General features: G+C 74.9%; 49 protein-coding genes and 1 pseudogene (2 of these 50 only partly in view). 36 read left to right on the top strand and 14 right to left on the bottom strand.

All coding sequences use genetic code 11. The features are described from left to right. The 14 genes from JN535_RS00915 to JN535_RS00980 form a co-directional block, all read left to right on the top strand. Window positions 1-1,666, top strand: the 3' portion of a protein-coding gene (locus JN535_RS00915; RefSeq protein ID WP_205201129.1) for a fatty acyl-AMP ligase. It extends 161 nt beyond the left edge of the window; the window shows 1,666 of its 1,827 coding nt (coding positions 162-1,827); its start codon lies off the left edge, out of view; the stop codon is at window positions 1,664-1,666. After that, complete coding sequence (locus tag JN535_RS00920) at window positions 1,663-1,929, top strand: acyl carrier protein (protein WP_205201131.1); 267 nt, start codon at window positions 1,663-1,665, stop codon at window positions 1,927-1,929. Before JN535_RS00915 ends, JN535_RS00920 begins: the two co-directional genes overlap by 4 nt. After that, window positions 1,926-2,906: a 3-oxoacyl-[acyl-carrier-protein] synthase III C-terminal domain-containing protein gene (locus JN535_RS00925; RefSeq protein WP_205201133.1), complete on the top strand. Its 981-nt coding sequence runs from the start codon at window positions 1,926-1,928 to the stop codon at window positions 2,904-2,906. Before JN535_RS00920 ends, JN535_RS00925 begins: the two co-directional genes overlap by 4 nt. After that, window positions 2,903-4,375 (top strand): preATP grasp domain-containing protein, encoded by a 1,473-nt coding sequence (locus JN535_RS00930; RefSeq protein WP_205201135.1) that lies wholly within the window; start codon window positions 2,903-2,905, stop codon window positions 4,373-4,375. Before JN535_RS00925 ends, JN535_RS00930 begins: the two co-directional genes overlap by 4 nt. After that, a complete protein-coding gene (locus JN535_RS00935; protein WP_205201137.1) occupies window positions 4,372-5,691 on the top strand; it encodes a type III PLP-dependent enzyme in 1,320 nt (439 codons plus the stop codon). Before JN535_RS00930 ends, JN535_RS00935 begins: the two co-directional genes overlap by 4 nt. A 72-nt stretch (window positions 5,692-5,763) precedes the next feature. After that, window positions 5,764-6,060 carry an acyl carrier protein gene (locus tag JN535_RS20470; protein WP_205201139.1) on the top strand — a complete coding sequence of 99 codons (297 nt, stop codon included), beginning with the start codon at window positions 5,764-5,766 and terminating at the stop codon, window positions 6,058-6,060. Window positions 6,061-6,145: 85 nt separating this feature from the next. Then, a complete protein-coding gene (locus JN535_RS00945) occupies window positions 6,146-7,018 on the top strand; it encodes a hypothetical protein (RefSeq protein WP_205201140.1) in 873 nt (290 codons plus the stop codon). Further along, window positions 7,015-7,827 (top strand): acyl-CoA dehydrogenase family protein, encoded by an 813-nt coding sequence (locus JN535_RS00950; protein WP_205201142.1) that lies wholly within the window; start codon window positions 7,015-7,017, stop codon window positions 7,825-7,827. The genes JN535_RS00945 and JN535_RS00950 overlap by 4 nt, the downstream gene beginning before the upstream one ends. Beyond that, a complete protein-coding gene (locus JN535_RS00955) occupies window positions 7,824-8,981 on the top strand; it encodes an acyl-CoA dehydrogenase family protein (RefSeq protein ID WP_205201143.1) in 1,158 nt (385 codons plus the stop codon). Before JN535_RS00950 ends, JN535_RS00955 begins: the two co-directional genes overlap by 4 nt. Continuing rightward, window positions 8,965-10,779, top strand: coding sequence for an MATE family efflux transporter (locus JN535_RS00960; RefSeq protein WP_205201145.1), 1,815 nt, complete (start codon window positions 8,965-8,967; stop codon window positions 10,777-10,779). The genes JN535_RS00955 and JN535_RS00960 overlap by 17 nt, the downstream gene beginning before the upstream one ends. Further along, the gene (locus JN535_RS00965) at window positions 10,776-12,860 is read left to right on the top strand and encodes a hypothetical protein (RefSeq protein WP_205201147.1); all 2,085 of its coding nucleotides are present in this window, start codon (window positions 10,776-10,778) and stop codon (window positions 12,858-12,860) included. The genes JN535_RS00960 and JN535_RS00965 overlap by 4 nt, the downstream gene beginning before the upstream one ends. Continuing rightward, complete coding sequence (locus tag JN535_RS00970; protein WP_205201148.1) at window positions 12,857-13,642, top strand: HAD-IA family hydrolase; 786 nt, start codon at window positions 12,857-12,859, stop codon at window positions 13,640-13,642. Before JN535_RS00965 ends, JN535_RS00970 begins: the two co-directional genes overlap by 4 nt. Then, a complete protein-coding gene (locus JN535_RS00975) occupies window positions 13,639-14,409 on the top strand; it encodes a 4'-phosphopantetheinyl transferase family protein (RefSeq protein ID WP_205201149.1) in 771 nt (256 codons plus the stop codon). The genes JN535_RS00970 and JN535_RS00975 overlap by 4 nt, the downstream gene beginning before the upstream one ends. Further along, window positions 14,406-15,740 (top strand): condensation domain-containing protein, encoded by a 1,335-nt coding sequence (locus JN535_RS00980; RefSeq protein WP_205201151.1) that lies wholly within the window; start codon window positions 14,406-14,408, stop codon window positions 15,738-15,740. Before JN535_RS00975 ends, JN535_RS00980 begins: the two co-directional genes overlap by 4 nt. On the opposite strand, the gene JN535_RS00985 is transcribed toward JN535_RS00980, so the two are convergent. Next, window positions 15,727-16,530, bottom strand: coding sequence for a thioesterase family protein (locus JN535_RS00985; RefSeq protein WP_205201153.1), 804 nt, complete (start codon window positions 16,528-16,530; stop codon window positions 15,727-15,729). The genes JN535_RS00980 and JN535_RS00985 overlap by 14 nt on opposite strands. A 161-nt stretch (window positions 16,531-16,691) precedes the next feature. On the opposite strand from JN535_RS00985, the gene JN535_RS00990 reads away from it, so the two are divergent. Next, complete coding sequence (locus JN535_RS00990; RefSeq protein WP_205201155.1) at window positions 16,692-17,711, top strand: nitronate monooxygenase; 1,020 nt, start codon at window positions 16,692-16,694, stop codon at window positions 17,709-17,711. Between the two features lie 22 nt (window positions 17,712-17,733). Here the strand turns inward: JN535_RS00990 and JN535_RS00995 are convergent, their stop codons facing one another. Then, window positions 17,734-18,681 carry an ArgP/LysG family DNA-binding transcriptional regulator gene (locus tag JN535_RS00995; protein ID WP_205201157.1) on the bottom strand — a complete coding sequence of 316 codons (948 nt, stop codon included), beginning with the start codon at window positions 18,679-18,681 and terminating at the stop codon, window positions 17,734-17,736. Window positions 18,682-18,751: 70 nt separating this feature from the next. Here JN535_RS00995 and JN535_RS01000 point away from each other — a divergent pair, with 70 nt between their 5' ends. Then, entirely contained in the window at window positions 18,752-19,405 is a 654-nt protein-coding gene (locus JN535_RS01000; RefSeq protein WP_307868038.1) for a LysE/ArgO family amino acid transporter, read from the top strand. A 13-nt stretch (window positions 19,406-19,418) separates the two neighbouring features. Here the strand turns inward: JN535_RS01000 and JN535_RS01005 are convergent, their stop codons facing one another. From JN535_RS01005 to JN535_RS01020, 4 genes are all read right to left on the bottom strand, one after another. Then, complete coding sequence (locus tag JN535_RS01005; protein WP_205201161.1) at window positions 19,419-19,799, bottom strand: VOC family protein; 381 nt, start codon at window positions 19,797-19,799, stop codon at window positions 19,419-19,421. Between the two features lie 108 nt (window positions 19,800-19,907). After that, entirely contained in the window at window positions 19,908-20,228 is a 321-nt protein-coding gene (locus tag JN535_RS01010; RefSeq protein WP_205201163.1) for a hypothetical protein, read from the bottom strand. A gap of 84 nt (window positions 20,229-20,312) precedes the next feature. Next, window positions 20,313-20,612 (bottom strand): hypothetical protein, encoded by a 300-nt coding sequence (locus tag JN535_RS01015; protein WP_205201165.1) that lies wholly within the window; start codon window positions 20,610-20,612, stop codon window positions 20,313-20,315. 90 nt (window positions 20,613-20,702) lie between these two features. Then, window positions 20,703-21,572, bottom strand: a complete 870-nt coding sequence (locus JN535_RS01020) for an MBL fold metallo-hydrolase (protein WP_205201167.1) — start codon at window positions 21,570-21,572, stop codon at window positions 20,703-20,705. A gap of 69 nt (window positions 21,573-21,641) precedes the next feature. On the opposite strand from JN535_RS01020, the gene JN535_RS01025 reads away from it, so the two are divergent. From JN535_RS01025 to JN535_RS20480, 5 genes and pseudogenes are all read left to right on the top strand, one after another. After that, window positions 21,642-22,160, top strand: a complete 519-nt coding sequence (locus tag JN535_RS01025) for a VanZ family protein (RefSeq protein ID WP_205201169.1) — start codon at window positions 21,642-21,644, stop codon at window positions 22,158-22,160. A gap of 136 nt (window positions 22,161-22,296) precedes the next feature. Beyond that, on the top strand, window positions 22,297-23,271 hold the full coding sequence (locus JN535_RS01030) for a LacI family DNA-binding transcriptional regulator (protein ID WP_205201171.1): 975 nt from the start codon (window positions 22,297-22,299) through the stop codon (window positions 23,269-23,271). 98 nt (window positions 23,272-23,369) lie between these two features. Continuing rightward, the gene (glsA, locus tag JN535_RS01035) at window positions 23,370-24,407 is read left to right on the top strand and encodes a glutaminase A (RefSeq protein WP_205201173.1); all 1,038 of its coding nucleotides are present in this window, start codon (window positions 23,370-23,372) and stop codon (window positions 24,405-24,407) included. 92 nt (window positions 24,408-24,499) lie between these two features. Beyond that, window positions 24,500-24,889, top strand: a pseudogene (locus tag JN535_RS20475) (MFS transporter); the annotation flags it as partial. 133 nt (window positions 24,890-25,022) lie between these two features. Beyond that, window positions 25,023-26,036 (top strand): MFS transporter, encoded by a 1,014-nt coding sequence (locus tag JN535_RS20480; RefSeq protein ID WP_307868039.1) that lies wholly within the window; start codon window positions 25,023-25,025, stop codon window positions 26,034-26,036. Between the two features lie 6 nt (window positions 26,037-26,042). Here JN535_RS20480 and JN535_RS01045 read toward each other — a convergent pair whose 3' ends face one another. Further along, on the bottom strand, window positions 26,043-27,209 hold the full coding sequence (locus tag JN535_RS01045; RefSeq protein WP_205201176.1) for a YihY/virulence factor BrkB family protein: 1,167 nt from the start codon (window positions 27,207-27,209) through the stop codon (window positions 26,043-26,045). Between the two features lie 206 nt (window positions 27,210-27,415). Next, entirely contained in the window at window positions 27,416-28,567 is a 1,152-nt protein-coding gene (locus tag JN535_RS01050; protein WP_240200486.1) for a LacI family DNA-binding transcriptional regulator, read from the bottom strand. Between the two features lie 278 nt (window positions 28,568-28,845). Between JN535_RS01050 and JN535_RS01055 the strand changes: the two genes are divergently transcribed. From JN535_RS01055 to JN535_RS01105, 11 genes are all read left to right on the top strand, one after another. After that, window positions 28,846-30,219 carry an ABC transporter substrate-binding protein gene (locus tag JN535_RS01055; protein WP_205201180.1) on the top strand — a complete coding sequence of 458 codons (1,374 nt, stop codon included), beginning with the start codon at window positions 28,846-28,848 and terminating at the stop codon, window positions 30,217-30,219. 248 nt (window positions 30,220-30,467) lie between these two features. Next, window positions 30,468-33,470 carry a CBM35 domain-containing protein gene (locus tag JN535_RS01060; RefSeq protein ID WP_205201182.1) on the top strand — a complete coding sequence of 1,001 codons (3,003 nt, stop codon included), beginning with the start codon at window positions 30,468-30,470 and terminating at the stop codon, window positions 33,468-33,470. A gap of 173 nt (window positions 33,471-33,643) precedes the next feature. Continuing rightward, entirely contained in the window at window positions 33,644-36,241 is a 2,598-nt protein-coding gene (locus tag JN535_RS01065) for a glycoside hydrolase family 31 protein (RefSeq protein ID WP_205201184.1), read from the top strand. Window positions 36,242-36,436: 195 nt separating this feature from the next. Beyond that, on the top strand, window positions 36,437-36,778 hold the full coding sequence (locus JN535_RS01070; protein ID WP_205201186.1) for a carboxymuconolactone decarboxylase family protein: 342 nt from the start codon (window positions 36,437-36,439) through the stop codon (window positions 36,776-36,778). Between the two features lie 89 nt (window positions 36,779-36,867). Next, window positions 36,868-39,102: an AAA family ATPase gene (locus JN535_RS21375; protein ID WP_205201188.1), complete on the top strand. Its 2,235-nt coding sequence runs from the start codon at window positions 36,868-36,870 to the stop codon at window positions 39,100-39,102. 191 nt (window positions 39,103-39,293) lie between these two features. After that, a complete protein-coding gene (locus JN535_RS01080; protein ID WP_205201190.1) occupies window positions 39,294-41,666 on the top strand; it encodes an arylsulfatase in 2,373 nt (790 codons plus the stop codon). Between the two features lie 127 nt (window positions 41,667-41,793). Continuing rightward, window positions 41,794-42,270, top strand: coding sequence for a DUF6325 family protein (locus JN535_RS01085; RefSeq protein WP_205201192.1), 477 nt, complete (start codon window positions 41,794-41,796; stop codon window positions 42,268-42,270). A 23-nt stretch (window positions 42,271-42,293) separates the two neighbouring features. Then, complete coding sequence (locus tag JN535_RS01090; RefSeq protein WP_307868041.1) at window positions 42,294-42,614, top strand: SHOCT domain-containing protein; 321 nt, start codon at window positions 42,294-42,296, stop codon at window positions 42,612-42,614. Between the two features lie 32 nt (window positions 42,615-42,646). Then, the gene (locus JN535_RS01095) at window positions 42,647-43,024 is read left to right on the top strand and encodes an SHOCT domain-containing protein (protein ID WP_205202881.1); all 378 of its coding nucleotides are present in this window, start codon (window positions 42,647-42,649) and stop codon (window positions 43,022-43,024) included. Window positions 43,025-43,082: 58 nt separating this feature from the next. After that, complete coding sequence (locus JN535_RS01100; RefSeq protein WP_205201194.1) at window positions 43,083-44,453, top strand: glutamate decarboxylase; 1,371 nt, start codon at window positions 43,083-43,085, stop codon at window positions 44,451-44,453. Window positions 44,454-44,458: 5 nt separating this feature from the next. After that, entirely contained in the window at window positions 44,459-45,112 is a 654-nt protein-coding gene (locus JN535_RS01105) for a YrhK family protein (protein WP_205201196.1), read from the top strand. Window positions 45,113-45,157: 45 nt separating this feature from the next. On the opposite strand, the gene JN535_RS01110 is transcribed toward JN535_RS01105, so the two are convergent. The 6 genes from JN535_RS01110 to JN535_RS01135 form a co-directional block, all read right to left on the bottom strand. Next, window positions 45,158-47,371, bottom strand: coding sequence for a sialidase family protein (locus tag JN535_RS01110; RefSeq protein ID WP_205201198.1), 2,214 nt, complete (start codon window positions 47,369-47,371; stop codon window positions 45,158-45,160). Window positions 47,372-47,589: 218 nt separating this feature from the next. After that, window positions 47,590-48,264, bottom strand: a complete 675-nt coding sequence (locus JN535_RS01115; RefSeq protein WP_205201199.1) for a peptidase — start codon at window positions 48,262-48,264, stop codon at window positions 47,590-47,592. Between the two features lie 338 nt (window positions 48,265-48,602). Then, complete coding sequence (nagB, locus tag JN535_RS01120) at window positions 48,603-49,385, bottom strand: glucosamine-6-phosphate deaminase (protein WP_205201200.1); 783 nt, start codon at window positions 49,383-49,385, stop codon at window positions 48,603-48,605. Then, window positions 49,385-50,467, bottom strand: a complete 1,083-nt coding sequence (locus JN535_RS01125; RefSeq protein WP_205201201.1) for a Gfo/Idh/MocA family protein — start codon at window positions 50,465-50,467, stop codon at window positions 49,385-49,387. Before JN535_RS01125 ends, nagB begins: the two co-directional genes overlap by 1 nt. After that, window positions 50,464-51,525 carry a Gfo/Idh/MocA family protein gene (locus JN535_RS01130; protein ID WP_205201202.1) on the bottom strand — a complete coding sequence of 354 codons (1,062 nt, stop codon included), beginning with the start codon at window positions 51,523-51,525 and terminating at the stop codon, window positions 50,464-50,466. Before JN535_RS01130 ends, JN535_RS01125 begins: the two co-directional genes overlap by 4 nt. Continuing rightward, entirely contained in the window at window positions 51,522-52,277 is a 756-nt protein-coding gene (locus tag JN535_RS01135; RefSeq protein ID WP_205201203.1) for a FadR/GntR family transcriptional regulator, read from the bottom strand. Before JN535_RS01135 ends, JN535_RS01130 begins: the two co-directional genes overlap by 4 nt. Before the next feature lie 99 nt (window positions 52,278-52,376). On the opposite strand from JN535_RS01135, the gene JN535_RS01140 reads away from it, so the two are divergent. The 4 genes from JN535_RS01140 to JN535_RS01155 form a co-directional block, all read left to right on the top strand. Beyond that, window positions 52,377-53,978: an ABC transporter substrate-binding protein gene (locus JN535_RS01140; protein WP_205201204.1), complete on the top strand. Its 1,602-nt coding sequence runs from the start codon at window positions 52,377-52,379 to the stop codon at window positions 53,976-53,978. Window positions 53,979-54,126: 148 nt separating this feature from the next. Beyond that, window positions 54,127-55,083 (top strand): ABC transporter permease, encoded by a 957-nt coding sequence (locus JN535_RS01145; RefSeq protein ID WP_064316380.1) that lies wholly within the window; start codon window positions 54,127-54,129, stop codon window positions 55,081-55,083. Between the two features lies 1 nt (window position 55,084). Next, window positions 55,085-57,184 (top strand): dipeptide/oligopeptide/nickel ABC transporter permease/ATP-binding protein, encoded by a 2,100-nt coding sequence (locus JN535_RS01150; RefSeq protein ID WP_205201205.1) that lies wholly within the window; start codon window positions 55,085-55,087, stop codon window positions 57,182-57,184. Beyond that, window positions 57,181-57,245, top strand: partial view of an ABC transporter ATP-binding protein gene (locus JN535_RS01155; protein WP_205201207.1) — the start only. Its footprint extends 778 nt past the window's final position; 65 of the gene's 843 nt are visible here — the first part of the coding sequence; its start codon is at window positions 57,181-57,183; the stop codon falls past the right edge of the window. Before JN535_RS01150 ends, JN535_RS01155 begins: the two co-directional genes overlap by 4 nt.

The raw sequence follows: 57,245 nt of genomic DNA on the forward strand, positions 1-57,245 counted from the left end.
TCTCGCGGACCGCCACGCACCGGGCGACCGGGCCCTGGTCCTCTACTCGGCGACCGCGTCGTTCGTCGTCGGGCTCCTGGCCTGCTTCTACGCGCGCCTGATCCCCGTCCCGTCCCCGCTCCCGGGCGGGCAGGCGTACCAGCGCGAGCGCGTGCGCGGCATGCTCGCCGACTGCGACGCGGCCGTCGTGCTCGTCGACCCGACCGCAGTGACCGAGACCGCGGAGTGGGCCCAGCCGCTGCGGCGCGCCGACGGCGGACGCGTCGTCGTGACCGTGGTCGACGGCACCACGGACGGCCCGGCCCGGCGCGGTCGACCGGGTCCGCAGGACGTCGCGTTCCTCCAGTACACCTCCGGGTCCACGAGCAACCCGAAGGGCGTCGTCGTGACGCACGCGAACGTCCTGCACCACCACGACGCCTTCTCGACGACCCTCGGCCTCGTCCCGGAGGACGTCTTCTGCAGCTGGCTGCCGGGGTACCACGACTTCGGGCTCGTCGGGATGCTCCTGGTCCCCCTCGGCCTCGGCGCGACGGCGGTGATCGTCCCCTCCACGGCGTTCCTCAAGCGACCCGTCCGCTGGCTCTCGGCGATCACCGAGACCGGGGCGACCGTCACGGCGTCGCCGAACTTCGGCTACGACCAGTGCGCGCGGCGCGTGCGCGACGACCAGCTCGCCGAGCTCGACCTGTCCCGCCTGCGCTGGGCCCTCGGTGGTGCCGAGCCGGTGGACCCCGCCGTCCTGGACGCCTTCACGCGCCGGTTCGAGCCCGTCGGATTCCGCGGGTCGGCCCACGGCCCCGGGTACGGCCTCGCGGAGGCGACGCTCACGGCCACGTACCCGGACCGCCGGCTCCCGCTCGTCATCACGGCGGACGAGGCGGCGCTCGCCGACGGCCGGCTGGTCGTCCTCGAGGAGGCGTCGTTCCTCACGGCGCTCCCGGACGCCGCGGCGCAGGGCCGGGGCAGCGTCCCGGGCGCGCGCCTCGTGTGCTGCGGCCTGCCGAGCGGGGTGGAGCTGCGCCTCGTGGACGACCAGGGCGCCGAGGTGCCCGACGGCGCGGTCGGGGAGGTCTGGCTGCGCGGCGGCACCGTCGCGGCCGGGTACTGGGGCGACGCCGCAGCGCACGCGACGGCCGAGACGTTCGGTGCCGTCGCGGCCGACGGCACGGGCCCGTGGCTGCGCACCGGCGACCTGGGGGCGCTGCACGGCGGCCAGCTCGTCGTGACGGGGCGGATCAAGGAGCTCCTCATCGTCGCGGGGCGCAACCTGTACCCCTACGACCTCGAACGCGAGCTGCGCCGTCTGCACCCGGGGGCCGAGGGCCGGCCGGGCGCGGTCTTCGAGGTGGAGGGCCTGCCGGGCACGTTGTGCGCGGTCCAGGAGTTCCGGCCCACGCCGGGGGCTCGCCTCGACGGCGCGAGCGCCGAGGAGGAGCTGGACGCGGTGGTGCGCCGGATGGCCGCGCACCTGGCCTCCGTCTCGGGCGCCGCGGTGCACGACGTCGTCCTCGTGCGCCCCGGCCAGGTGCCGCGGACCACGAGCGGCAAGATCCAGCGCGGCCGGGCGCGCGACCTGCACGGCCGGGGCGACCTCGCCGAGCTCCACTCCCTGCGCGCGTCCCGGGACGGCGCGCGCGCCGAGCTCGCAGGGACCCGCTCATGACCGCACCGCTGCCCGACGCGCTCGACGACCTCGTGCTCCGCCACGTCGCCGCCGCCCTGGGGGTCACGCCCGCGGACGTCGATCCTGCGGGCGACCTCGCCGGCCTCGGCCTCGGCTCGGTCCAGGTGCTGGCCCTGCTCGGGGACCTGGAGGACGCGCTCGGCGTCGACCTGGACCCGGAGGCCGTCGTCGACAACCCGACGCCCCGGGCGCTCGCGGCGCACCTGCGCAGCGTGGTCGACGTCCCCGGGACGGCGGCATGACGACCCTCGTCGACGTCGGCGCGCACGTCCCCGCGACGCGCGTGCCGATCCGCGACCTCGCGGACGAGCTAAGCCTCGACCACCTCGAGCTCGGCGTGTTCGAGCGCTTCTTCGGGCTGCGCGAGGTGTGCACGGCGCCGGACGCGAGCCTCAGCGACCTGCTCGTCGCCGCGGCGCGCGCCGTGCCCGGCCTCGCCGGCAACGAGCACCGCGTCCGGTACGTGCTGGGCGCGCGGACCATCGCGACCGTCGCCCCGGTCGGGGTCAACCCCCTGCACGACGCCGCGGACCGCCTCGGGCTCGACCACGCGGTCGTGTGGACCCTCACCCAGCACGCGTGCGCGTCCGCGCTGCTCGCCGTCGACGTCGCGGGGCGCCTGCTCGCGGCCGACGGCGATGCCGACGCGCTCGCGCTCGTCCTCACGGGGGAGAAGGCGTTCAGCCCCGGCTCTCGCCTCATCGAGGGCACGACGATCATGGGCGAGGGCACGGCGGCGGTCCTCGTCGCGGCGGGCGGGTCCGCCGACGACCCCGCCCCCGCGAGCGGGAGCACCGTGCTCTCCTACGCGACGCGCACCCTGGGCGAGTACCACCAGGTCCCGCTCCCGGAGGACCTCGCGGGGCCGTTCGGCGTCGCCTACACCGAGGTGCTCGCCGAGGTCGTGCTCGAGGCGGTCGAGCGCGCGGAGCTGACGCTCGACGACCTCGCCCTCGTCCTGCCGCACAACGTCAACCGCGTGTCGTGGCGGCGTCTGTGCTCGCGCCTCGGGCTGCCGATCGCGCGCGTCCGGCTCGACGACGTGCCCGTGACGGGCCACTGCTTCGGCGCCGACTCGTTCATCGGCTACGCCGCCGCACGCGCCGAGGGCCGGTTGCGCCCCGGCGACCCGTTCCTCATGGTGGCCGTCGGCCTCGGGGCCACGTTCTCCGCCATGGTCCTGCGCTACGCGCCCCACGAGACGGAGGAGCCCGCATGACGGTCGAGCAGGTGGCGGAGGCCGCCCCGGACGCCGCGTCGGGGGCCCGTCGCGAGCCGTTCCTCGCGCGGACCAGGCGCGCGCTCGCGGGCGCCCCCGACGCACCGCTGGTGCTCCTCGGGAACTTCGAGGTCGAGGACGCGTGGGCGGTCGGCGAGGTCGGCCTGCCCTCGGTCGGCGGCGCGTCGGCGACGGCCGCGCTCGTCAACCGCATGGACGAGCTCGCGCTGCTCCTCGCCGGCCCGGACGACCACGTCGTGCTCAAGGCCGAGCCCGACCCGGACCACCTCGCCCACCTGGACGCGCTCGGCGTCGGGCTCCCGACCGTGCACGTCGCGGAGTCGAGCGACCCGCTGCGCACCGTGACGCTCGACGCGCTCGACTCGCCCGCGCTGCTCGCGCGCCTGCGCGACCTGGGGGCGGACGGCGTGCGCCTCCTCGCGCACGGGACGTCGCCGGCCGAGGAGGACCTCGCGACAGCGACGGGCCTGCGCTCGCTGCTCCCCGACGCCGCGACGACCAAGGCCGTCAACAGCAAGGTCTACAGCCGCGGGCTGTGCGACGAGCTCGGGATCGAGCAGGCGCGCGGGTGGGCGTGCCGGACCGTCGAGGACTTCGAGCGCGCGTGCGCCGAGGCGGCGAGGCTCGTCGCGGACGGCGCGACCGTGGGCGTCAAGGACGCGTACGGCGTCTCCGGCAAGGGGATCCTCGTCGTGGACGACCCGCGACGGCTCGACCAGCTCGTGCGGATGGTCACGCGCCGGGCCGCGCGATCGGGCGACGATCGCCTCGCGGTCGTGGTCGAGGTCTGGGCGGACAAGGCGACCGACCTCAACTACCACTTCACCGTCGCGCAGGACGGCTCGGTCGCGTTCGACTTCGTCAAGGAGGCGATCACCGAGGGCGGGGTCCACAAGGGTCACCGCATCCCGTCGCGACTGCCCGCGGAGCAGGTCGAGGCGCTGGCCGAGCTGTCGGGCCGGCTCGGCGCGCGCCTCGCCGCCGACGGCTTCCACGGCCTCGTCGGGGTCGACGCGCTCGTGCGCACGGACGGCTCGCTGCTGCCGGTCCTGGAGATCAACGCGCGCAGCAACATGTCCACGTACACCGTGCCGTTGCAGGAGCGGTTCCAGCCGGAGGGCTGGGTCGCGCTCGCGCGGCAGTACCCGCTCGTGCTCGACGCCCCGCAGTCGTTCGCGGCGCTCCACGACGTCCTCGGCGACCTGCTCCCCGGCGCGGCCGGGGAGGCGGGGCTCGTCGTCCAGGGGACGGGCACGGTCAACGCGGGCGCGTCGTCCGCGTCGCCGGGCGACACGTTCGCGGGCCGGCTCCACGGCCTCCTCGTCGCGCCCGACGAGGACGCGCTCACCCGCCTCGACCGTGCCGTGACGGAGCGGCTGACGGAACGGCTCGCCCGGCGCACGGCAGCGCGGGCCGCCGCCACCCCGACCGAAGGAGACCCCCGATGACCACGACGCCGACCCGGCCGACGACGCCTGGGAGCGTGGACCTCGCCGCGGTCGCGGAGGAGTTCGGCACGCCCGTGTACGTCTACGACGGCGACGTGCTGGCCGCGAACTACCGCGCGCTGCGCGAGCGGCTGCACCCCGCGCTGGGGATCTTCTACTCGCTCAAGGCGAACCCCAACGTCAGCGTCTGCGGGCTGCTGCACTCGCTCGGTGCGAACGCCGAGGTCTCCTCGCTGACCGAGCTGCGCACGGCGCTCGCGGCGGGCGTCGCGCCCCAGGACATCCTCTTCCTCGGGCCGGGCAAGAGCCGGGAGGAGCTCGTCGCGTGCCTCAACTCCGGAGTGCGGGCGATCATCGTCGAGTCGCTGCCGGAGCTCACGCTGGTGGACGAGCTCGCGCGCGCGACCGGGCGTCCCGCGCGCGCCGTGCTGCGCGTCAACCCGTCGTTCTCCGTCAAGGGCTCCGGGCTGACGATGGGCGGCAAGCCGCGCCAGTTCGGCATCGACGAGCAGCAGCTCCTCGACGCGCCGGACCTGTGCGCCGGGCTGACGACGGCCCGCGTGGTCGGGGTCCAGGTGTACATGGGGACGCGCATCCTCGACGAGGGCACGATCGTCGAGAACACGACGCGCATCTTCGAGCTCGCGGAGCGCCTCGCGGAGCGACTCCGCTTCCCGCTCGAGCTCGTCGACGTCGGCGGCGGCCTGGGCGTCGCGTACTTCGAGCGCGAGCGTGACCTCGACGTCGAGGTCCTCACCGCGGCGCTCAACCCGGTGGTCGAGGCGTTCGTGCAACGGCACCCCGCGACGGACCTCGTCATGGAGCTCGGGCGCTACCTCGTGGCGCTGTGCGGCACGTACGTCGCGCGCGTGCGCTACGTCAAGGAGTCGATGGGCGAGCGGTTCGCCGTCGCCGACGGCGGCACGAACCACCACATGGCCGCGGTCGGCATCGGGTCGTTCGTCAAGCGCAACTTCCCGATGCGCAAGATCGGCCCCGCGTCCGGTGCCGAGGACGTGCCGTGGAACGTCACGGGCCCCCTCTGCACGCCCAACGACACGATCGGCAAGGGCGTCGCGCTCCCCGCGGACCTCGCGGCGGGCGACCTCGTCGCCGTCGACCGCTCCGGCGCGTACGGCGCGACGGCGTCGCCCGTGCACTTCCTCAGCCACGGCTACCCCGCGGAGGTGCTGACGCTCGGAGACGAGTCGTTCCTCGTCCGGCACGCGGACACGCCCGACGACCTCCTGTCCCGCCAGGTCTTCCACGACCTCGGCGCGCGCGTCGCCCCGGCCGAGGCCGTCGTCGCACCCTGACCCGCCCGGCCCGACCGACACCCAGCCGCCGCCCGCACCGCGGGCGCACGACACCCACCCGGAGGAACCATCGTGAGCATCGGCACCCCCACGAACACCGAGTCCCAGGAGGCCCTCGGCCGCGAGCGCGTCGTCGGCGCGGTCGTCGAGGCGCTGTCGAGCGTCCTCGGGCGCCCACTGCCCGACGTCACGGACGCGACCCGCCTGTTCGACGACCTCGACCTCGACTCCACGAGCGTCCTCGGCCTGCTCATGGCCCTCGAGGACTCGCTCGACATGGAGGTCGACCCGGAGTCGCTCGAGCAGCACCACCTCGAGAGCGTGGGCTCGCTGACGGACTTCGTCGTCGAGCACTCGACCCGGAACTGACGTGGCGCTCGGGGGCAGCACCGCGCGAGCTTCCACAGCGGCGTCCACGTCGGGGCCGGGAGGCGCCGCCCTGCGCGTGCGGGGCGTGGTCGACGTCCCGGTCGACGACCTCGTCCCCGTCGGGGACGGGACGCGTCGGTCGGTCGCCGAGGACCTGCGGTACGTGTACGGGGAGGACCAGCCGACCGACTGGCTGGAGACCGGCCCGGGCCGGGACTACCCGACGATGATCCGCGCGGCGCGCGCCGCGCTCGCGGAGGGCGGCCTGCTCGACGACGTGCGCCTCGTCGTCCTCGTCGTCACGACCCCCGACCTCCAGCACGAGCGCCTGCTCGGCGGGTTCGTCGCCGATCTGTTCGACGACCGTCCGTACACCTTCTGCGTGACGGAGCAGGGGCTCGCCGGACCGTTCACCGCGCTCCGGCTCGCGCGCGAGGAGCTCACGCACGGCGGCCCGCGGGGTGCCGGACTCGGGGGAGACGCCCTCGTCCTCGTCCTGGAGCAGTGCACGCTGCCCCCGACGGTGACGCGCGTCCCCACGCGCGACCGCGTCGTCGCGCTCGTCGTCGGGCACGACGGCGCAGGGCGGCCGGTCGAGGCGCTGTCGGTCGCGCGTGCACCTCGCGGTCCCCGTCCGGCCGCCGCGGCGCACGACGCCGCCCCGGAGCGGGAGCGCGAGGCGACGCCCGACGCCCGGCGCGTCGTCCTCGGCGTCGACGTCGACCCGGGCGAGGTGCCCGACCTCGACGGCGTCGTGCTGCACGCCGACCCGGGTGCGGCAGCGACGGGAGTCTGGGAGGTCCTCGCCGCGTGCGACGACGTCCCGGACGCGCCCGTCGTCCTGCACGAGCGGTGCCTCGAGCTGGGCTACCGCTGCACGCTCGCCCTCGGTCCGCGGTCCGTCGCGGTGGTCCCACCGCAGGTCGACGACCTGTCCCGAGAGGCGGTGCTCGCATGAGCACGGACGTCGTCGCCCCTGCCGCGGTCGATGACCTGCTGCCCGAGGAGGGCGGTGCAGCGGTCCGCGTGGACGGCCCCGCCGACCTCCGCGCCGTCGCGCGCGAGCGCGGCGCGGTCGCGGCCCTCACCGCGCTCGGCGACCTGCTGCCCGTCGCGGCGCTGCCGGGCGAGTGCGTCCTGCTGCCCGGCGACGTCCCGCCGCCGGGCGGGTGGGCGCGGGTCGGCGAGGTGGCGTCGGACGTCGGCACGCTGCTCGTATGGCGCGCACCCCGCGCCGCCGCGGCACCCGCCGCGCCCGCCGACGAGGCACCCGGACCTGCCGCACCCGCCGCCGACGAGGGCGTTGCGGCCCGCACGGCCGACACCGTCTGGCGCGTCGGGGTCGCGTGGGTCCGCACCGGGCTGTGCGAGCGGCTGACCGACCGGGCCGTGGAGCGGCTGCGTGGCCGGACGGTCGGCGGCACGGCGACGGTGAACCTGCCGCCCGTCCGCCTCGTCCTCGCGGACGCGGCGCTCGCCCACCTCGAGGCGCAGGCGTTCCTGGGCGGGGCCGCCTCGCGGGACGAGGACCCGGCCGCCGGGTCGCCGGATCGACGCCCCGTGGTCTCCGGGTCCTCGCTCGCGCGCGTCACGGCGGTCCTCGACCGCTCGTCGCGCGCCGTCCACAACCTGTTCGGCGCGTCGGGGTACGTCGACGGCGACGCCGCGCGGCTCGCGCGCACGATCGACCTGCTCGGCCACGCGAGCGGGACGCTGCCGGGCCGCGACACCGAGACACCCCACGGCCGGGAGGGGCGGGACGCATGACCACGGTCGACCTCGTCGCGCTGCGCGACCACCTGAGGCCCGTCGGCGCGGCGCTGCGCGAGCACGCCCTCGCGATCGACGCCGATCCCGCGGCGCTCCAGGTGCTCCTGGACTCCGGCGCCCTGCCGTACCGGCAGCTCGGCGGGTTCCCGCCGGGCTACCTCGACGACCCGCTGCGCGTGCGGGGCGTGCCGGTGCACGTGCGCACGTGCGCGGAGCGCGTCGTCGTCGCGGAGGCGCTCGCGTGGGGCGACGCGTCCGTCGTCGTCGGGGCGCCCGGGCCATCCATGTCCGGGGTCGTCGTCGACGACCTCGCGGACGAGGAGCAGCGCGACCGCTTCTACCGTCGCGTGGCGCAGCCGGGCACGTGGACGTTCTTCGGGCTCACCGAGCCCGACCACGGCTCGGACGCCGCGGCGCTCGAGACGGCCGTCGTCGAGGCCGACGGCGCTCCCGTGCTGCGGGGACACAAGAAGTACGTGGGCAACGTCGCGCGCGCGAGCCTCGGCGTCGTGTTCGCGCGGCACCGCCCGGGCCCACTGGGCGTGGGGGTCCATCTCGTCGACACCGAGCGGCCCGGCTTCGACGCCGCGCCGCTCGTGACGACCGGCATGCGCGCGGTGCAGCTCGGCGAGGTACGGCTGGACGACGTGCCGCTGCTGGACCAGGACACGCTCGGGCGGCACCTGTCGCCCTCGCGCCGCGGCCTGCTCGGGGCCGTGCGCACGTTCAACCGGTTGCGCCCGGTCGTGGCGTCGCTCGCCGTGGGTCTCACCCAGGCGGCGCTCGACTACGTGCGCGCCGAGCGGTCGTCGTTCACCGCCGACGAGCGCTGGCGCCTGGAGACCTTCGACGACCGGCTCCACGCCGCGCGGGCCCTCGTGCTCCAGGCCGCGCGCGCCGCCGACGCGGACCCGGCGGACGGGACGCTGCCGGCGGCGGCCAAGGCCACCGCGCTCGACCTCGCGGAGGAGGTCACGCACGCCGTGCCCCCGCTGCTCGGCCCCGGCGCGCGGTGGGAGCACCCGTACCTCGACAAGCTGGTCCGCGACGTGCCCGGCCTGGAGATGATGGAGGGCACGCGGACGGTCCAGCGGCTCACCCTCGCGCAGGGCTGGCTGCAGGGCAGGGCACGGCATGCCGAGCTCGTCTAGGGAGGCCGACGCGACCCCGGTCGCGACCGCCGCGTCGCGGCCGGAGGTCCTGCCGCCTGTGCCCCCGCCCGGCGTGGCGCCGACCGTCGGGGCCCTGCGCCGCCGCGTCGTGCGCCTCGCCGCCCCGATCTGCGCCGCGCTCGTCGTGGGGGCTCTCGCGCAGCTCGTCGTCGCGGCGCTGCTGGGGCACATGGGCGACGACGCGCTCTACGTCCGGTCGCTCTTCATCCCCGTGACGTTCCTCGTGCTCGCGGTCCAGGAGGGCCTCGACGTCTCGACGCAGGTCGGCTTCGCGCGCCTGCACGGGTCGCGGGGTCGGGCGGCGGAGGACGACGCCCCGGACCCCGCTCAGGCCGGCGCCGGGGACGGCGCGGGCGACGGCGGCGGCGCGGTCGTCGTCCCGACGTCGGCCACCGCGGCGCTGCTCGGGCGGTTCGTGGCCGCGGGCGCGGCCGTGCTCGGCGGGGTCGCCCTGCTGGTGGTCCTGGCCGCGCCGGCGCTCGCCGACGTGCTGTCCGTGCCCGCGCCGCTCGTCGCCGAGTTCGTCGCGTTCGCGCGCTGGACCGTGGTCGCGAGCGTGCTGTCCGTCCCGACGGCGGTCGCCGCCGCCGCGCTGCGGGGGTGGGCGCGCACGGGCGCGTCGGCGACCGTGGCGCTGCTCGTCGCGGGGCTCCAGGTGCTCGCCGTGTGGCTCGTCGGGCTCGTGGGCGGGTTCGGCGTGCTCGCGGTCCCGGTCGCGATCACGGGCTCCACGCTCGCGGGCGCGACCGTCGCCTGGGCGCTCCTCGTGCGCGCCCGCCTGCTCCCGAGGCCCGGGCACGTCCCGGGTCTGCGACGCCTGCTCGCGCTGCGCCACCGCCCCGTGCCGCGGCGGGTCGCCGCGGCGTGGCGACGGGCGCTCCGCGCGCTGCCCGCCGGGTCGTGGACGACGCCGACCCCGCCACCGCCTGCCACGACGACGCCGCCGTCGGCCGCGGCGCCGTCCGGCCCGACCCGTGACACGCGACCCGCCGAGTCGACCGCCCTGACCCCGTCGGCCGCGGAACCGTCGACGTCGGACGTGCCCCCCGCCCGTGCGACCGCCGAGCGGATCGACGTGCGGGTCGACGTGCGGGTCGACGTGCGCGGGCTGCTCCTCGGCGTCGGCCTGCCGGTCGGTCTGTCGTACCTCCTGCTCACCGTGACGAACCTCGTCATGGTGTGGGTCCTCGGGCCGTCGGGAACGGACGTCGTCGCGGGGTTCGGCGGCGCCGCGACGGTCCAGACGCTCGTGATCGTGCCGGCGATCGGGCTCGCCGCGGCGGTGAGCATCGTCATGAACCAGCAGTGGGGAGCGGGCGAGCTCGGACTCCTGCCGAGCACGCTGCGCGCGGGCACGGTCGTCGTCGCGGGCGTGTACGTGGTGGTGGGGGCGCTCGTCCTCCTGACCGCGCCGCTCGTCGCGGGGCAGCTCTCCGCGGACCCGGACATCGCTGTCCAGGCGACGCTCTACCTGCGCGTGGTCGGGCCGTCGTACGCGGGCGTCGGGCTCGTGCTCTTCCTCCTGACGCTGCTCGAGCAGCTCGGGTACGGGCGCGTCGCCGTGACGCTCAACGTCCTCTACCACGCCGTCTCGCTCGGCGTCGGCGGCGTCCTCGCGCGCGCGGGCGGCGGTCCCACCGCGCTGTACACGACGATCGCCGTGACGAACGTCGTCGGGCTCGTCGTCATGCTCCCCGTCGCGGTGCGCCTCGTCCGGCGGCGGGCGAGGGCTGCGAGGGTCGAGCCGGCCGGGTCCGCCGTGGAGGTCGCGCCGTGACCGCGCGGGGGACGACGCCGCCGGTCCCGGACGTGCCGGCCCGCACCACCCCGGTCCGCGCCACCCCGATCCCCACCGCCTCGGTCCGCGACGTGCCGGGAGCGGGCGTGGTCCCGCGTGCGGCGGCCGGTCCGTGCTCGGTCGCCTCGGAGCCGGTGCTCAGCGTCGTCGTCATGCACCACCCGGCGCGAGGCGACGTCTCCGAGCTGCTCCGCGCGTGCGCGCCGCTCGACGTGCGGGTCGTCGAGGACCCCGAGCCCGACGGCCCGCCCAGCCCGCTGCGCACCGCGAAGCGGGCCTGGGCCGCCGTCGCGCCGGGCGCGACGCACCACCTCGTGCTGCAGGACGACGTGACCCCGGTCCCGGGGTTCGCCGAGCTCGTCCTGCGCGCCGTGCGCGCCCGGGACCGGCACGCGGTCGCGCTCTACTCGAACTGGAACAGCCCGCGCAACGCCTACCTCGTGCGCGCCGCGGCGGTCGCGGGGCAGGCGTGGGCGCCGCTCGGGCACGACGAGTGGGTGCCCACGCTCGGCCTCGTCCTCCCCGCGGAGGGCGCGCTGCGCCTCGCCGCGCACCTCGCGGCCCTGCCCGACGACGAGCGCGACGACGACGAGGCCGTCGTGACGTTCTGCGCGCGCGAGGGATACCCCGTCGTCGCGACGCTGCCGCACCTGCTGGAGCACGGCGACGGCCCGAGCCTCGCGGGCAACGACGCGCACGGGGCCCGGCACGCGACCGTCCCCGCGGGCGACGCCGTCGACCCGGACGCGTGGGACCGCCCGGGCCTCGACCGCGAGCCGTCGCGCTCGCCGGCGACACCCCGGCCGGTCGCGGTCACGCTCGAACGCTCGCGCTGCTCGCTGCGCGTGCTCCGCCCGGGCGCGGGGGAGCCGCTCGAGCACCCGTTCGGCTGGGGCTGGGACGCGTGGTCGTGGTGGCTCGGCATCGACCCGGCGACGGTCGCGCACGACGTGTCGCTGCTCGTCGCGGGCGCCTCCCCGGAGCTCGGCCGCGTCTCGCGCGACGCGCTGATCGAGCTCGGCGCGGCGTGCTGGCTGCTCGGGTACGACGTCTCCCGCACGGACTGGCCTGGGCCCGTCGCCCCCGACGCCCCGGCGCACCGGGCCGCCGCGGTCCGGACGTGGGTGCTCTCCGGCCTCCTCCCCGCCGACCGACCCGAGGACCGTGTGGACGAACTGGTCGCGTTCGCCCTGGACGCACTGGACACCGGCGCCACGTCGACCGGCACCCCGCCGAACCCGGGGTTACGGCCGGGTTCGGCGCCGGATTCGCCCACAACCCCGGGTTCGGCAGCCGTCGTCGGGCCTCGGGCGAGCGACGGGGCGGCGGACACCGGTGTCGATCGTGCCGCGCTCGCCGCCGTACGGCGTCTCGCGGAGCGTGACGCCGCGGTCGTGTGCCGGGCGGCGGGTTCCGCGGTTCCGGTGCGGGTCGTCGTGCACGACTGCCCGGCGTGCGGCGCGCGCGCCGCGGACGCGGTGCGGCGGCTCGCCGCGCAGGTCGGGCTCGACGGGGCCGCCGAGCACCGGGTCGCGGGACCCGACGACGCCGAGCACCGGGTCGCGGGACCCGACGACGCCGCGGCCGGGGACGAGACGGCCTCACGCGCGTCCGACCGTCCCTCGGCACCCGACGCGTCCGCGGTGCCCGCGGTGCCTGAGGTGCGCGACCAGCACGGCGGCCGGGCCGTCGTCGAAATCCTGGCGTGCGAGCGCGTCGAGACACGCGGGCTCCTCGGCGTCGATCCCGGCGGTCGTTACGTCTCGCGCGGGCTGTGGGTGTCGCGCAGGACGGTCGCCGCACGACCCCGCGCGACGACGGGCGAGCCGCACCGGGCGGCGACGGACCCCGCCGACGCTCGGATCCTCACCACGGCGGACGTCCTGGTCGCGCTCGCCGACGCCGCACACGTGCTGCCGGTCGTCACGCGCGCGGACGTCGACGCGATCGGCCGACCGAGCCCGGCCGCGCTGGGCCTGCAGCACGCGGCCGGACCCGTGCAGCGGTACGCGGACCTCTACGCGGAGTCCCGGCTCGCGCACGCGGAGACGCTGCTGTGACCGCGACCCCGACCGGTCCGTCGGCGCGCACCGCGACCGGCGCGTGGGCGTGGCGCGGTGCAGCCCTGCTGCTCGACCTCGACGGGACGCTCGTCGACTCCTCGGCCGCGATCGAGCGGCACACGCTCACGTGGGCGGCGCGGCTCGGGCTCGACGGCGATGCGGTGGTCACGGCGTCGCACGGCCGCCGCGACGTCGAGGTGGTCCGCCTCGTCGCGCCGGGCGCCGACGTCGCGCGCGAGGTCGAGTGGCTGCACCGCATCTCGTGCGACGACACCGAGGGCGTCGTGGCCGTGCCGGGCGCGGCGGAGCTCCTGGACGGCCTGGACCCGCGGGCCTGGACGGTCGTGACGTCGGCGGCGCGCGAGGTCGCGCTCGCGCGGCTGACGGCGGCCGGCCTGCCGGTGCCGACGCGGTTCGTGTGCGCGGAGGACGTGGCGCGCGGCAAGCCCGACCCCGAGGGGTTCCTCGCGGGGGCGCGGCTGCTCGGGGTCGACCCGCGCCGCTGCCTCGTCCTGGAGGACTCCGCCGCCGGTGTCGCGGCGGGGCGGGGCGCGGCGGCGACCGTGCTCTCCGTCGGCGCCGCCGACGTCCCGGGTGCGCACCACGGGGTCGCGGACCTGCGACCCGTGGCCCCGCGCGCCGTCGACGGCGAGGTCGAGGTCGTCGTGCCGGCGCGCCACGCGGAGCGGTTCGACCGACCCTCCGAGCGTCCGTCCGAGCGCCCGTCCGCCGGGCCGTTCGAAGGACTCGGCGACGGCCTGCCGGAGTTCGTCGCATGAGCGCGGCCGATCCGGTGCCCGAGGTCGAGCTGTGGTTCGTCGACACGACCCCGCTGCTCGCCGACCAGGACGCGAGGGTCATGACGGGCCCTTCTCCGGTCGTGAGGTCGTGCACGACGCGGGGTGATGACGGGTTCGGCGCCGAGGTGCTGGGCGCGGTCGAGCGCGAGCGGGCCGGGCGCCTCGCCTCGCCCGCCGACGCCGGGCGGTACGTGCGCGCCCACGTCGCCGTCCGCGAGCTCCTCGCCGCGCGCACGGGGATGCGGCCTGCGGACGTGTGCTGGGAGGTGGGGCCGCACGGGAAGCCGGGTCCCGTCGTCGGGCAGCGGTGGAACCTCAGCCGCAGCGGCGACCACGCGCTCGTCGCGCTCGCCGAGACGGACGTGGGCGTCGACGTGCAGGTGCGCGACCCGCGCGTGGACGTCCGCCGCCTCGCCGCGCGGTTCCTCGCCACGGGGGACCCGCGGGTGGACTCGGACGGGAACCTGTGGCGGCGGTTCGCGCGGCTGGAGGCGTGCGCCAAGGCGGTCGGCGGGCGGCTGCTCGACGTGCTCGGGCTCGACGTCGGGGTCCCCGGGAGGGTCCGGGCTGAGGACGGCCCGTGGCACGGGCAGGAGTGGTGGGTGAGCGACGTGGCGGCCCCGGCGGGTGCCGTCGCGGCGTGCGCGACGCCGGGTCCGCGACGGCACGTGCACCGCACCCGGGTCTGGGGTGCGGAGCGGCCGGCTCTCGCCGTCGCGCGGGGCGGTGCGGGAGAAGAGCGATGAGGGTCGTGCACCGCCTCGAGGTCGGCGGGCGCGCGGGCGAGGCGCCCGCGACGTGGGGCCAGACGGCGATCCGGCGCGCGCTCGCCGCGCTGGAGCCCCTGGACCACCAGTTCAACCTCGTGTGGGGCGGGCCGCTCGACGCGCCCGTGCCGGCGGAGGCCGCGACCGCCGTCGTGCGCGCGCTCGTCGAGCGGCACGACTCGCTGCGGACGCGGATCCACCTGCGCGGCGACGGCTTCGTCCAGGAGCTGTGCGGCGCCGGGACGGTCGAGGTCGTCGAGGAGCGGGTCACCGACGTCGGCGAGGTCGCCGCGTGCGGCGCCCGGCTCCGCGACGAGCTCTGGGGCCGCGCGTTCGACTACGCGACAGAGCTGCCCGTGCGGGCCGGTCTCGTGACGGTGGACGGCGCGGTGCACCACACGACGCTCGTCGTCGCGCACACCGCGCTCGACGGCTGGGGGCTGCCCGTCCTCGACGCCGACCTCACGGCCCTCGCCGCGGGCACCGCGCTGCCCGACCGTGGGGCGTGGACGCCGCTCGAGGAGGCGGCCTGGCAGGCGTCGGACGAGGGACGACGGCACGACGCCGCCGCGCGCGCCCGCACCCTGCGCACTATGCACGCGGCCCCGGCGCAGGTGTTCACGCCGCGCCCGCCCGACGGCCCCGGCCGTCCGCGGTACCGGCAGACGGTCCTGCGCTCGCGGCGCCTGGGGCCCGCGGCCGAGCGGGTGGCCGCGCGCTGGCGCACGAGCACGTCGGGCGTGCTGCTCGCGGCATCGTGCCGTGCGCTCGCCCTCGCCGCGGGCCGTGACGACCTCGCGCTCCAGGTCATGGTGAGCAACCGCTTCCGCCGCGAGCTCGCCGAGGCCGTCGTCACGACGGCCATGGAGGGCCTGGTGCACGTGGACGGCCTGGGCGCGCCGTTCGACGAGGTGGGCACGCGGGTCTGGCGCGCGGCGATGACGGCGTACCGGTCGGCGTACTACGACAAGGACCGGCTCCAGGCGGAGGCCGCGGCCGACCCGTCGGCCGCCCACGACGGCACGTGCTGGTACAACGACCGTCGCGGGACCGGTCCCGACCGGACGCTGCGCGCCCGCCCCACGCGGTCGCGCCGGCTCGCGCGCGCCGACGCCTCCGACGAGCAGGGGGGCGTGACGCTCACGCTGCACCTCGTCGACGCTCCGGGCGGCGGCATCGACGTCGTCCTCACCGCCGACACGACGCGCCTGGACGACGCGACGGCGGAGCAGGTCGTGCGGGACGTCGAGCGCTGCGTGCTGGACGCGTCGCGCGCGGGGAGTCCTCGCGGGCCGGTCACGCGCCGGTAGGTGCCGCGCCCTCGCCCGGGACCCGAGAGCGGACGACGAGGGACTGGGCGAGCGTCCCGAACGGCCCGTCCTCGTCGTGCAGCGTCGCGTGCGTGACGCCTGTACCCGCGGCTCCGAAGACGACCGTCGTGTCGAGGCCGACCCAACCGCCGAGGGGCGCCCGGAAGAGGTGGGCGGTGAGGTCGACGTTGGGGAACGCGACCTCCCGCGGGTCCGCGCGGACGGCCATGCCGTTGGCGGCGTCGAGCAGGCCGGCAGTGCCCGCGAGCGCCCCGACCTCCTCGTCGGCCACGAGCGGGACGTCGGTGCGCACCCAGACCGTCGTGCGCCCCGGTGCGACCGCGGTGCGTCGGACCTCGATCGAGTCGATGAAGCCACCGGGCCAGACGTTCGCGGGGTCCCACGGCGGAGTCTGCTGCGGGCCGGGCACGGGGGCCGGCGCCCCGCCGGCGAGCTCGGCGGTGTCGCCCGTCCGCACGAGCCACGCCCGCAGGGAGACGGCGCAGCGGCCTGCGCACCAGAGCGTCGCCTCGACGAGCTCCACGCCGCGGCCGGGGCGGACGACGCAAACCCGCGTCTCCACGTCGCCGATCGCGAAGACGCCCCAGATGTCGTAGGCGAGGCGCGACACCGCGAGGTCGTCACGCCCACGGGCGACGCGGTCGGTCTCGACGACGTGCGCGAGCAGGCCGAGCGCGGGCGCGACGTGCTGCTCGTCCGTGCGCCACGCCCCGCCCACGTGCGGGGACGCGCGGAACGTCGTCGCGCCGGTACGGAAGAAGTACGCCATCGTGCTCCTCGATGTCGGGTGGACGCTCGGCCTCGACGAGCGCAGGACCCCACGAGTGTGCCCCGCGCGGCGGCGCCCGGTGCCCTGCGGGGCACCGGCACGTCCGACGGCGGCGCGGGCGTGGGTCCGATCCGTTCCGCTGACTTGAGAGGATCCGACCCATGAGCGAGCAGCTCCTGGACTCCCGGCTCCCGATCGTCGCTGCCCCGATGGCCGGCGGCCCGACGACCGTCGCGCTGTCGGCCGCCGTCGCGTCCGCCGGGGCGTTCCCGTTCCTCGCCGGCGGGTACCGAACTCCCGAGGCGCTCGCGGCGGAGATCGAGGCGCTGCGCCCTGCGGCTCCGGCCTTCGGCGTGAACCTCTTCGTGCCGTCGCGGGACGACGTCGACCCGGCCACGCTCGCCGCCTACGCCGCCGAGCTCGCGCCGGAGGCGGACGCGCTCGGGGTCGTGCTCGACCCGACGCCCGTCGTCGACGACGACCGCTGGGAGGAGAAGCTCGCGCTCCTGCTCGCGCGACCGGTCCCGGTGGTGTCGCTGACGTTCGGACTGCCCGGCCCGGCCGCGGTGGCCGCGCTCCGGGCGGTCGGGACCCGGGTGCTCGCGAGCGTGACCGCGCCGGACGAGGCGCGGCTGGCCCGCGACGTCGGCGTCGACGGGCTCGTGGTCCAGGGTCCGGGCGCGGGCGGACACAGCGCCGTCCACGACCCCGCGCGCACCCCGGACCCGTGCACGACGGCGGAGCTCGTCCGACGGGTACGGCGCGAGGTCGACCTGCCGGTCGTGGCGGCGGGCAGCGTCGACGGGCCCGACGCCGTGCGCACGCTCCTCGCCGCAGGGGCGCAGGCGGTGGCCGTGGGGACGCTCCTGCTGCGGACCGACGAGGCCGGGACGTCGCCCACCTACCGGCGCGCGCTCGCCGACCCCGCCTTCACCGAGACGGTCCTCACCCGTGCCTTCACCGGCCGGCCCGCCCGGGCGCTGCGCAACGGCTTCGTCGAGCGTCATCAGCAGAGTGCGCCCACCGCGTACCCCGCGGTGCACCACCTGACCCGCGGGCTGCGGCAGGCCGCCGCGGCGGCGGGCGACGCCGACCGCCTGCACCTGTGGGCCGGGACCGGCTACCGGAACGCGTCCGCCGGGCCCGCGGCCGACGTCGTGCGGGCGCTCGCGGGCGTCTGAGGGAGCGGGCCGCGGCCGGACGTCAGGGAGCGCCGAGCGCGGCACGAGCCGCGCGCGCGACGGCCGCCGCCACGCGGTCGAGCGACGTCGAGTGCAGCCGCCACTGCTGCCAGTGCTGCGGGACGTCCATCGCTCGGGCGTCGTCGAACCCGACCAGGCGCCCCGCGCGCTCGGCAGGGGCGCTCTGGAGGTCGGGGAGCATGCCCCAGCCCATGCCGAGCTCGATCGCGCGGCGGAACTCGTTCGACGCCGGGACGTAGTGGCGGGGCGGGTCGATCACCGTCCCCGCCGTGCCCACCTCCTGGGTGCGAAGCCGCAGGTAGCGCTCCTGGAGGTCGTCCTTGCGGTCGAACGCGAGGACGGGCGCGCGCGAGAGCGCGGCGGCGGTCGGGCCCTCCGGGAACCAGCGCGCGGCGAACGCGGGGCTCGCCATGGGCCGGTAGCGCATTTGGCCGAGCAGGGTCGAGCGGCAGCCGGGGACAGCCTCGGCGACCGAGGTCACCGCAGCGACCGCCGTCCCGTCGCGCAGCAGGCCGATGGAGTGCTCCTCGTCCTCGCGCAGCACCTCGAGCCGCGCCCACCCCGACGCCTCGACCAGCGCGGGCAGCGCCCAGGTCGTCAGGGCGTCGCCGGAGACGACGAGGGTGACCTCGGGCAGCGGCGCGACGCCGCCGGCCTCGGTCGGGTCGAGTGCCGGCCGCTCCGCGGGCCGGATCCCCAGCTCCGCGAGCACGTCGGCCTGCTGGAGCTCGAGGTGGTGCGCGTGCCGGACGAGCACCTGGCCCGGCGGCGTCAGCTCGGCGGGCTTCCCGCGGCGTACGAGCACCTGGCCGACGGCCGACTCGAGCGCGCGGACGCGCTGGCTCACCGCCGACGGAGTGACCCCCAGCCGGTGGGCCGCCGCGTCGAACGTCCCGGCCGCGGCGATGGCGGCGAGCGTGCGGAGCTGGTCGGGCTGGAGGTCCACCATGAAGCGCATCTTAGGGAACTGAAGAATCTATCGCTGTACTTCAGACCGTCCGGTGCCTACCGTCGAGGACGTGCTCGCCGCCCTCTCGCCCCTGGCCGCCGGTCTCGCCGCCGGGCTGTCCCTCATCGTCGCGATCGGGGCGCAGAACGCGTTCGTGCTGCGCCAGGGCCTGCGCCGCGAGCACGTCCTGCCCGTGGTCCTGGTCTGTGCGCTCTCGGACCTGGTGCTCATCGCCGCCGGGACGGCGGGGCTCGGCGCGCTCGTGACGGGCGCACCCGTGCTGCTCACCGTGGTGCGCTGGGGCGGCGCCGCGTTCCTCCTCACGCTCGCGGCGCTCGCCGCCCGGCGCGCCCTGCGGCCCGGCGGGCTCGACCCGGCCTCGGGCGCGGGCGCGACGAGTGCGCGCTCGGCCGTCGGGACGTCGCTCGCCCTCACGTGGCTCAACCCGCACGTCTACCTCGACACCGTGCTGCTCCTCGGGTCGCTCGCGGCGGGCTACGCCGCCGCGCACGCAGGGGGCGCCGGTGCCGCGGACCCCGACGCCGCGCGGTGGCTCTTCGGGGCGGGCGCGATGGTCGGGAGCGTCCTGTGGTTCACCGCGCTCGGCTTCGGGGCACGCCTGCTCGCGCCCGTGTTCGCGCGTCCCGGCGCGTGGCGCGTGCTCGACGCGGCGATCGCCGTCGTCATGGCGACGATCGGGGTGTCGCTCCTGCTCGGCGGCTGACGCGGCGCCGGCCTCAGGACGTCGCCCAGACCCCCAGCTCGTTGCCGCTCGGGTCGAGGAAGTGGAACCGCCGACCGCCGGGGAACTCGTACGGACCCTCCACCACCTGGCCGCCCGCGCCCTGCACGGCGGCGAGCGTCGCGTCGAGGTCCGCGGAGAACAGCAGGACGAACGGACCGCCTCGCGACACGTCGGCCGCCTCGGCCAGGCGCAGCCCGCCCGCCTCGTCCTCGCCCGACTCCGCGGCCGTGCGGATGCCCGCGTACCCGGGGCCGTAGGGGACGAACTCCCAGCCGAAGGCCGTGCCGTAGAACGCCTGCGCCGCCGCGAGGTCGGTCACGGGGAGCTCGACGTAGTCGATCGAGTGGTGGATGCCGTGCACGTGCGTGCTCATGCGGTCATCGTCGCGCGGGCCACCCACGCGCGCGCCCCCGCAGCGCGCTCGTCGTCGCGTGGTGACACGACGCTGAGCCCCACGGGTCCGACGACGGGCCGCGGGGGTTCAGGCGACCCCTACCTCGACCCGAGGGCGAGGGGTCAGCGAGACCAGGCACTGCACGACGCGGTGGACGTCGTGGCGCTCCGCCCCGGTCACGAACGCCACCGTCGTCGGAGCAGGAGGGAGCGGCAAGGGCGTGATCGCGTACTCGACGACTGGATCCGCCACGCACGGACCGATGTCCGCGCGCGTCGGCTGCACGGAGAGAAACCAGGGGCCGGAGGCCGGGACGTACGGTGCGGCGGCGGGGGAGTGCATGGCCACGAGTGCGAGCGGGAGGGCGGCCGCCGCGACGGCGATCGCGACCCACGTGCGTCGTCGCATCGGTTCTCCTGTCTCGAGGAGCGGCGCCCCACCCTCTCCGGCGGTGGGCGCCTCTCGCGCGGCCCTGCGTCCGGCGACCCGCCGTCACGGCCGCGGGTCGACCCGGCGCCACGGCTTGTCGTCGCGCCGTGCGCCGGTGCCGGCGGCGCACCGGCGGCACACTGACGTGACGGCGTCGGCGTCGCGCCCGGTCGTGGGCTGGACGTCCGCCCACGTCACGTGGGGGAACCGGACGAGGCCCTGGCGGCTGAGCTGCAGGCGGCACACCGTCGCGTTCGTGCCGCGCTCCCACGCGTGGACCTCCCCGGCCGGCATGCGCACGCCGTCCGGGTCGACCCACGTCCCGGTCGCCGCGACCGCCGCCCCTGACACGCGTCTGGGCATCGCACTCACCTCCCGCACCCATCCTGCGTCGGGCCGGGGGCCGTCGCAGCCCTGGCTCGGGAGGCCAGCGCGGCCCGGGGAGCGGTCCGGTCAGGTGAGGTGGTCGAAGTCGCCGCGGACCCAGGCGGCGTGCCGCTGCGCGGAGCGGAGCACGACCTCCCGCGCGTCGGCGGGGATCACGCCCTCGAAGTTGTTGTACAGCCGCTCGAACGGGCGGCGCGCGACGTGCTCGGCGACGCGCAGCACGACGGCGGCGGACAGCGGGATGCGGTTGGGGTAGGACCGCATGAAGCTCACGGACGTGCGGTCGGGGTTGGCGAAGATCGTGTCTCCGGACAGGAGCACGCCCCGGCCCTCGGCGCCGGCCGCCCAGTGCACGACGGCGCTGCCGGGGAAGTGCCCGCCCGGCTGCGACAGGACGACGCCGGGCAGCACCTCGCGCTCGCCGGTCCACGTCTCGATCACCGGGTCGGGGCGCGCGACCCAGTGCGCGTCCGCCTCCGCGACGAGCACGGGCACGCCCCCGAGGGCGCGGCTCCACGCGACCTGGACGCCGAACATGTGGGGGTGGCTCGCCGCGATCGCGACGACCGGGCCGAGCGCGCGCACCCGCTCGACGGCGTCGTCGTCCACGTAGCCGGGCGGGTCCCAGATCAGGTTGCCCGCCGGGGTGCGCAGGATCTTGGCCTGCTGCCCGATCCCGACGCTCGGCTCGCTCGACAGGCCGAACAGGTCCGGCTCGAGCTCCTCCAGCACGAGGCGCTCGCCGGCCGCGGCCAGCTCCGCGAGCGTGGTCCACGCCTGCCCGCTCGCGGGGACCCACTGACGCTCGTCGGCGCAGATCGCGCACACGTCGGGGCGCTGGGCGTGCTCGACCGCGCACGTCCGGCAGATCCACCACTCCTCGGGGGAGACAGAGGCGTCGGGGGCGAGGGGCTCGGGGGACGGCGTCGTCGTCATGGGCACAGGTCTACCGTGACCTGCCGACACGCGGTAGCCGCACCCGTCGACCTGCGAGACTGGCGCCCCATGATCTCCACGGTCCTCGTCGCGCATCCCTGGCTGTCGCCGCTCGCCCTCCTCGTCCTCGCCGTCGCCGGACCGCTCGTGGGCACCTGGCTGGCAGGCCGCCGACCGCTCGCGTGGGTGCTGTTCGGTGCCTCCCTGCTCCCCGTGCTGCTGCTGACCCTCGTGCCGGTCGACCGCGAGCTCTTCGCCGTCTGCACCGTGAGCTGGTCCCTCCCGACGCCGGGGCGCGTCGAGCTGCTGGCGAACGTCGTGCTGTTCGTGCCGCCGGCGCTGCTCGCCGCGGTCGCGCTGGGCAGGCCGCTCGTCGCGCTCCTCGGCGGCGTCGCCGTCTCCGCGCTCGTCGAGGTCGTCCAGGCGCTGGTCCCGGCGCTCGGGCGGTCGTGCGACACGAACGACTGGCTCTCCAACTCGATCGGCGCGCTGCTCGGCGCGGGCCTCGCGGTGGTGGCGCTCCGGGTCGCGGACCGCCGGGACCGCGCGACGAACCCGGGCCCGGTCCCCACCGCGCGTCGGTCCTGAGGAGCGCGCCCGGGCCCGGCGACGAGCCGGGGCCGACACGACCGTGGGAACGCTTCCACGAACGGCCCTCGGCGGGTTAGCGTGGTGCTCCGGGCGCCGCCCGTCACCGCCGACAGGACCTGCCCAGGAGATCCCCATGCCGCCCACCACGCTCGACGACGTCGCCGCGGCGGCCCGCGTCTCGCGGTCGACCGCCTCGCGCGTCGTGCGGGGCACGGGTCCCGTGTCCGACGCGGCCCGTCGCGCGGTCCTCGCCGCCGTCGAGGAGCTCGGGTACGTGCCGCACCCGGGTGCGCGGTCGCTCGCGAGCGGGCGGGGCGAGCGCGTCGTGGTCGCGGTCGGGTCGCCGTCCGCGGACCTGCTGGGCGACCCCTACGTCGCGCGCGTCGTCGCGGCGGCCAGCCGCGCGGCGGACACCCAGGGCGTCGGCGTGGCGCTGCGCTGGCTCGGGCGAGACCCGCGCGACGAGCTGGCCCGGCTCGCGCGCGACCCGGGCGTGGGCGGCGTGCTCCTCGTCGACTACTCGGCCGAGGTGCTCGCGAGCGTGCCGCGCATGCTGCTCTCCCGCGTGGCGGCGATCGGTCCCGCCGACGACCGCGTCCCCTCGTACGACGTCGACGCCGCCGCGGGCATCACCGCGCTCGTCGAGCACGTGCTCGCCGATGGGCGGCGCGACGTCGTCATGCTCACGGGGCCCGACTGGCTCCCCGGCGCGCGGCGGGCCGTCGAGGCCTACGACGCCGTGGTGCGCGCCGCCGGCGTCCCGCACCGCGTCGTGGCCGCCGACCTCACGTCCCCCGCGGGCGCGGAGGCGGCCCGCGAGGCGCGCCGGCGCTGGCCCGGCGTGGACGCCCTCGTCGCGATGAGCGACACGCTCGCCGTCGGGGCGATGCGGGCCCTCGCGGAGGACGGCGTCCGCGTGCCCGACGACGTCGCCGTCACCGGGTTCGACGACCAGCCCTTCGCGGAGCAGGCCGGTCCGGGCCTGACGACCGCGACCCACCCCGTCGAGCGGATCGCGGCCGCGGCCACGGCCGCCCTCCTGGACCGCCGTCGGCGCGACGACCAGCGCACGTTCCCCTCGGTCGTCGTCCGCCGCACGAGCGCCTGAGCGCCGAGGGCGAGAGCGTGGGGCTTCCGCCTGCGCTCCGGGGCCGGGCGTGGAAGCATCGCGCTGGGCCGGACGTGCGAGCGAGGGCGGGGGCAGGCATGGAGCTGGGTGTCGGCCGCGTCGAGCAGGAGGTCGCGACGGGGTCGCTCCCGGGCTGGGGCCGCGTCGAGGAGCGCGTCCGTGCGGCGCACGAGCGCTACCGCGGGAACGACGACGGCGCGGTCGCCGACTACATCCCCGTCCTCGCGGAGGCCGACCGGTCGCTGTTCGGCGTGTGCGTCGCCGAGTCGGGCGGTGCGGTCCACGCCGTGGGCGACGCCGACGTCGAGTTCTCCGTCCAGTCGATCTCCAAGGCGTTCGTCTACGCGCTCGTGTGCGAGGCCTACGGGCACGAGGGTGTGCTCGAACGGGTCGGGGTGGACAACACGGGCCTCGCCTTCAACTCCGTCATGGCGGTCGAGCTCCACGACGGCCACCCGCGCAACCCCATGGTCAACGCGGGCGCGCTCGCGACGACGGCCCTCATGCCGGGCGCGTCGTTCGCCGAGCAGTGGGAGAACGTGAGGACCGGGCTGTCCCGGTTCGCCGGTCGGTCGCTCGAGCTCGACGGCGAGGTGTACCGCTCGGAGTCCGCGACGAACATGCGCAACAAGGCGATCGCGCGGCTCCTGGAGAGCTACGGACGCATCGAGGTCGACCCGCTCGAGGTCGTCGACGTCTACACCAGGCAGTGCGCGCTGCGCGTGAGCGCGCGCGACCTCGCGGTCATGGGGGCGACGCTCGCGGACGGCGGCGTCAACCCGGTCACGGGCGAGCGCGTGGTCTCGGCGCAGGTGTGCCGCGACACGCTCGCGGTGCTCGCCGCGACCGGGATGTACGAGCGCTCGGGGGAGTGGCTGTTCGAGATCGGCCTCCCCGCCAAGTCCGGCGTGGCGGGAGGGATCGTCGCCGTCGCGCCCGGCAAGGGGGCGATCGGCACGTACTCCCCGCCCCTGGACCCGGCCGGGAACAGCGTGCGCGGGCAGCGTGCGACCGCCTACCTCTCGCGCACGCTCGGCCTCAACCTGTTCGCGTCGTCCCCCCAGGTCCCCGTGACGCCCACCCGCCCGACCGAGAGAAGGGACCCGGCATCGTGAGCACCCGTGTCGTCGACAGCAGCACCGCACCGGCGACGGAGGACCGTCGGTCGTGGGTGCCGATGGTCGGCCTGTTCCTCGCGCAGGTCCTCATGTCGTTCAACGTCGCCGCCCTACCGGTGTCGTTGGGCGGCATGGTGGAGGACTTCGGCGTCCCGCCGACCGTCGCGAGCACGACGATCGTCGTCTACGGCCTCGCGGTCGCCGCGCTCGTCATGACCGGGGCGAAGCTGGGGCAGCGGATCGGGTGGGTCGCGATCTTCCGCGTCGTCGTGGCGACGTTCGCCGGGTCGGCGCTGCTCATGATCCTCTCGCCGACCGTCGCGTGGGCCATCACGGGCCAGGCCGTCGCCGGCGCCTCGGCCGCGATCATCGTGCCCGCCCTGGTCGCCCTCATCGCGGAGAACTACCGCGGAGCCCAGCAGGCGACGGCGATCGGGTCGCTGGGGTCGGCGCGCGCGGTGTCGGGCATGAGCGCGTTCTTCATCGGCGGCGCGCTCGGGACGCTCATCGGCTGGCGGCCCACGTTCGCGATCGTCCTGGCGCTCGCCGTCGCCGTCTTCGTCCTCAGCTTCCGGCTCCGACGCCGGCGACCCCGGTATCCGGATCGACCTCGTGGCCGCGCTGCTCGTCGGCGCGGCGGTCGTCGCGCTCACCCTCGGCTTCAACAACCTCAACGCGTGGGGTCTGTTCTTCGCCGCGCCGGGGGCGCCGTTCGACCTCGTCGGGGTCTCGCCCGCGCCCCTGCTCGTGCTGCTCGGCGTCGTGCTCGGGCAGACGTTCTTCTGGTGGACGCGGCGCCGGACCGCCGCCGGCAAGGTGCCGCTCGTCGACCTGTCCGTCCTCGCGCGCCCGAGCGAGCGGGCGGCGGTGTACGCGATGTTCGTCGTGGTCGCGCTCGAGGCCGCGCTGAACTTCACCGTGCCGCTGTACATCCAGATCGTGCAGGGCCGCACCCCGTTCGACACCGCGCTCGCGATGATGCCGTTCAACCTCACGGTGTTCGTCACCGCGACGCTCGTCGTCCGGTTCTACCGGCGCTACCCGCCGCGCACGATCGGGGTCTTCGGCTTCGCGCTCACCACCGTCGCGCTGCTCTGGCTGTCGCTCGTCGTGACGAACAACTGGGAGACGCTGCCCACGATCCTCGGCCTCGTCGTCTTCGGGATCGGCCAGGGCGCCCTGGTGACGCTCGTGTTCAACGTGCTCGTCACCGCGGCGCCCAAGACCCTCGCGGGCGACGTCGGCTCGGTCCGCGGCACGACGCAGAACCTCGCCTCGGCGGTCGGCACCGCGCTCGCGGGGGCGCTGCTCGTGACGATCCTGTCGTTCAGCGTCGGACGCGCCGTCGTCGAGCACCCCGAGCTGCCGCCGTCGCTCGTCGCCCAGGTGGACCTGGACACCGTCAACTTCGTGAGCAACGACGACCTGCGCACGGTCCTCGCGGGAACCGATGCCACGCCGGCGCAGGTGGACGCGGCCGTCGCGCTCAACGAGGAGGCGCGCCTGGGCACGCTGCGGATCGGGCTGCTCATCCTCGCCGGGGTGAGCGCGACGGCGATCCTCCCCGCGAGCCGCCTTCCGCGCTACCGGCCCGACGAGATCCCGGACCCGGCGCCCGCCCGGTAGGCCGCCTTACGCGTCGCACCGGTCGCCGTCGCCCTCCGAGCGCGCCGTCCCTGGGCCGGTCTCGCGGGTCGGGCCACCGTCCCGGGAGTCGGCGTCGGCGGAGTGCCCCCCGCTCTCGCGCAGCGCACGCGCCTGCTCGACGGCCTCCTCGCGCTTGGCCGCCTTCTTGTCGCTCGCGCGCGTGTCCCGCGGCGGGAGCTGGAGCCGCTCCTCCGCCTCGAGACCGCCCTGGAGCTCTCGACTGCGCTCGACCTCGGCGTCGAGCTCCGCCCCGAGCAGGAGCGCGAGGTTCGTCAGCCAGAGCCACAGCAGGAAGATGATGACGCCCGCGAGCGTGCCGTAGGTCGCGCCGTAGCTGCTGAACCCGCTGCCGAGGTACAGCCCGAAGCCCGCAGAGGCGACGACCCAGACGAGGATCGCGAGGATCGCGCCGGGGCTCACCCACCGGAACTTGGGCTGCTTGACGTTGGGCGTGAGGTGGTAGAGCAGCGCGACGAGGATCACCACGAGCAGGAGCGCGACCGGCCACTTGGCGACCTGCCAGACGGCGATCGCGGTGTCGCCGAGGCCCACGAGCTCGCCCACCTGCCGCGCGATCGGCCCGGAGAGCACGAGGCTCGCGACGACCAGACCCGCGAGGACCACGGTGACCACGGTGACGCCGAGCATCGCGGGACGCAGCTTCCAGATGGGTCGCCCCTCCTCGACCTCGTAGATGCGGTTCATCGACCGGGCGAACGCGCCGACGTACCCGGACGCGGACCACAGCGCGAGCACGACACCGATGACGAGCGCGAACCCGGCCTTGTCGGTGTTCGCGGCCTGCTCGACGAGCGGCTCGATCATGTCGAGCGTCGTGGACGGGACGACGCCCTCGACGCTCGTGAGCACCGAGTCCACGGCCTTCTCGCCGTCACCGACGAGGCCCAGCAGCGAGACGAGCGCCAGGAGAGCGGGTGCGGAGGCGAGCACGGCGTAGTACGTGAGGGCCGCGGCGAGATCGGTGCACTGGTCGTCCATGAACTCGCGGACCGCACCCTTGAGCGCGAACCCCCACGACGGCTTGTGCAGGTCGGTGGGGGAGTCGGGCTTGCGCTCGGCGTCGGGGGCGGGCATGGCCGCGGCGTCCGCCGTGGTCTCGGACGCGTGACGTCCGCTGCTGCTCTCGGTCATGGCGGCCTCCTCGGTGGGCGTCGCCTCGGCGCACGACGCTCGCGTCGGCGGACCGGCCTCGCGGCCCGTCCCGGACCCTCACCACGCTCGGGGCGGCGGGCTCCACCCGCAAGCGGGGACCGGTCAGCGCGACCCGCCCGCGTGCTCGGCGAACGACGCGAGGACCAGGTCCCGACCGCCGTCGTACCGGTCACGGGCAGCCGCGGCTACGGCGCGGCCGCGGTCGACCGTCGCTCGACCAGCGCGACGTCGATGCGGGTGACGCCCGTCGGGCCCTCGGCCGGCTCGTCGCGGGTCGCGCCGAGGGCGGTGCGTCGGGGTCGGGACGCGCCGTCGTCGAGCGCGTCCAGGAGCAGGTCCGCCGCGGTGCGTCCCTTGAGCGCGGTGTCCTGCGCGACCGTCGTGAGCGGCGGATCGACGTACCGGGCGATCTCGGCGTCGTCGAACCCGACGACGGACACCTCGCCCGGCACGCTGACCCCGGCCTGCGCCAGCCCGCGCGAGATCCCCGCGGCGAGGACGTCCGCCGTCGCGAAGACGGCCGTCGCGCCGGGATGGCTGGCCGCGACGCGCGCGGCGGCGTCGAGGCCGTCGTCGTACGTCGTGTTCGCCGGTACGACGTGCAGCACGACGCCGTCCCCCGCCTCGCCACGGACCACGTCCTGCGCCGCTCCCTCCTCCCGGGTGTGACGGTCGGGCGCGCTCGGCTCGGCCGCGTCGGCCGGGTCGAGGCCGAGCCCCGCGCGGAAGCCGGCGAGGCGCTCGCGGACGACCTGGCTCGTCGTGCCCACGGGCCCGCACAGCACGACCTCGCGGTGACCCAGGGCGCGCAGGTGCGCGCCCGCGAGCCGCCCGCCCTCGAAGTCGTCGGCACGCACGGTCGCGGCACCGGGGGCGTCCACGTAGGTGTCGACGACCACGGCGGGCACGCCCCGCGGCAGGTCGAGCGTCGCGAGCTCGTCGTCGGTGAACCCCATGACGACGATCCCGTCGAGGTTCCAGCGCTGCACGGAGTCGAGCACGTCGCGGTGGTGCGTGACGCCCCGCAGCATGAGGTGGTGGTCGCGCTCGCGCAGGCGCGCCTCGACGGCCCCGGCGACGGCGACGTCGTGCGGGCTGCCGAGCAGGCTGCCGCCGTCGGCGCGGTCGGGCAGCAGGAGCCCGACGAGACGCGTGCGCCGGGCCGCGAGGCTCTGCGCCGGACCGTTGGGCACGTAGCCCCGCGCGGCGACGATGCGCTCGACCTCGCGGGCCGTCGCGGGGGAGACGCGGCCGAGGTTGCCGTTCACCACGTTGGAGACGGTCATGACGGACACGCCCGCCTCGCGGGCGATGTCCTTGAGCGTGACGCGGGCCATCGTCGGCACGGCTCCTTCGGTCGTGGGCGGGGCGCGGGTCGGCCCGAGGGTCGACGGTAGCGGCGACGGCGTCCGGGCGCCGTGACCAACTCGTGACCCGTCGGTCGCTTGACGCCGATCCTAAGCGCGTTTAGCGTTAAACGTGTAGCGCTAAACCTGCACTGCTCACGGTGGGGACGGCGACCGACGGGACGTACCGGCGGCGTCGAGGGGCAGCGCGTTCCCGACACCCAGCAGACGCGGGCATCATGGCCCGGAGTCCTCAGCGAGGAGAGACGATGAAGTCAGCAACCACGGCGGGCGCGGCCGCGCTCACCGGCGCCCTGGTCCTCACCCTGACCGCGTGCAGCACCGGCGGCGAGGGCGACGGCGCCGCGAGCTCCGGCGCGGTCGAGATCGAGGTCTCGATCGACGCCGGCCTGGACGACGACGCGCGAGCCAAGTTCGACGAGCGCGTCGCCCAGTTCGAGGAGGAGCACCCGGACATCACCGTCACGGCGCGCGAGTACACCTGGGAGGGCACGACCTTCGCCACCGAGCTCGCGGGCGGCACGCTCCCCGACGTCTTCACCATCCCGTTCACCGACGGCCGTGGCCTCATCGAGCGCGAGCAGATCGCCGACATCAGCGACCTCGTCGCCGAGCTCCCGTACGCGGAGGACTTCAACCCGAACGTCGCGCAGGCCGGCCAGGCCGCCGACGGCTCGATGTGGGCCGTGCCCATCGCCGCCTACAGCCAGGGCCTGCACTACAACCGCACGCTGTTCGAGCAGGCCGGGCTCGACCCCGACGACCCGCCGACCACGTGGGAGGAGGTCCGCGAGGACGCGAAGACCATCGCGGACGCCACCGGCGTCGCGGGCTACGCGACCATGACGTCGAGCAACACGGGCGGCTGGATCCTCACGACGCTCACCAACGCGTTCGGCGGGTACGTCCAGGAGTTCGACGGCGAGACCGCGACGTCGACGATCGACACGCCCGAGCTCACCGAGGTGCTCGAGTACCTGCACGCGCTGCGGTGGGAGGACGACTCGATGGGCGCGAACTTCCTCTACGACTGGGGGAGCATCAACCAGGACTTCGCCGCGGGTCAGATCGGGATGTACGTCTCGGGCGGCGGCAACTACGGCAACCTCTTCACGCAGAACGCGATGAACCCGGACGACTACGGGCTCACCGTCATCCCCCTCGTCGGCGACGGCGGCGTCCTCGGCGGCGGCACGCTCGCCGCGGTGAGCGCGAAGGCGTCGCCCGAGGAGCAGGCGGCCGGCGTCGAGTGGATCGACTTCTACTACATGGAGAAGCTCACCGACGAGGCGGCGGCGAAGCTCGACGCGGAGACCGCCGTCGCGAACGACCAGCCGGTCGGCGCCCCGGAGCTCCCGGTCTTCGACGAGCAGACCTACCTCGAGTCGCGCGCCTGGACCGCGGAGTACGTCAACGTGCCGGTGGACCAGATGAGCTCCTACACCGAGAACATCTTCGACCAGCCGATCGTTCCGGAGCCCGCGCGCTCGACGCAGGAGATCTACGCGCTCCTCGACCCGGTCGTCCAGGCCGTGCTCACGGACGAGAACGCCGACATCCCGGCACTCGTCGCCCAGGCGCAGAAGGAAGCCCAGGCGCTCCTCGACGCCGCCCAGGGCTGACGCCCACCGCCGAACCCGGGGTTGCTGCACCCCCCGGTGCCGAACCCGCCCGTATCCCCGGGTTCGGCACCGTACCGGCCTACAACCCCGGGTTCGGCGTCTCGCCCACGCCCCCGCAGACCACCCCCCAGCCGTCCGTCCTGCGGTCGAAGGAGATCGTCGTGCACCGAACCTGGCCCACCTCCACCCCCACCCTTGCTGCGGGCATGAAATGGGCACGTTCGAATCGTTCCGACAGGGCCCATTCCATGCCCGCAGCGGGGGCTGTGGTCGCCGCGCTCGTCGGGGCCGCGCTGGTCGCCGGGCCCGCGGCGGCGGAGCCCGCCGTCCTGCCCGCCCCGTCGTCCGAGGCCGCGGTGGCCGGGGTGCTGCCGATCGAGCTCGAGGCGGAGCACGCGGTGCTCGCCGGGGGCGCGGGCGTCAACGACAACCACCTCGGGTTCTCCGGGACCGGGTTCGTCGACGGGTTCGTCATCGACCACACGGGGACCGCGAGCGTGACGTTCACGCTCGTCGTCCCGGAGGCCGGCGAGTACGGCCTCAACCTCCGGTACGCGAACGGGCTCGGCTCCGACATGACGCTCTCGCAGGTCGTCGTGCACGACGGCGCGACCGAGGACCGGCAGGTCACGCTGCCCTCCGCCGTGGGCGCCTCGTGGAGCACGTGGTTCGTGCACCAGGAGGTCGTGTCGCTCGCCGCGGGCGAGCAGACCGTCGTCTACCGCTTCGACGCCGGCGACACGGGCAACGTCAACCTCGACGCGATCGCGCTGACGACGGTCGGCGACCTCTCGACGCCTGGCGGCGGTGCGACCGAGCCCGGCACGGAGCCGGGCTCGGGCCCGGACACGCGGTACGACGACGTCGCGGACGTCCTGCGCACGACGACCCCGCGCACCGGCCGGCAGTACGAGGCCGAGGACGCGTTCACCGCGAACGGCGCGACCGCCGGGGCGGAGGGCGTCGATCTGGCCTCTCCCCGTGCGCGCCTCGTCGTCGCGGTGGACGCGGCGAAGGCCGGCGACCAGACCGTGACGTTCCGGTACCGCAACAGCACCGGCGCCGACCAGGACGTGGTCCTCGCGGTGGACGGGCAGCCCGTCGGGCGTCTCGTGCTGGCCCCGCGCGAGCGCTGGGGCGACGTCGCGGTGACCCTCCCGCTCCGCGCCGGGCTGGGCAGCGTCGAGCTGCGCCGCACGGGCGCCGAGGGCGACGCGCCCGACCGGGGTGCGCCGGCGCCGTCGGGCCTGGAGATCGACCGCGTGACGCTGCAGCGCGGCGAACCGTTCGCGGACCGCGGCGCGTCCACGCCCGCGACGACGTACGAGGCCGAGCACGGCCGCACGACCGGCGAGGTGCTCGCGCCGAGCCGCGCGTTCCGCACGGTCGCGGCCGAGGCGTCCGGCCGTCAGGCCGTCACGCTCGACCGCACCGGCGAGCACGTCGAGTGGACCCTCACGGAGCCGGCGAACGCGATCGTGCTGCGCGCTTCGGTGCCGGACTCGACCGACGGGACGGGCCAGGACGGCTCGCTCGGCGTCTACGCGGGCGGGCGCAAGGTCGCCGACGTCGACGTCACCTCGCGCTACTCCCACGTCTACGGCGGCTATCCGTACGGCAACGACCCCACGCAGGGCGGGGCCCAGCGGTTCTTCGACGAGACGCGCGTGGTGCTCCCGCGCGAGCTGAAGGCCGGCACGACGCTGCGCCTCCAGCGCGACAGCGCCTCCGCCGACCTCCCGTACACCGTCGACCTCGTGGAGACCGAGGTCGCGCCCGCGCCGCTCACGGCACCTCCCGGTTTCGTGGACGTGCGCGACCACGGCGCCTCGGACGACTCCTCCACGGACTCGTCCACAGCCACCCCGACCGACGACACCGCCGCGTTCGTCGCTGCGGTCGCCGCGGCGCGCGAGGCCGGGACGGGCGTGTGGGTCCCGCCCGGCCGTTTCACGCTGACCGACCGCGTGCGCGTGCACGACGTCACGGTCCGCGGCGCGGGGCCCTGGTACTCCGTGGTCGCGGGCCGCGCCGGCAAGGGCGGCTTCTACGCTCAGGGGTCGGGCGTGACGATCGCGGACCTCATGGTCGACGGCGACGTCCGGTTCCGCGACGACGCCCGGTTCGACGCGGCGCTCGAGGGCAGCTTCGGGCAGGGCTCGCTCGTGCAGAACGTGTGGGTCAGGCACACGAAGGTCGGTCTCTGGGCCGACACCGGCACCGACGGCCTGTACGCGCTCGGGCTCCGCGTGCGCGACACGTTCGCCGACGGCGTCCACCTGCACGGCCGGGTCACGGACACGCGCGTGGAGCACACGACGGTGCGCAACACCGGCGACGACGCGATGGCGATGTGGTCCTCGGGCGGCGCGGTGACGCGCTCCTCGTTCGTGCGCAGCACGGTCACGAGCCCGCTGCTGGGCAACGGAGCCGCGATCTACGGCGGCGACTCGAACCGTGTCTCGGGTCTCGTCGTGCGCGACACGCTCACCGCCGCCGCGGGTGTCGCGGTCAGCACGCGCTTCAACCCGGTGCCGTTCTCGGGAACCACGGTCGTCGAGGACAGCACGCTGATCCGCACCGGTGGGTGGGAACCCAACTGGAGCACGTCGTTCGGCGGCATCTGGGTGTTCGCGGACACGAGCCACATCACGACGCCCGTCGTGATCCGCGGCACCGAGATCCTCGACTCGACGTACGAGGGACTGCTCGTGAGCGGCAGCCATTGGGTCAATGACCTGCGGGTCGGCGACACGACGATCGAGCGCACCGGGTCGTACGGCGTCGCCGTGCGCCTCGGCGGCGACCACCGGTTCTCCGACGTCCGCGTCTCGGGCGTCACCACGCAGCCGGACGGCGACCACCACCTGTGGGGCACCGTCCACGACGAGGGCGGCAACGACGGCCTCCTCGAGGACGCGCCCGCGACGTGCTCGGTCGAGGCGGGGACGGTCACCGTCGGGGGCACGACGCTCACGACCGTGCGCGTCACCACCACCGGCACCGAGCCGTTGGATGGCTGGGAGCTCGCGTGGTACGCGCGGCCGGGCGACGTCGCGGCCGCGGGGATCGGCGCCACCGTCGCGCAGGACGGCACGCGGGTCACGGCGTCGGGCCGGACCGTGCTGCGCCCGGGGCGCAGCACGACGTTCGTCGTGCTCGGCACCACGCACGTCCCCGGCCTCCGCGTCGCCCCGGCGTTCGACGCCGCCACGCTCGACGGCCTCGCGTGCGGGGTGACCCGCCCGTGACCGTGACGGCCCGGCCCACCCACCGGTGCCGAACCCGGGGTTGCAGCACCCCTGGTTGCCGAACCCGCCGACATCCCCGGGTTCGGCACCGTGTCCGCCCGTAAACCCGGGTTCGGCGGCCGACCCGGCATCGACCCAGCATCCCGAGCCAGCACCGATAGGAACCACCGCACATGACCTTCCCGCCCCGCCTCGCCACCAGCCCCGTCGCCCGTCCCGGGGCGACGATCCGGGGCGACGGGTACCGGATCACGGTGCTCGCCGACGGTCTCGTGCGGCTCGAACGCGCGGAGGACGGCGTGTTCGAGGACCGTGCGTCGGCGTTCGCGCTGCACCGCGACCTGCCGGTGCCGGACTTCCGGGTGACCCGGTCCGGCACCGGTTCCGCGGGCGGGGTCGAGATCGTCACGGACCGGCTGCGCCTGCGGTACGACGGGGGGCCGTTCAGCGCGAGCGGGCTCAGCGTCGAGGTGCTCGGCGCGCACTCGGCCTACCACGGGGTGTGGCGGTACGGGCAGCGCGGGCCGGGCGTCCCGGCGACGGCCGTCCCCGTGGAGCCCGACGCCGTCGGGAACGGGCCGGGCAACCTCGGCGGGACGGCGCGCACCCTCGACGAGGCGGACGGCCCGGTCCCGCTGGGCCCCGGGGTGGTCTCGCGCGACGGCTGGGCCGTGATCGACGACTCGACCAGCCTCGTCCTGGCCGACGACGGCTGGGTCGTCCCGCGCGACGGGTCGCGCCAGGACCTGTACGTCTTCGCGTACGGGCACGACTACCGGGCCGCGCTGCGGGCGTTCTACGCGCTGTCCGGCCCGCAGCCGGTGCTGCCCCGCTACGCGCTCGGCACGTGGTGGAGCCGCTTCCACCGGTACTCGGCCGACTCGTACGCCGAGCTCGTGCGGCGCTTCCGTCGCGAGGGCGTCCCGTTGTCGGTCGCGGTGCTGGACATGGACTGGCACGTGACCGACGTCGACCCGCGCCACGGGAGCGGCTGGACCGGATACTCCTGGAACCGCGACCTGTTCCCCGACCCGGCGGCGTTCCTGCGGTCCCTGCACGACGACGGCCTGCGCGTCACGCTCAACGTGCACCCCGCGGACGGGGTCCGCGCGTTCGAGGACGCCTACCCGGAGATGGCCACCGCGCTCGGTCGCGACCCCGAGCACGGCGAGCCGATCCCGTTCGACGTGACGGACCGCGACTTCCTGCGTGCCTACACCGAGGTGCTGCACCGCGGGCTCGAGCGCGACGGCGTCGACTTCTGGTGGGTCGACTGGCAGCAGGGCGGCGTCTCGCGCGTGCCCGGCGTCGACCCGCTGTGGATGCTCAACCACGTGCACTACCTCGACAACGCGGGCGAGGAGTCGCGGGCCGCCGCGGGCCGGGCGACGCGAGCCCTGACCTTCTCCCGGTACGCCGGTCCCGGGAGCCATCGCTACCCCGTCGGGTTCTCGGGCGACTCCGTGATCTCGTGGGAGTCGCTCGACTTCCAGCCCTACTTCACCGCGACCGCGAGCAACATCGGGTACGGGTGGTGGAGCCACGACGTGGGCGGCCACATGCACGGCACCAAGGACGACGAGCTCGCGACGCGCTGGGTGCAGTACGGCGTCTTCTCGCCGATCCTGAGGCTGCACTCGGCGGGGAACCCGTTCACGCGCAAGGAGCCCTGGACGTTCGGCGCCGAGGCCCGCGACGCCCAGGTCGCGGCGCTGCGCCTGCGTCACCGCCTGCTGCCGTACCTGCACACGATGAACGTCCGGGCCGCGCGCGAGGGCGTCCCGCTCGTCCAGCCGCTCTACCACGAGTGGCCGGAGGCTCCCGAGGCCTATGCGGCCGGCAACCAGTACCTCTTCGGGTCCGAGCTCGTCGTCGCGCCGATCACGGCACCCGCGGACAGCGCCTCCGGAGCCGCCGCGGTGCGCGCGTGGCTCCCGGAGGGCACGTGGGTCGACCTGCTCGGCGGGCTGGTCTACGACGGCGGTCGGGAGGTGTGGCTGCACCGTGACCTCACGGGCATCCCCGTCCTCGCGCGCACCGGCGCGGTCGTGCCGCTCGACGGCGCGACGGTGCCCGGCAACGGCGTCGCGCACCCCGAGCACGTCGAGGTGCTCGTCGTGGTCGGGTCCGACGGCGCGCTCGACCTCGTCGAGGACGCGGAGGGCCTCCCCCCGGGCGGCCTCCCCGGCGGGCTGCTCGGCGAGACCCCGGGGGCCGCCCCCCACGAGGCGCGCACACCGGTGACGTTCGACCAGGCGACGGGCCGCGCCGCCGTCGGACCCGTCCAGGGGGACGCGCGCGTGGTGCCTCCGGTGCGGCGCTGGACGGTGACGTTCCCGGCGCTCGGGGTGGCCGGCGGCCGTCCGGTCGACGACGTCGCACCCGTCGTCACCGTCGACGGCACGCCCGCCGACGCCCTCGTCGAGCGCGACGACCGCGGGCTGCACGTCACGGTGGAGGCGGTCGCACCGGCGTCCCGCCTCGTCGTCGACCTCGGGCACGACCCCCGCCTCGCGGACAACGACGTCGCCGCCCGCGTGTTCGCCGCGCTCGACCGTGCTCGCGTCCCCTACGACGACAAGGAGCGCGCCCACCGCGTGCTCACGGCGGACCGGCCCCTGTCGGTGCGCGTGTCGCACCTGCACGCGCTCGGACTGCCGCGCGCGCTCGAGTCCGCGCTCACCGAGATCCTCCTGGCCCGTAAGCCAGGCCAGCACGTCACCGGCGGGGACGTCCTCACCGGCCTGTCGGGAGCCGTCCGACCGGCCTGAGCGTCCATCGGGGTGCCGCGCCGTTCGTGCTGGGGCGGCGCGGCACCCGGACGGGCGACCGCCGCGCCGTCGTGGTCGTCACGCGTTCTGCGTGACGACCCCGCGCCGGGCCGTCGGCATGCTGGTGGAGGGGCGGACGACGGACCCGGGTGGTCAACCCCGGTCGGCGAGGCGTCGGAAGGGTGGGTGGTCGTCGTGGATCACGCAGAGCTGCTCCGGTTGCTCACCGTCAACGACGAGCGCGTCGCTGACCGTGGGGACCTCGGGGAGGACGCGCTCACCGGGCGGGACCGGGCCCTGGTGCGGATCGCGGCCGCCGTCGCCGTCGGTGCGTCGGTGCCGACGTACGGGGCCGAGATCGACGACGCGGTCGAGGCGGGTGTCGACCCCGCGGAGGTCGTGGCGGTCCTCGCCGCGGTCGTGCCGGTCGTCGGGCTGCCGACGGTCGTCGCCGCGGCACCGCGGGTCGCGCTCGCGCTGGGCCTCGAACCCGTCGAAGGCTGGGACGACGCGGAGGAGCCCGGTGGCGTGCCCTGAGGCCCCGCTCCGGGCCGCCGTCGCGGCGCTCCCGGGTGATTTCACCCGCTCCTGTTGAGGGGTCCGTAGGCCGCTCCTAGGCTGCTGGAGTGTCCCACGGGAGCCGCCAGGCGGTCACGGCACGACCGGATCTCAGCACGGCGCTGCTCGCGGGCAAGGTCCGGCCACCGGCGCCTCGTCAGGGTGCGGTCTCGCGGCGCGGGCTCGTCGACCGTGCGCGGCGCGACGGCGCTCGGGTCGTCGTCGTGTCGGCCCCGCCGGGCTACGGCAAGACGACGATGCTCGCCGAGTGGGCGAGCATGGAGGACCGGGCGGTCGCGTGGGCCAGCCTCGACCGGCTCGACGACGACCCCGGGGCGCTCCTGACCCTCCTCGCGCTCGCGTGCGCGCCCGTCTCGCCGGAGGTCGCCGCGGTGTCCGCGGAGATGCGCGGCACCGGGGCGGCGATGCTGGGACGGTCCGCGCCGCTGCTCGCGGCGGCGCTCGCGCGCACCGCGACGCCGTTCGTGCTGTTCGTCGACGACCTCCACGAGGCGGGCTCCGTAGCGTGCCAGGACGTGCTCGAGGTCGTGCTCGGCGGCGTGCCCCCGGGGTCGCAGGTCGTCGTCGCGAGCCGTCGCACACCGGGGCACGGCGCGCGGCGGCGCGTGGAGGGAGACCTCGTCGAGATCGGGCCGGACGACCTGCGGGTCGACGCCGACGGCGCGCGCGCGATCTTCCGGGCCGCGGGCGCCGCTCCGGACGACGGCATCGACGCCGTCGTCGAGCGGTGCGAGGGCTGGCCGACGGGCGTCTTCCTCTGCGCGCTGCTCGTGCGCGACGGCGAGGACCCCGCGTCGCTCACGGGGACCGACCGGTTCGTCGCGGACTACCTGTACCGCGAGTGCATGACCACGCTCTCCGCGCCGACCCAGCACTTCCTGCGCGCCACGGCCGTGCTCGACCAGCTCTCGGCGGCGACGTGCGACGCCGTGCTCGAGACCACGGACGCCGCAGCGCGCCTGCGCGAGATCGAGGACGCGAACCTGTTCCTCGTCCCGCTCGACCACCACCGTGGCTGGTTCCGCTACCACCCGCTCTTCCGCGAGTTCCTGCTCGCGGAGCTCGAGCGCGTGGAGCCCGACGCCCTCGCACCGCTCCACCGGCGCGCCGCCGCGTGGCACGTCGACGAGGGGCTCGAGGCCCGGGCGGTCGAGCACCTCCTCGCGGCGGGCGACGTCGAGGAGGCGGCCGTCCTCGTCGGGCGCCTCGCGCTGCCGACGTACCAGGACGGTGGGGTCGCCGTCGTGACACGGTGGCTGGAGACCCTCGGCGACGCCGTCGTCGAGGCGTTCCCGGAGCTCACCGTCGTCGCCGCGTGGCGCGCGCTGCTGCTCGGGGAGTCCGCGACAGCCGAGCGGTGGGCCGCGGTGCTGGAGGGCTTCGACGCGGACCTCCTCCCCGACGAGGACCGCGTCGCCCTCGAGTCCGCCCGGTGCCAGGTGAGGGCGGCGATGTGCGTCGAGGGCCCGGAGGCGTCGCTCGCGTGTGCGAGCTACGCCGTCGAGCACGAGCCCGCCTGGAGTCCGTGGCGGGACCAGGCGCTCCACCTGCTCGGCTCGGCCCACCTGCTCGTGGGGGACCGGGAGGCGGCGCGGGACGCGTTCGTCGAGGCCGCGGCTCGCGGGACCGAGGCGGGGAACCCGGACTCGGTGCTCCTCAGCGAGGCGGAGCTGGCGATCCTCGCGATGGACGAGGGACGGTGGGACGACGCCGAGCGGCATGCTCGCGCCGCCGTCGAGACGGTCGACGCGCACCACATGGAGGGCTACTCCACCACCGCGATCGCCCTCGCCGCGCGCGCCCGCGTGGCCGCCCACCGTGGCGAGCGCACGGCGGCGGAGCGGTTCGTCGCGCGCGGGATGCGCGCACGGGTCCCCTGCACGTACGTCATGCCGTACCTCGCGCTGCGCGTCCGGCTCCAGCTCGGCTACGCGTGCCTCGCCCTCGGGGACCGCACGACGGCGTCGCACCTCGCCGCCGAGGCTGCGGAGGTGCTGCGCCGCCGTCCCCGTGTCGGCCTCCTGGCGGGCGAGGTGGCCGCGTTCCGGGAACGGCTCGAGACGGTCGCCGCGACCCACGGCGCTCCGCCGCTCACCCCGGCCGAGCTCCGGCTGCTGCCGTACCTCCAGACCCACCTCACCATGGCGGAGATCGGGCGTCGGCTCTTCGTCTCCCGCAACACGGTGAGCACCCAGGTCGGCGCGATCTATCGCAAGCTCGGCGCGACGACGCGCGGCGCCGCGGTCGAGCGCGCCGTGGCGCTCGGTCTGCTCGGGAGCTGAGCGGCCGCTGCCGCGGGGCGCCGCGCCGTCGATCGCGCGATCTGCGTGATGCCCTCCCGGTGGCGGTGGACCTACGGTCGACGCGTCGTCGGGCCGCCGGGCGCTCCCCACCTGCACGACGGTCCGGCGACCTGAGCCGGTCCGGCCGGCGCCGCCGGTCCGTGAGGTCGTGGACAGACAGGAGAGACACGATGAGTGACGAGCCCCGCCGGACGGTCGTCGGACGGCCGCTCCCCGCCGAGCGATCCCTGCCGTTCCCGCCCCGCCGGTCGGGGAGCGTCGCCGGCCGGACGATCCAGGAGTCCACCTACTCGCCGCGCCCGCCGGAACGGCACCTGCCCCCGGACGCGCCGAACGTCGTCGTCATCCTCATCGACGACGCGGGGCCCGCGCTCCCGACGACGCTCGGCGGCGCGGTGCGCACCCCGACGCTCGACCGGGTCCGCGCGAACGGCATCGGCTACAACCGGTTCCACACGACCGCGATGTGCTCCCCGACCCGTGCGTCGCTGCTCACCGGGCGCAACCACCACCGCGTCGGCAACGGCCAGATCGCGGAGCTCGCGAACGACTGGGACGGGTACTCGGGGCACATCCCCAAGAGCAGCGCGACGATCGCCGAGGTGCTGCGCCAGTACGGGTACGCGACCGGCGCGTGGGGCAAGTGGCACAACACGCCGGCGGAGGAGACGACGGCGGCCGGCCCGTTCGACCGCTGGCCCACCGGGTACGGGTTCGAGTACTTCTACGGCTTCCTCGCGGGCGAGGCGTCGCAGTACGAGCCGCACCTGGTGCGGAACACGACCCCGACGCTGCCGCCGAAGACCCCGGAGGAGGGGTACCACCTCAGCGAGGACATCGCCGACGACGCGATGCGCTGGCTGCGCGACCACAAGGCGAACGCGCCGGACAAGCCGTTCTTCGTGTACTGGGCCACCGGCGCGCTGCACGGGCCGCACCACATCATGAAGGAGTGGGCGGACAAGTACGCCGGAGCGTTCGACGACGGCTGGGACGTCTACCGGGAGCGTGCGCTCGCGGGCGCGAAGGCGGCGGGCTGGGTGCCCGAGGACGCCGAGCTGACGCCGCGCCCCGAGAGCCTCGCCGGGTGGGACGACATCCCGGACGACCAGAAGGCGTTCCAGGCGCGGCTCATGGAGGTCGCCGCGGGGTTCGGCGAGCACGCGGACGTGCAGGCCGGGCGTCTGCTCGACGAGGTCGAGCGGCTGGGCTACGCCGACAACACGATCGTCGTCTACATCTGGGGCGACAACGGCTCGTCGGGCGAGGGGCAGAACGGGACGATCAGCGAGCTGCTCGCGCAGAACGGCATCCCGTCGACCGTCGAGCAGCACATCGCCGCGCTCGAGGAGCTCGGCGGGCTCGACGCCCTCGGCACTCCGGCGACGGACAACCAGTACCACGCCGCGTGGGCGTGGGCCGGGTCGTCGCCGTACCAGGGCATGAAGCTCCTCGCGTCCCACCTGGGCGGCACGCGGAACCCGATGTTCGTGAGCTGGCCCGGGCACATCGAGCCGGACCCCGTGCCGCGCACGCAGTTCCACCACGTCGTCGACCTCGCACCGACGATCTACGAGATCCTCGGCATCTCCCACCCCGAGACGGTGAACGGCATCCCGCAGGACCCGATCGACGGGACGAGCTTCGCGTACTCGATCGACGACGCCGGCGCCGAGGGTCGCCGTCGGACGCAGTACTTCGAGATCATGGGCAGCCGGTCGATCTACGCCGACGGCTGGATGGCCTCGGCGACCGGTCCCCGCCTGCCGTGGGTCCAGGGGATGCCCGCCGGGATCCAGACCTGGACCCCGGACCAGGACCGGTGGGAGCTGTACCACCTCGACGAGGACTGGAGCCAGGCGCACGACCTCGCCGCGGAGCACCCCGAGAAGCTCGCGGAGCTCAAGGAGCTCTTCGCCATCGAGGCGGCGCGCAACGACGCCCTCCCGGTGGGCGGCGGCCTGTGGGTGCCGGTCATGCACCCCGAGGACCGGATCAGCCCGCCGTACACCGCGTGGGACCTCTCGGGCGACACGGTGCGCATCCCGGAGTTCTGCGCGCCCGCGCTGGGCAACCGGCCGAACCACGTGACGATCCGGCTGTCCGTCCCCGACGCCGCGAATGGCGTGCTCTACAAGCTCGGGGGAGCGGGCGGCGGGCTCACGTGCTTCCTGCTCGACGGGGTGCTCACGTACGAGTACAACCTCTTCCTCATCCAGCGGACCGTGGTCCGGTCGAGCGCGCCGCTCGCGGCCGGCGACCACACCGTGGAGGTCGTGACGACATACGTGGAGCCGCGTCCGGGGGGTCCGCTCGAGGTGGTGCTGCGGGTCGACGGCGACGACGTGGGCTCGGGAACCGTGCCCGTGAGCGCTCCGCTGCTGTTCTCCGCGAACGACTGCCTCGACGTCGGGCGCGCGTACGGCGGTGCGGTCTCCCGCGCGTACGCCGACCGCATGCCGTTCGCTCTCGACGGGCGCATCGACGCCATGCACGTGGAGTACCTGCTGCCCGTGAACGAGGCACCCCGCCACGGCGGGTGAGCGGTCGCGACGACGTCCCGCCCCCGGAGCCACTTCACGTGTTCTGCGTGAGGACGTGACCGGCGGCGGGCGCAAACCTGAGGACAGGCCCGCGCGCCGCGCGGGACGGATGCGGAGAGGACGGACCATGACGCAGGAACTCAGCGACCGGCTCGGTGACGAGCTCGGCGACCTCCGGGAGAGCGGGCCGATCGACTTCCTGGTCATCGAGCTCCCGACCGACCGTGCGACGGGCGACGCGGCCTTCCCGCACCTCGTCGACCTCGTGGACCGCGGCATCATCCGGGTGCTCGACCTCGTGGTCGTGCGCCGGGAGGACGACGGCAGCGTCATCGGCCTCGGGCTCGAGGAGCTCGACGACGGGTCGACGAACCTCGCGGTGTTCGAGGGCTCGCGGTCCGGCCTGCTCGGCGACGACGACCTCGACGAGGCCGCGAGCGCCGTCGACCCCGGCATGACGGCGGTCGTGCTGGTCTACGAGAACGTCTGGGCGGCGCCCTTCGCGACCGCCCTGCGCCGCAACGGCGCCCAGCTCGTCGCGAGCGGGCGCATCCCGGTCCAGGCGCTCCTCGCGTCGCTGGACGCCACCGAGCCGGACGCCTGATCCGGCCCCCGAAGGAGGATCCCGTGCCAGGACTGCTCCGCGGTGTCGCGCGCACCGCCGTCATCGCCGGGACGGCGACCGCCGTCTCCAACCGCGTCTCCCGCCGTCAGGCGGGCCGATGGGCGGCCCAGGAGGCCGCGCAGGAGCCGCAGTACGCCCCGCCGCCGCAGCAGTACGCGCCGGCGCCGGCCGCGTACGCGCCGCCCGCCGCACCCGCCCCGGCCGCGCCGTCCGGGATGGACGCCCGGATCGAACAGCTCACCCAGCTCGGCGCGCTCCGCGACCAGGGGGTGCTCAGCCCCGAGGAGTTCGAGGCGCAGAAGGCCAGGATCCTCGCCGACTGAGCGAGGACGCCCCCGACACGAAAGGCATGGACATGGACACCTTCTGGGACTGGTTCTGGCTCATGGTGTGGTGGTTCTTCTTCGTCATGTATCTGGTGGTCCTCTTCCAGATCGTCGCGGACCTGTTCCGCGACCGGCACCTCAGCGGGTGGTGGAAGGCGGTGTGGGTCATCGCGCTGATCGTCGTGCCGTTCCTCTCGGCGCTGATCTACCTCATCGCGCGCGGCAAGGGCATGGGTGAGCGCCACGCGCAGAGCGTCGCGAGCGCCCAGGCGGCGACCGACGCGTACATCCGCAGCGCGGCGGGCGCGTCCCCGTCCTCGCAGATCGCGGACGCCAAGGCGCTGCTCGACGCGGGCGCGATCGACCAGCAGGAGTTCGCCGCTCTCAAGGCCAAGGCCCTCGCCTGACGCGACGCCGTCGGGACCATCGAACGAGCCGGAACCCGGCGTGTCGGAAGGAACCAGCATGACCGACGAGCAGCACGTCCTGCGCCCGACCTACACGCGAGCGGGCGTGCGGGCGGTCGCGCCACGGTTCACCCTGCCGGACGCCGAGATGGAGCCGACGTCCGCCTACCAGGTCGTCCACGACGAGGTGATGCTCGACGGCAACTCGCGCCTCAACCTCGCGACGTTCGTCGCGACGTGGATGGGCGACGAGGCGGACCGGCTCTACGCCGAGGTCTACGACAAGAACATGGTCGACAAGGACGAGTACCCGCGCACCGCGGCGGTCGAGGAGAACTGCTGGCGCATCCTCGGCTCGCTGTGGAACGTGCCCGACGTCCAGGACTGCATCGGCACGTCGACCATCGGCTCGTCCGAGGCGTGCATGCTCGGGGGCCTGGCGCTCAAGCGGCGGTGGCAGCTCGCGCGCCGGGCGGCGGGCGAGCCGGCGGACCGGCCGAACCTCGTCATGAGCTCGGCGGTCCAGGTGTGCTGGGAGAAGTTCTGCAACTACTTCGAGGTCGAGGCGCGGTACGTCCCGATCTCGGAGGAGCACCCGTGCCTGGACGGCAGCGACCTCGAGAAGTACGTCGACGAGAACACGATCGGGGTCGTCGCGATCATGGGCGTGACCTACACGGGCATGTACGAGCCGGTGAAGGAGATCGCGGCGGCGCTCGACGCGCTCCAGGAGCGCACCGGTCTCGACGTCCCGATCCACGTCGACGGGGCGTCGGGCGCCATGATCGCGCCGTTCCTCCAGCCGGAGATCGAGTGGGACTTCCGTCTGGAGCGCGTGCACTCGATCAGCACCTCGGGCCACAAGTACGGCCTCGTGTACCCCGGGGTCGGCTGGGTCGTGTGGCGCACGCTCGACGCGCTGCCCGAGGAGCTGATCTTCCGGGTGAGCTACCTCGGCGGGAACATGCCGACGCTCGCGCTCAACTTCTCGCGGCCGGGCGCCCAGGTGCTGCTCCAGTACTTCCAGTTCCTGCGCCTCGGCCGGGAGGGCTACACGGCGATCCAGCAGGAGTGCCAGGACGTCGCCAGGTACCTCGCGCACGGCATCGCGGAGATCGGCGCGTTCGACCTGTGGAACGACGGGTCGGACATCCCGGTGTTCGCGTGGCGGCTCAAGCCGGGCCACACCGAGAACTGGGATCTCTACCACCTCTCGGACCGGCTGCGGATGAAGGGTTGGCTGGTCCCGGCCTACCCCATGCCCGACGACCTCGCGGACCTCACCGTCCAGCGGATCGTCGTGCGCAACGGCGTGAGCCGAGACCTCGCCGACGACCTCCTGGAGGACATCCGGGTCGAGACCGAGTGGCTCGACGGGCTCACGTCGCCGATGCCCGCCGAGGGTCGGCGCTCGGGCTTCCACCACTGACGGTCGTGGAGGGGCGGCGGCGTCGTCTGCGGCGCGAGGCGTGGGGTTTCGCGGTCGGGTCGCTGTGCTTCCTCGTCGGGGCGCTCCCGCCCTACGCCGACGCCGTCGGCGCGGTCACCACGAACGTCACGTTCGTCGTCGGCGCGGTGTTCTTCACCGCCGCGGCGTTCGTGCAGCTCGGCCTCAGCGGGCGGCGCCCGCCGCGCGCGGGGACGCACCCGGCCGACCGGTGGGACTGGTGGGCGGCGGCCGTCCAGCTCGTCGGGACGCTGTGCTTCAACGTGAGCACGACGGCGGCGCTCGTGGCGGCGGTCGCCGACCCGACCCGGCTCGGGGCGGGCTGGAGACCCGACGCCTACGGGTCCGTCGCGTTCCTCGTGTCCTCCGCGTTCGCCGTCGTCGCGACGCGCGACCGCGGGCACCTGTGGGACACGGACGCCCGCACGTGGCACGGCACGTGGCTCAACCTGGTCGGCTCCGTCGCGTTCGGCGCGTCGGCGGTCGGGGCCTACGTCTCGCCGGCCACGGGCACCTACGTGAGCGAGTGGTGGGACGACGCCGGCACGCTCGTCGGGGCGGTGTGCTTCCTCGTCGCGGCGCTGCTCTCGCGCCGCGCCGTGGACGCTCCCGCACCGGGCGCCGCCCTCCCGGCCGGGTGAGGCACCTCGGGTGCCTCGCCCGCCGCGAGGGCGGCGCCGGGGCGGTCAGGCGCAGGTCGCGGCCGTGTAGCCGGCGTCGACCGACCCCGACCCGGTCGTGGCGGTCGCGGTCCCCGCGTCGACCGCCGCCGTGCGGACCGCGAACGACTGGTACGCCGAGCTGCCCGGCGCCACGTCGGCGACGGTGCGCTCACCGAACGGCGTGCGCAGCGTGACGTCGGCCGGGACGTCGCCGGTGTTGCGCGCGGTGACCGCGACGTAGGCCCGGCCGGCGAGGCAGCGGCTCGCCGCCTGCACGTCGAGGGAGACCTCGCTCCCGAGCTCGACCGTCGGACCGTCGAGCTCGACGACGGTCACGCTCGATCCCGACGTGGAGGTCCACGTGGTGTCCGGCGTGAACGACCCGCGGTCCAGGTCGGCCTGGGTCACCACGTGGTGCGCGAACGTGCACGTGTACGACCCCTCGGCCGGCAGGGTGCGGTAGCGGCAGTTCTGGGCTGCGTTCGCGGGGTCGAGGCCCGCGAGGTTCCCGGTCGGGACCACCGAGGCCGCCGCCGTCGACAGGTTGCGGACCGTGTACGTGAAGCGCAGGACGTCGCCGACGGCGTACGTCTCCCGGGGGTTGGCGTGGGCTGCCCGCACGGAGATGTTGCCCGGCGCTCCGAAGTACACACCCGGCCCCTCGTGCTCGACCGTCGTGACGGTCGTGCCGGACGTCGAGGTCCACGTGGTGGTCGGTGCGAAGAACCCGGCGTCGAGGTCGGCCTGCGTGACCGTGTGCCGCGCGGACGTGCACGTGTAGGCGGCACGCGGTGCGAGGTCACGGAAGCGGCAGTTCGGCGCGCCCTGGGCGGGGTCGAACCGCTCGAGGTTCCCGGTCGGGGAGACCGTCGTGACGGCGTCAGACAGGTTCGTCACGGTGAACGAGTACGTGACGACGTCGCCGACGGTGTAGCCGCCCGCGGGGGCCGTGCTCGTCACGCTCGCGGAGGTGACCTCGATGTCGCCCGGCGTGCTGCTCGGCGCGGCGAGGAGCCAGTCGTGGTCGAGCTTGGCGAACCGGATGCCGCCGCCCCCACCGTCGGGCTCGTAGAGCAGGCCGACCGTGCCGTCGGGGAGCGTCGCGAGGGTCGAGTACGCCATGCCTCCCGGCTGGAAGACGCGCGCGACGGGCCACGTCTCACCGTCGTCGTAGCTGACGCGGACCGTGCCGTTGACGCGGCCCGACTGCGACGCCGCGTTCGAGAAGAGGAGCACCTTGGCCTCGTCGGAGCCTTGCGGGGCGTTCGGGTACGCGCGCACGATCGCGGCGTTGTTCGTCGGGTCGGGCAGCTCGCGGTCGAGGGTCACCGGGCCGTACGTGACGCCGCCGTCGGTCGAGTAGGCCACCTTGCGGAAGCCCGAGCGCGCGGAGTCGCGCGAGTTGAGCATGACGCGCCCGTCGGAGAGCTCGACGGTCTTGTTCTCGTCCATGCCGGTGCCGACCGGGGTCCCGACCTGCCACGTCTCGCCGTGGTCGTCGGAGTACACGGACACGGCCTGGAACTGCCCCGAGCCGTTGATGATCGTGTACTGCTGCAGCAGGCGCCCCGCGTGCTCGCCGTAGCGGAGCTGGATGCCCTGGCCCGAGGCGGCGAAGCGCGACCGCCAGCCCAGGTCGGCCGTGACGTCCGCGGTGATGGTGCGGTGCGTCCACGTGCGCCCGTTGTCGGTCGAGGTGGAGACGTTCGCGTGGATGACGTTGCGCGCGGCCGGGTCGACACCGGGCTGGGAGCCCCCGAAGCCCTGGTCGTACGACTTCACGTGGAAGTTGAAGACGGTGCCCGTCTCGCGGTCGACGACGTAGCTCGGGTCCGAGTACCCCTCGATCGGTGCGGTGGTCCTCCCGGCCGCGACGACCTCCTGCGGACCCCACGTGGCGCCCGAGTCGGTGGAGCGGCGCTGAAGGATCGAGTTCGGCCCGGGGGAGTCGGCCGCGGTGGGCCGGCCGTCGTAGGACGCGAGGACGTCGCCGTTGGGGGCGACGGTGAGCGCCGGGATGCGGTAGTTGGGGAAGCCGCCCTGGCCGTTGGTCGCGAGCTGCTGCTCGGTGTACGTGCCCGGCCCGCCGGTCGCGGGAGCGAGGTCGTGGTCGGGCGCGAGGGTCGTGTGGTGCGCGGCCGCCGTCGTGACGGGGACGACGGCACCGCCCACCCCGAGCGCGAGCGCGGTGGCGAGGGTCAGCGCGCGTCGCGCGGGTCTGCGGAGGTGTCCGATCATGCCGTTCCTTCCGGTCGGTGCTCGGCGCGGCGGTGGTACGGCGGGGAACGGCGACGCTGCCGAGGACACTTGAACAGATGACGTCAGATGTCTGACGTCAGGACGGTAGCCCGGCGGGGCAGGCGGGTCAAGAGGGGCGGCCGTGACGCAGCACGACGCCCGCCGGCCGCAGGGTCTGCGGGCGACGGGCGTCGAGAGGCGGTGGTGCGGAGGGCGGGTCAGCTCCGGCGCGCGCGACGGGACAGGAGCACGACGGCGGTGCCCACGGCGGCGAGACCGGCGGCGAGTGCCGCGTACAGGCCGACCGTCGCACCGGTCTCCGCCAGACTCGGGTTCTGCGCGGACGCGCTCGCCTCGTGCGACACGGGAACGGCACCGGCCGGGTCGTCCTCCCCGGGCGGGTTCGTCGCGCAGTCGGGCGACGAGGGCGGGTAGACCGTGGTCACGAGCACGTGCGGGTTGACCTCGAAGCTCACGTCGACGGCGGGGCGCACCCAGTCGTACTCGTCGCCCTCGACCCACTCGCCGTCCTCGAACCGCCACCCGGGCCAGTCGATGCCCTGGCCCTGCTCGTCGACGACCGCTCCCGGCCACAGCAGCCGGCCCTGGAGCGGCAGCCCGGGGCGGACGACGCTCTCGCCGTCGGGGTTGATCCAGGTGACCGTCACGGTGTCGTGCTCGGTGCCCTCGACCTCGATCGCGTAGTCGAGGTAGGCGGCGTCCTGCTCGCACGCCGACACGAGCGTGGTGAGGCGCATCGACGGCTGGGACGGCACGTACGTGTCACCCTCGACGGCGTGCGCGGCCGGGGCGGCGAGGAGCGCGGCGGAGGCGCCGAGGGCGGCAGCGGTGGTGGCCCGCACGAGGGTGCGGCGTCCGGTCGAGGTGCTCATGGTCGTTCCCGTCGGGTCGTGGTCGGTCGAGCACGACGTGTACCGTCCTGGGGCGCGACCGCGCCACCGCCGCCGGCGGGAGGTTCGGGCAGCAGGGGCGCGGGCGTGTCGGACGCGTGGGGCGGCACCGCCGTGATCGCCGGTGCCCGCACTGGCAGGGGGCTGAGCGTGCGGGCACCGGCTGGGCTCCACGCTAGACAGCCAACTGGACGGACGTCCAGTTCCATCCCGGGTGAATGTCGGCCCCGAGAACGACACTGCTGTCGGTATCGGGGCGAAAGCGACAGCAACGTCGTGCTCGACGGCGACCGGGGTCGTCCTCGGCGCCCGACGACGGTCTAGAGGCCTTGCCAGTCGGGCTTGGACGCGTACGTCTGGCGGTAGTAGTCCCCGAGCTGCAGGCGCGAGGCCGCCGCGTCGTCGACCAGCACGGTGGCGTGCGGGTGCATCTGCATGATCGTCGCGGGCCACAACGCGCTGATCGGGCCCTCCACGAGCTGGTGCACCGCCTCCGCCTTGCCCTTGCCCGTGGCCAGCAGCACCAGGTGCCGCGCCGACATGATCGTCGCCAAACCCTGCGTCAGGCAGTGCCGCGGCACCTGGTCCACGTCGTCGTCGAAGAACCGCGCGTTGTCCTCGCGCGTCTGCGCCGTCAACGTCTTGATCCGCGTGCGCGACGCCAGCGACGACCCCGGCTCGTTGAACGCGATGTGCCCGTCCGTCCCGATCCCCAGGATCTGCAGGTCCACGCCCCCCGCCGCCGCGATCGCCTCCTCGTACGCCGCGCACGCCGCCACCAGGTCCGCCGCGTTGCCGTCCGGGCCCTGGACCGCACCCGGGGCGAAGTCGACGCGCGAGGCGAACTCGGTCTCGATCACGTTCCGATACCGCTCGGGGTGCTCGGCGGGCAGACCCACGTACTCGTCCAGCATGAACGCCCGCACCCGGGCGAACGACAACCCGTCCTCGCGGTGGCGGCGCGCCAGCTCGTCGTAGACCTTCAGCGGTGACGACCCCGTCGCCAGACCCAGGACCGCCTCCGGCCGCGACCGCACCACGCTCTCGATCGCGTCCGCGGCCAGCACCGCCAACCGCTCCGCAGGAGCGATCACGACCTCCATCAGACCCTCGTCTCCTTGTGCACCGACCGGTGCTCCACCGCGACGACGTCGCCCGCCTCGACCGAGCGGTACGCCGCGTCGATCACGGCGAGCGTCGCGCGCGCCTCCTCGATGCCGTAGTCCGGCCGCTCGCCGGCGAGGACCGCCCCGACCACGTGCCGTAGGTACGCCTCGGCGGCGACCTGCCCGGCGTCGGCGGCGATCGTCGTGCGCCCGTCGGGGCCGAACCGTGCGACGGCGGGTGCGTCGTCGTCGGCGACGGCGTGCCCGTGCGAGCCGAGCAGCCGCACGGACGACGTGGTCGGCGTCCCGCCCGGTGCGAACGGGACGCGGCCGAGGGTGACCGTCGCCGTCACACCTCGCTCCAGCCCGAGCGTGACGACGGCCGTGTCCTCGACACCGGCCTCGCGGTGCGGGTCGAGGAAGAGCGAGCCGGTGAAGGCGTGCACCTCGACCGTCCGCAGCCCGGTGAGGTGGTGGGCCGCGTCGGCGCAGTAGCCGAGGAAGTTGAGCAGCTCGCCGCCGCCGGACAGCGCGCGGTCCACGACGAGGCCCGGCCGCTCGACCGACGTCGCGAAGTGCGCTCCGGAGGCGAAGAGCTCGAGGTCCAGGTGCCGCGGCAGCCCCACGTGCCCCGCGTCGACCCACGTGCGCAGGCGCCGCAGGGCGGGCGCGTGCGTGCGGTTCACGACGGCGCACGTCCGGCCCGTGCGCGCGGCCACCTCGGCGAGGCGGTCGGCGTCGGCGAGCGTCGTCGCGACCGGTTTGTCGACGAGCACGTCGAGGCCCGCCTCCAGCAGCGCCGCCGCGAGGCGCGCGTGCCGGGTCGGCTCGGCGCACACGACCACGAGGTCGACCCCGCTCCCGAGGGCGTCCGCGACCGCCGCCGCGTCGGCGACCTCGGCGTACGGCACGCCGGCGCGCTCGGCGACGGCGCGCGAGTCGTCGCGCACCCAGGCGGGCGCCGACGCCTCCTCGACGACGCCGACGAGCTCGACACGCTCGTCGGCACCGAGGATCCGGAGGTAGTCGGCCGCGTGGCGCACCGCCGACGCGAACGCGACGCGCAGGATCGCGCTCATGCGACCACCTCGACCGGGGCGTACCCGAGCACGTCGGCGACGCGTTCCCGGCGACCGGAGACCAGCGAGCGTTGTGCCGCGAGGGCCGTCGCGAGCGCGGCCCGCACCTGCGGAGTGGTCACGACCGGCGCCGCAGCACCGCGCACGACGTCGAGCCAGTGCGCGAGCTGGAGGCCCAGCGCCCCCTCGACGGACACGGGCGGGGCGGTCGTCGCGTCGGAGTGCAGGCCGTCCTCCTCCGCGGTCGAGTGCGCGAGCGTGCCCTCCGTGCCGACGAGCACGACGCGCCGCAGGAGCTCCCCACGGCGCCGCAGCGCGTAGCAGAGCTCGAGCGTCGCGAGCGCGCCGGACGCGGTCCGGAGCTGCACGTGGAACGAGTCGGGCGACTCCATCTCGGGCGAGAACGTGCGGAACCCGCGCGCGAAGACCTCGACCGGCTCGTCGTCGAGCAGCCACGTCGCGGCGTCCATGATGTGCGTGCCGTTGTGCACGGGGTGCCCGCCCGAGAGCTCGGGGTCGAGCTGCCAGCCGCGCCACCCGGCGGGCCACGCGTGGCCCGTGTACCAGGAGACGTGCGCGAGCCGCGGGGTGCCGATGTCGCCGCGCCGGGCGGCCGCGGCGAGCGCCGTCACCGCGGGCTGGAACCGCACGGTCTGCCCGACGACGAGCGTGGTGCCCCGGCCTTCGGTCGCCGCGACCATCGCGTCGAGCTGGGCGAGCGACAGCGCGGCCGGCTTCTCGACCTGCACGTGCTTGCCCGCCTCGCCCGCGGCGATCGTGTCGCGCGCGTGCGTGGGCGTGGCGGTCACGATGTCCACGGCGTGCACGCCGTGGTCGGCGAGGGCGTCGTCGAGGGTGGTGGTCGCCCGGGCGCCGGGCACGAGCGCGGCGAGCGCCCGGGTCCGGGCGAGGTCGTGCCCGACGACCCACCGCACCTCCGCACCGGGCAGCCCGGCGAGTGCGAGGAGGTGCTCGCGCGCGAACGCGCCGATGCCGACGACGGCGATCCCGACGGGCGTCGGGGCGCTCGGTGGGCCGGAGGGCAGGGCGGGCTTCACGCGGTGGTCACCCCGAGGGCGCGGTCGATCGGCTCGTAGTGCGAGACGACGGCGGCGCGGAACGCCTCGACGTCGCCGGCCTCCGCGGCGTCGAGCATCTCGCCGTGCGCGCGGGCGGTCTGGTCGAGGTCGGCCGCGACGGAGATGCCGAGCTTGGGGACGACCGCGGTGTGCACGTCCCAGAACGCGGCGACGAGCTGGCCGACGAGCGAGTTGTCGAGGCGCGCGAGCAGGCCGGTGTGGAACGCGCGGTCCTGCTTGGGGAAGCTGAGCCCCTCGGCCGCGGCGGCCACCATCTCCTCCACGAGGGCGTGCAGCTCGGGGTTCGAGGTCCCGGCCAGGCTCGCGACGATGACGTCCGCCATGGCGAGGTCGAGCGCCTGGCGGACCTCGACGACGTCGCGCAGCGCCCGCAGGTCGTCGCCGGGGGAGAGCACGCCGCGGAACACGAGCGCCTCGACGAGAGCGTCCAGCGACATGTTGCCGACGAACGTGCCGTGCCCGTGGCGCACCTCGACGATGTCGAGGGTCGACAGGGTGCGGATCGCCTCGCGCACGCTCGACCGGGAGACGCCCAGGTGCTCGCACAGCTCGGCCTCGGTGGGCAGCGGGTCGCCGGGGCGCAGCCCTTCGCCGAGGATGAAGTCCTTGATCCGGTCGGCGGTGGTGGTGCGCCGGGGAGCGGTCGCGCCGGGTCCGCCGTCGCGGGACGCGTCGAGCGTGCTGAAGCTCCTGCGCCGTGGTGTCGCCATCTTGACCCCTTCGGTTTCTGGTCCTAATGTCATGCTACACAACGTCAGACATCAGACATCTTCTCTCTGGACGATGTCGGTCTCATGTCAGGAGAACCAATGAAGCTTCACGTCAGCTCACCTCCCCGCAGGGGAGTCGCTGCGGTCGCCGCGGGCGTCGTGCTCGCGCTCGGCCTCGCGGCGTGCTCCGGCGGCGGTGCTGCGCAGGACGACCCGACCGAGGGCAGCGCCGCCCAGGGCGAGATCGACCCGGACGCCGTGATCGAGGCGGGCATCTCGTACTCCCTCTCCGGTGGCTTCGACCCGATGATCACCACCGGTGCCGTGACAGTAGCGGCCAACTGGCACGTGTTCGAGGGACTCACCGAGCTCGACCCCGCGACGCGCGAGGTCTACCCCGCGCTCGGCACCGAGCTCCCGGCACAGGTCGACGACACGCACTACGAGGTGGACCTCCGTGAGGGCGCGGTCTTCCACGACGGCACGCCCGTCACCGTGGACGACGTCGTCTACAGCTTCGACCGCGTGCTCGACCCGGCGAACGAGTCGCTCTACGCCGGCTTCATCGACTTCCTCGAGTCCGTCACCCCCGTCGACGACGACACGGTCTCGATCAACCTCAAGTACCCGTTCAGCCTCGTGCCCGAGCGGCTCTCGGTCGTCAAGATCGTGCCGAAGGCCCTCGTCGAGTCCGACTACGAGGCGTTCAACGCGCTGCCCGTCGGCACCGGCCCGTTCAAGATGACCCAGGCCACCCCGGACGACAAGATCACGTTCGAACGCTTCGACGACTACACGGGCACCCGCCCCGCGCTCGCCGCGGGCCTCGTGTGGAACCTGCTCTCCGACCCGGCCGCGCGCGTCACCGCGATGAGCTCCGGCACGGTCAGCGCGATCGAGGACGTCCCCTACATCGACGTCCCGACCCTCGAGGGCACCGTGGACGTCGAGTCCGTCCAGTCGTTCGGCACGCTGTTCATGATGTTCAACACGGACCTGCCGCCGTTCGACGACGTCCGCGTGCGCCAGGCGTTCTTCTACGCGCTCGACATGGACAAGATCATCGACAACGGCCTGCTCGGCAACGGCGCGGCGGCCACGAGCTTCCTCCCGCAGAGCCACCCGAACTACCACGAGGCGTCCACGGTCTACTCCTACGACCCGGAGAAGGCGAAGGACCTGCTCGCGGAGGCCGGCGTGAGCGACCTGTCGATCACGCTCATGACGACCGACACCGGCTGGGTCGCGGACATCGCGCCGCTCATCAAGGAGAACCTCGACGCGATCGGCGTCGACACGACGCTCGACATCGGCCAGTCCGGCGGCCAGTACACCAAGGTCGACAACGGCGACCTGCAGGTCATGGTCGCACCGGGCGACCCGTCGGTCTTCGGCAACGACCCCGACCTCCTCATGCGCTGGTGGTACGGCGACAACGTGTGGTCGCAGTCGCGCTACCGCTGGAACGACGACCCGAAGTTCGCCGAGCTCCAGACGATCCTCGACGCCGCCGTGCGCACGTCCGGCGACGAGCAGCAGGAGCTGTGGAACCAGGCGTTCGACCTGGTCTCCGACGAGGTGCCGCTCTACCCCCTGCTGCACCGCCAGCTCCCGACCGCGTGGGACGGCTCCACGCTCTCCGGGTTCTCGCCCCTGCCGATCACCGGCCTGTCGTTCCTCGACGCCGGCCTCGTCAAGTAGCCGCGGCTCGTAGCCCTCGGCGCCGACCGGCTCCGGCCGTCTCGCCGGTCCCCTCGCCCGTCCCCCTCGGGCGAGGGGCCCGGTACCCGCCCGGCACCCAGAACGGACAGACCATGCACCGCACCCCCGACGCACCGGGAGGCCGACCGTGAGCGCACTGCTGCGACTCGTCGGTCGCCGCCTCCTGCAGCTGCCGATCATGATCCTCGGCATCACGTTCCTCGTGTTCCTCGTGATGTCGTTCTCGCAGGTCGACCCGGCGATCCAGGCCCTCGGCGAGGGCGCGTCCGTCGAGGCGCGCGAGGCCTACCGTGAGGCCAACGGCCTGAACGACCCGCTCCTCGTCCGGTACGTCGCGTTCCTCGGCGGCCTGCTGCACGGCGACCTCGGTACGTTCAGCGCGCGCCAGGTGCCCGTCGCGGACGAGGTCGCGCGCGCCCTGCCCATCACGCTCCAGCTCACGCTCATGGGCCTCGTCATCGCCGTCGTGCTGGCCCTCGTCATGGGGATCCTCGCGGCGCTCTACCGCGACCGCTGGCCCGACAAGGCCATCCGCGTGGTGTCCGTCGCGTCGCTCGCGACACCGTCGTTCTGGCTCGCCGTGCTGCTCATCCAGGTCGTCACCCTCGGTGCGGGCTGGCTCCCCGCGAGCGGGCCGCTGCCCGACCCGTCCGAGGACCTCGGCGGCTACCTCGCCCGCATGGCGCTGCCCGCGATCGCGCTCGCGATCCCCGTGGTCGGCCAGCTCACGCGCGTCGTGCGCACGTCCGTCGTCGAGGAGCTCGACAAGGACTACGTCCGCACCGCGATCGGCGCGGGCATCCCGCGCCACGTCGTCGTCGGGCGCAACGTGCTGCGCAACGCGCTCATCACCCCGATCACGGTCCTCGGCCTGCGCGTCGGCTACCTCATCGGCGGCGCCGTCGTCATCGAGATCATCTTCGCGCTGCCCGGCATGGGCACGCTCATCCTCAACGGCGTCACCAACAACGAGCCCAACCTCGTGCAGGGCGTGACCCTCACCGTGGCGCTCGCCTTCGTGCTCATCAACATCGTGGTCGACATGCTCTACGTGCTCGTCAACCCGCGGATCAGGACGGTGTGACGTGCGCCGACAGCTCACCGAACGACTCTCGGCCCCCGGGCTGCGCCTGCGCGCGCTGCCCCTCGGGTCCACGATCTCCCTCGCGTTCGTGCTCCTCGTGGCGCTCGCGGCGATCCTCGCGCCGCTCGTCGCGAGCCACGACCCCCTCGCCACCGGCACGCCGGTCCAGCCGCCGAGCGCGGAGAACTGGTTCGGCACCGACCGCCAGGGGCGCGACATCTTCTCCCGCGTCGTCCACGGCGCGCGGTACTCGCTCGTCATCGGTCTCGGGGCGACGGCGATCGCGCTCGCCGCCGCGGCCGTGCTCGGCGCCGTCGCGGCGACCGCGCGCAAGAGCGTCTCCGAGACCCTCATGCGCGTCCTCGACATCATCATGTCCTTCCCCGGCATCGCGCTCGCCGCCGTGTTCGTCTCCGTCTTCGGCCGGTCGCTGCCCGTGCTCGTGCTGACGATCGCGTTCCTGTACACACCGCAGCTCACGCGCGTCGTGCGGGCCAACATCCTCGACCAGTACGGCGAGGACTACGTCGCCGCGACCCGCGTCATGGGGGCGCGCACGGCCTGGATCCTCGCGAAGCACGTCGCGCGCAACTGCGCGGCACCCGTGCTCGTGTTCACCACCGTGCTCGTGGCCGACGCGATCGTCTTCGAGGCGTCGCTGTCCTTCATCCAGGCGGGTGTCCCCGACCCCGAGCCCTCGTGGGGCAACATCATCGCCGCGGGCCGCGACCTCGTCATGGGCGGCTACTGGTGGGCGACGTTCTTCCCGGGCCTGGCCATCATGCTCACCGTCCTGTGCCTCAACATCCTCTCCGAGGGCATGACGGACGCCATGGTCGCCGCCCCGCGGGCGACGCGCGCCACCCCGGCGAAGGCCGTCGCGACCGACTCCGACGACGCGGCCGTCGCCGCCGAGCTCACCGCGATGGACGCCGACGAGCCGGTCGAGACGGCGGACGAGGCCCGCCTCGCCGAGTCCGAGCCGGTCGTGCCCGACGTCGAGCCGGACGTCCCGCACGTCGGGCGCGCCGTGCCCCTCGTCTCGCGCCTCGCCACGCTGCGCGCCGCCGAGTCGGCCCGCACGGACCGGCCCGTGTACGACGGCGACGCCGAGCCGCTGCTCGAGGTGCGCAACCTGTCCATCCGGTTCCCGCGCCACGGGGACGTCGCGGTCGTGGACGACGTGTCGTTCTCCGTGCGGCCCGGCGAGACGATGGCGCTGGTCGGCGAGTCCGGGTGCGGCAAGTCGATCACGTCGCTCGCCGTCATGGGCCTGCTGGACCCCGCGGCGCAGATCAGCGGCGAGATCCGCTACGGCGGCAAGGACCTGCTCGCCATGGGCAACCGGGAGCGCGCGGCGCTGCGCGGCACCGAGATCGCGATGATCTACCAGGACGCGCTGAGCTCGCTCAACCCGTCGATGCTCATCCGGTCGCAGATGAAGCAGCTCACGCGCCGCGGCGGCACGCGGACGGCCGAGGAGCTGCTCGAGCTCGTGGGCCTCGACCCGCAGCGCACGCTCAAGAGCTACCCGCACGAGCTGTCCGGCGGGCAGCGCCAGCGCGTGATCATCGCCATGGCGCTCACGCGCGACCCGAAGCTGGTCATCGCGGACGAGCCGACGACGGCGCTCGACGTCACCGTCCAGGCCCAGGTGGTCGCGCTGCTCGACGAGCTGCGCGTCAAGCTCGGCTTCGCGATGGTGTTCGTCAGCCACGACCTCGCGCTCGTCGCGCAGATCGCGCACCGCATCACGGTCATGTACGCGGGCCAGGTCGTCGAGCAGGCGCCGACGAGCGAGCTGCTCACCGACCCCCGCCACGAGTACACGCAGGGCCTGCTCGGCGCGGTGCTCTCGATCGAGCAGCGCTCCACGCGCCTGCACCAGATCCCCGGCACCGTCCCGTCACCGCGCGACTTCCCGACGGGCGACCGGTTCGCGCCGCGCTCCTCGCGCCCCGACCGCGGCCTCGACGTGCGGCCCGTGCTGCGCGCCGTGGACGCCGACGGGCAGCACCTCGTCGCGATGCCGCCGGACGAGCCGGTCGGCGCCGTCGCGGGCGGTAGCCACGCCCCGATCACCACCGGAGGGACGCGATGAGCGCCACCGACCAGACCCCGACCGCCGCGGAGCGGGGGTCCGCGACCGACCGCGACACCCC

Origin of the sequence: Cellulosimicrobium cellulans, from assembly GCF_016921195.1 — a bacterium.
Classification (GTDB): Bacteria; Actinomycetota; Actinomycetes; order Actinomycetales; family Cellulomonadaceae; genus Cellulosimicrobium; species Cellulosimicrobium cellulans_F.

What these genes read in the sequence shown, in the direction of transcription:
- JN535_RS00920 (WP_205201131.1), top strand. Translation starts at nt 1,663, where the DNA reads ATGACCGCACCGCTGCCCGACGCGCTCGACGACCTCGTGCTCCGCCAC.
- JN535_RS00925 (WP_205201133.1), top strand. Translation starts at nt 1,926, where the DNA reads ATGACGACCCTCGTCGACGTCGGCGCGCACGTCCCCGCGACGCGCGTG.
- JN535_RS00930 (WP_205201135.1), top strand. Translation starts at nt 2,903, where the DNA reads ATGACGGTCGAGCAGGTGGCGGAGGCCGCCCCGGACGCCGCGTCGGGG.
- JN535_RS00935 (WP_205201137.1), top strand. Translation starts at nt 4,372, where the DNA reads ATGACCACGACGCCGACCCGGCCGACGACGCCTGGGAGCGTGGACCTC.
- JN535_RS00950 (WP_205201142.1), top strand. Translation starts at nt 7,015, where the DNA reads ATGAGCACGGACGTCGTCGCCCCTGCCGCGGTCGATGACCTGCTGCCC.
- JN535_RS00955 (WP_205201143.1), top strand. Translation starts at nt 7,824, where the DNA reads ATGACCACGGTCGACCTCGTCGCGCTGCGCGACCACCTGAGGCCCGTC.
- JN535_RS00960 (WP_205201145.1), top strand. Translation starts at nt 8,965, where the DNA reads ATGCCGAGCTCGTCTAGGGAGGCCGACGCGACCCCGGTCGCGACCGCC.
- JN535_RS00975 (WP_205201149.1), top strand. Translation starts at nt 13,639, where the DNA reads ATGAGCGCGGCCGATCCGGTGCCCGAGGTCGAGCTGTGGTTCGTCGAC.
- JN535_RS00980 (WP_205201151.1), top strand. Translation starts at nt 14,406, where the DNA reads ATGAGGGTCGTGCACCGCCTCGAGGTCGGCGGGCGCGCGGGCGAGGCG.
- JN535_RS00985 (WP_205201153.1), bottom strand. Translation starts at nt 16,530, where the DNA reads ATGGCGTACTTCTTCCGTACCGGCGCGACGACGTTCCGCGCGTCCCCG.
- JN535_RS00990 (WP_205201155.1), top strand. Translation starts at nt 16,692, where the DNA reads ATGAGCGAGCAGCTCCTGGACTCCCGGCTCCCGATCGTCGCTGCCCCG.
- JN535_RS00995 (WP_205201157.1), bottom strand. Translation starts at nt 18,681, where the DNA reads ATGGTGGACCTCCAGCCCGACCAGCTCCGCACGCTCGCCGCCATCGCC.
- JN535_RS01005 (WP_205201161.1), bottom strand. Translation starts at nt 19,799, where the DNA reads ATGAGCACGCACGTGCACGGCATCCACCACTCGATCGACTACGTCGAG.
- JN535_RS01010 (WP_205201163.1), bottom strand. Translation starts at nt 20,228, where the DNA reads ATGCGACGACGCACGTGGGTCGCGATCGCCGTCGCGGCGGCCGCCCTC.
- JN535_RS01015 (WP_205201165.1), bottom strand. Translation starts at nt 20,612, where the DNA reads ATGCCCAGACGCGTGTCAGGGGCGGCGGTCGCGGCGACCGGGACGTGG.
- JN535_RS01020 (WP_205201167.1), bottom strand. Translation starts at nt 21,572, where the DNA reads ATGACGACGACGCCGTCCCCCGAGCCCCTCGCCCCCGACGCCTCTGTC.
- JN535_RS01025 (WP_205201169.1), top strand. Translation starts at nt 21,642, where the DNA reads ATGATCTCCACGGTCCTCGTCGCGCATCCCTGGCTGTCGCCGCTCGCC.
- JN535_RS01030 (WP_205201171.1), top strand. Translation starts at nt 22,297, where the DNA reads ATGCCGCCCACCACGCTCGACGACGTCGCCGCGGCGGCCCGCGTCTCG.
- glsA (WP_205201173.1), top strand. Translation starts at nt 23,370, where the DNA reads ATGGAGCTGGGTGTCGGCCGCGTCGAGCAGGAGGTCGCGACGGGGTCG.
- JN535_RS01045 (WP_205201176.1), bottom strand. Translation starts at nt 27,209, where the DNA reads ATGACCGAGAGCAGCAGCGGACGTCACGCGTCCGAGACCACGGCGGAC.
- JN535_RS01050 (WP_240200486.1), bottom strand. Translation starts at nt 28,567, where the DNA reads ATGGCCCGCGTCACGCTCAAGGACATCGCCCGCGAGGCGGGCGTGTCC.
- JN535_RS01055 (WP_205201180.1), top strand. Translation starts at nt 28,846, where the DNA reads ATGAAGTCAGCAACCACGGCGGGCGCGGCCGCGCTCACCGGCGCCCTG.
- JN535_RS01060 (WP_205201182.1), top strand. Translation starts at nt 30,468, where the DNA reads ATGCCCGCAGCGGGGGCTGTGGTCGCCGCGCTCGTCGGGGCCGCGCTG.
- JN535_RS01065 (WP_205201184.1), top strand. Translation starts at nt 33,644, where the DNA reads ATGACCTTCCCGCCCCGCCTCGCCACCAGCCCCGTCGCCCGTCCCGGG.
- JN535_RS01080 (WP_205201190.1), top strand. Translation starts at nt 39,294, where the DNA reads ATGAGTGACGAGCCCCGCCGGACGGTCGTCGGACGGCCGCTCCCCGCC.
- JN535_RS01085 (WP_205201192.1), top strand. Translation starts at nt 41,794, where the DNA reads ATGACGCAGGAACTCAGCGACCGGCTCGGTGACGAGCTCGGCGACCTC.
- JN535_RS01095 (WP_205202881.1), top strand. Translation starts at nt 42,647, where the DNA reads ATGGACACCTTCTGGGACTGGTTCTGGCTCATGGTGTGGTGGTTCTTC.
- JN535_RS01100 (WP_205201194.1), top strand. Translation starts at nt 43,083, where the DNA reads ATGACCGACGAGCAGCACGTCCTGCGCCCGACCTACACGCGAGCGGGC.
- JN535_RS01110 (WP_205201198.1), bottom strand. Translation starts at nt 47,371, where the DNA reads ATGATCGGACACCTCCGCAGACCCGCGCGACGCGCGCTGACCCTCGCC.
- JN535_RS01115 (WP_205201199.1), bottom strand. Translation starts at nt 48,264, where the DNA reads ATGAGCACCTCGACCGGACGCCGCACCCTCGTGCGGGCCACCACCGCT.
- nagB (WP_205201200.1), bottom strand. Translation starts at nt 49,385, where the DNA reads ATGGAGGTCGTGATCGCTCCTGCGGAGCGGTTGGCGGTGCTGGCCGCG.
- JN535_RS01125 (WP_205201201.1), bottom strand. Translation starts at nt 50,467, where the DNA reads ATGAGCGCGATCCTGCGCGTCGCGTTCGCGTCGGCGGTGCGCCACGCG.
- JN535_RS01135 (WP_205201203.1), bottom strand. Translation starts at nt 52,277, where the DNA reads ATGGCGACACCACGGCGCAGGAGCTTCAGCACGCTCGACGCGTCCCGC.
- JN535_RS01140 (WP_205201204.1), top strand. Translation starts at nt 52,377, where the DNA reads ATGAAGCTTCACGTCAGCTCACCTCCCCGCAGGGGAGTCGCTGCGGTC.